The following is a 55,958-nucleotide window of genomic DNA, read 5'->3' as shown; positions in this document are numbered from 1 at the left end:
CTCACCGTGCGCTGAGGTCCGCGTGCCGCGGCGCCTCGATCCCGACGAAGCCGCGCTCTGGAAAAAGGTCGCGGCGACGGTGCAGCCACTGGCGAAGCGGTCGGCGCCGATCGAGCCGCAGGCGCCGCCGACGATAAAGCGGCCGGCGACGAGCGCGCGCACCGCCGCCGCGCCCGCCGCCGCGCCGCGTACCCCCGCATCGCTGCCGCCGCCGCGCCGGACCTGGGCGAACAGCACGCTCGACGGCCATTGGGACCGGCGGCTGCGCAAGGGGCTGGTGCGCCCCGAGATGAGCATCGACCTTCACGGTCATACGCTGGCGTCGGCACAGGCGCTGCTCGATGAAGCGATCGGCCGCGCCCTGCTGCGCGGGGCTCGCGGGCTGCTGGTCGTCGCGGGGCGCCTGCGGCCGGGTGCCGACCGCTTGCCGATGATGCACGGCGACCCGCGTCCGCGCGGCGCGATCCGGGCCTCGCTGCCCAACTGGCTGTCGGTTTCGCCCTACGCCGACCGCATCGTCGCGCTGCGCCCCGCGCACATCAGCCACGGCGGCGGCGGCGCGGTCTATGTCATCCTGCGCCGGGGGCGCGAGGACTGATCAATCGAGCAGCGCGCGCATCAAAATGCCGCGATAGATAGCGGTCAGCCTGTGCAGATCCGCGACGGCGACCGCTTCGTCGAGCTTGTGCATCGTTGCGTTGGTCAGCCCGAATTCGACCACCGGGCACAGCGCGTGCAGGAAGCGCGCGTCGGAGGTGCCGCCGGTTGTCGACATTTCGGGGCGGATGTCGGTTTCGGCGTGGATCGCCTCGGCGATCAGTTCGGACAGGTCGCCCGGCGGGGTCAGAAAGGCTTCGCCCGAAATTTTGCCGACGACTTTCGCGCGCGGTTCGACGTCATGCGCCAGCCGCTCGACCATGGCGACAAGATCGGCGCCGCGATGGCGGTCGTTGAAACGGATCGACAGCCGCGCCCGCGCCGAGGCGGGGATGACGTTGGTCGCGCCGTTGCCGACCTCGATGTCGGTGAATTCGATGTTCGACGGCTGGAACCAGTCGGTCCCGGCGTCGAGGCTGACCGCGTCGATCGCGGCGAGGATCGCCACCAGTTTGGGGATCGGATTGTCGGCGAGGTGCGGATAGGCGACATGGCCCTGCATCCCCGGCACGTCGATCCAGATATTGACCGAGCCGCGCCGTCCGATCTTCACCATGTCGCCGAGCCGGTCCACCGATGTCGGCTCGCCGACGAGGATCATGTCGGGCTTCACGCCGCGTGCGCTCATATGTTCGATGAGGGCGCGGGTGCCGAAGATCGCGGGGCCTTCCTCGTCGCCGGTGATGATCAGGCTGATCGTTCCCGCCTCGACCGGGGTCGCGGCCGCCGCGGCGACGAAGGCGGCGATCGCGCCCTTCATGTCGACCGCGCCGCGGCCATAGAGCAGGTCGCCGCGGATTTCGGGGGCGAAGGCGTCGCTCGTCCAGCCGATGCCGGGCGGGACGACGTCGAGATGGCCGGCAAGGCCGAAATGCGCCGGCCCCTTGCCCGCCCGCACCGCGAGCAGATTCTCGACCGGCCCGTCGGGTTCGATGCCGTCGATGAAGCGCTCGACCGTGAAACCGAGCGGGGTCAGCGCCGCTTCCAGCACGTCGAACACCGCGCCGGTGGCAGGCGAAACGCTTGGCACGGCGATCAACGCCTGGGCGAGGTCTACGGGGTCGAGATGCTGGGTCATGCCGCTCCCTTACTCCCTCGCGAAGGGCCAAGTCGAGGCTTTGCATCGCGGCGCTTTTGTGCGAAACAAAGAGGGAACAGGAAAGCGACTGCCATGCCCAAGCTCGACCTCCACACCATCCCCCAGACCAACGCCACCGGCTATCCCGCGCCCCATGACGCGCCCGTGCAGGGCCGCTGGTATCGCCGCCTTGCGCCGCCCACCGGCCTCAGCGATTTCGCGGCGAGCCATGTCGTGCTGAAACCCGGCGCCTGGTCGTCGCAGCGCCACTGGCACGACGGCGAGGACGAGATGCTGGTGATGATTTCGGGCGAAGCGGTGCTGATCGAAGATGGCGGGCGCTGGCCGATGGTCGCGGGCGATATCGCGGTCTGGCCCAAGGGCAGCACCAACGGTCATCATCTGGTCAATGAATCGGATGCCGACTGCATCTTCGTGGCGCTGGGCGGGGGCAAGAAATACGATACGGGTGGCGGTTATTCCGACATCGACATGCTGTTCGGGCCCGATGGTTATTTCCACAAGGACGGGGCGCCCTATCCGACCAAGCGGATACCGTGATGGCAGTTCGGTTTGTCGGCTTTGGGGTGGAAATCTGCACTGCCTTCTGGCGTCATCGCGGGCTTGACCCGGGACCCCGGATCAGGTCCGGGGTGACGATGATGGATGGGGTCGCATTCGCTCGTCGGCCGACGTTTGCCTCAACCCTCGACCGGCCCCTCGAACGCTTCGATCACCCAATCCTCGGCCTGCGCGCCACCGATCCATTCCTGCATGTGCGGGTGACTGATCACCGCCTGGCAATAGGGGATAGCGAAGCGCGGCAGCGGGATCGAGTAGGTGATGAAGCGGGTGACGACGGGGGCGAACATCATGTCGGCGGCCGACCAGTCGCCGAACAGATAATCACCCTCGCCGCCAAAGCGAGCGCGCGCTTCGGCCCAGATCTGGACGATGCGCGCGACGTCGGCCTGCACGTCGGGCGCGATGGCGGCGGCGGGATAGATGCGGCGGATGTTCATGCTGTGGCTGCGGCGCAGCGCGGCGAAGCTCGAGTGCATTTCGGCCGCCATCGAGCGCGCCATCGCCCGCGCCGCCATGTCCTCGGGCCAATAGCCGCGCGTGCCGCCGGTCTTTTCGTTGAGATAGTCGATGATCGCGAGGCTGTCCCAGACGACGATGTCCGCGCCGTCCCACAGGATCGGCACCTTGCCGCCCGACGGTGCGAACTCGTCGCCCTCGCGGCGGTTCGACCAGTCTTCATCGTAGAGCGGGACGTTCACTTCCTCGAAGGACAGCCCGCTGTGCCGCGCCGCGAGCCAGCCGCGCAGGCTCCAGCTCGAATAGGCCTTGTTGCCGATGAACAATTTCATGCTTCATCCTTTTTTCCCCTCCCGCAGGCGGGAGGGGTTAGGGGTGGGCACGAGCGAGGCGCGTTTCCGCAGCCGGACGGCCCACCCCGCTGCGACCAGCGAACAAGTTCGCAAGTCTCGCTGCCCCTCCCGCTTGCGGGAGGGGATGGCGTTCGTCAACTCTCCACCGCCTCCAGCACCGCGGTGCGCAGTTCGGCGATTCCCAGGCCTTTCTCGCTGCTCGTCGCGATCACCTGCGGGTGCGCGGCGGGGTGTTTGCGGGCCTCGGCCTCGGTGGCCGCCTGCACCTCGGCAAGCGCGGTCGCCTTGATCTTGTCGGCCTTGGTGAGGACGAGGCGATAGCTGACCGCCGCGACGTCGAGCATTTCGAGCATTTCGCGGTCGACGTCCTTGATGCCATGGCGGCTGTCGATCAGCACCAGCGTGCGTTTCAGCACCTGCCGTCCGCGCAGATAATCATTGACCAGAAAGCGCCATTTCCTGACGACATCCTTCGGTGCCTTGGCAAAGCCGTAACCGGGCATATCGACGAGCCGGAACACCAGCGGCGATCCGACGTCGAAATAGTTGAGCTCCTGCGTGCGCCCCGGCGTGACTGACGTGCGCGCCAGGCCGTTCCGGTTCGTCAGCGCGTTGAGCAGCGACGATTTGCCGACGTTCGAGCGGCCCGCAAAGGCGATCTCGGGTCCGCTGGGCGCCGGCAGATGTTCGAGCGCGGGCGCCGATTTCAGGAAGGCGATCGGGCCGGCAAACAGCTTGCGGGCGCGTTCGCTCCGGCCTTCGGCATCGGGGTCGATCTCGCTCATTTTACCGGCGCCGCCCGAAGCTGCGGGAATTTGCGATACATGAACTGCTGCTGCGCGATCGACAGGCAGTTGTTCGTGATCCAGTAGAGCAGCAGCCCGGCCGCGAAGGGCGCCATGATGAACATGAACATCCACGGCATGATCTTGAACACCTGTTGCTGCACCGGGTCGGTCGCCTGCGGGTTCAGGCGGAATTGCAGGAACATCGTGGCGCCGAGGATCAGCGCCAGCGGCCCGAGCGCCAGCAGCGACGGCGGGGTGAAATCGAGCAGCCCGAACAGGTTGAGGAAATGCGCCGGGTCGGGCGCCGACAGATCCCTGATCCACAGGACGAAGGGCTGATGGCGCATCTCGATCGTCAGCATCAGCACCTTGTAGAGCGCATAGAAGATCGGGATCTGGAGGACGATCGGCAGGCAACCCGCGAGCGGATTGATCTTTTCGTCCTTGTAGAGCTTCATGAGTTCCTGCTGCTGGCGCGGCTTGTCGTCCTTGTGGCGTTCCTGCAGCGCCTTCATCTTCGGCTGGACGAGGCGCATCTGCGCCATCGAATGGAATTGCCGCTGCGCGACCGGGAACATCAGCGCGCGGATGATGACGGTGAGCAGCATGATCGCGACGCCGAAATTGCCGACCTGCTGGAACAGCCAGTCGAGCAGCTTGAAGATCGGCTTTTCGAAAAATTCGAACCAGCCCCAGTCGATCGCATTCGACAGGCGCGGGATGCCCGCGTCCTGATAGGCCGACAGGGTGCTGACTTCCTTGGCGCCGGCAAAGATGCGGCTGGTCGTGGTGACCTGTCGGCCGGGCGCGACCGCGGTGAAGGGGCGCGCGAAGAGCGTCTGGTAATTGTCGGCGGTGGGCGCGGTGATCGACGCGGAGACGCGCTCGCCCTTCGCCGGGATCACCGCGGCGAGCCAATATTTGTCGGTGAAGCCCAGCCAGCCGGCCGAGCTGTATTTGAACGTCTCGCCCTTATCGAGATGCTTGTAATCGACGCTGAATTCCGACTTGCCGTCGACCATGCCGGTCGGGCCGATATGGTTCGTCCAACTGCTCTGCTCGTGCGGGTCGGTCGGCTTGCCGAGGCGGTCGATCAGCGCAAAGCTGTTCGCGGTCACCGATGTCGCGCCGCCATTGACGATCGTCTGCTTGGCGGTGATCAGATAATGGGCGTCGATGCCATATTCGATGCGAAAGCTTTGGCCGGTGCCGTTCGCCCAGCTCAGCGTGACCGGCGTCGTCGGGGTCAGCCTGGTGCCGCTCGCGGTCCAGACCGTGGTCGGTCCCGGAACCTCGATACCCTGCGCCGCCCAGCCGACGCTCGCGAAATAGGCGGCGTTGGTGCCCGCGGGCGCGAAGAGCCGGACGGGGGGCGAGTTCTTCTTGATCGTCTGGCGATATTTGTTGAGCGTGATGTCGTCGATGCGGGCGCCGACGAGGTTGATCGAACCCGACAGGGCGGGCGTTTCGATCGCGACCCGGTTGCCCGAGGCAAGTGCGGTCTCCAGCGGCACGGCCGTGTGGGCGACGGGCGCAGCGGACGCGGTCGCGCCGGGCGCTGGCGTGCCGGGCTGCGTGGCCGCCGCCGGATGCGCCGCGGGGGAACCCGCGACCGTCGTGGTCACATCGGGCTTTGGCGGGGTCGGGAAGAATTGCTGGGAGACGAAGTTCCAGCCGAGCAGGATGGCCGCCGACAGCAAGATTGCCGTGATCCAGTTACGCTTGTCTTCCACGCTTTACGGTCTCTCTTCGTCTCAAAATGTGGGGAAAGGATGCGTCATGGCACCGGATCGTAGCCATGGCCTCCCCAAGGGTGGCAGCGCAATAGCCGCTTTGTCGCCAGCCAGCCACCCTTGATCGCACCATGGCGGCGAAGCGCGACGATCGCATATTCGCTGCACGACGGCGCAAAACGGCACGTCGGCGGCAGGATGCGCGACGGGCCGAGCTGCCAGCCGCGCGCGATCAGGATGAGCAGGCGGGCGATCATGTAGAAAGCCCTGAAAACTGCGCAACTTCATTCGCGATGCGGTCCGCGTGCGGATGAACAGAAGCGGTCATGCCGAAATGCCAATCCCGCGAAACAATGTAGGACAGCGCTTCATTGCGCCAGCTTCTTCGCCGCGCGTTTCAGCGCCGAATCGAGATGCTCGCCCAGTTCGGCGAAGGCGATGGCGTTGCCGCCGGGCCGTCCGATCAGCACATGGTCGGCGCCGACGATCCCCGATCGGGGAAGCGCGGCGCGCGCCAGTTCGCGCAGGCGGCGCTTCATTCGGTTGCGGGTGACCGAATTGCCGACCTTCTTGCTGACGGTAAAGCCGATCCCGGACATGGCGTCGCCGTCGCCGCGCGGGCGGACGAGCAGAACGAAGCCGGGCATGGGAAAGCGAAGGCCGCGATTCGCGGCCAGAAACTCGCTGCGTTTGGAAAGCGTTCGCACCAGCCCCGACCCTGTCTGGTCCGGTGCCGAAGCGTCGGCGATCAGGCCGACAGCTTCTTGCGGCCCTGCGCACGGCGGTTGGCCAGAACCCGGCGGCCGCCGACGGTCGCCTTGCGGGCGCGGAAGCCGTGACGGCGCTTGCGCACGAGGCGGCTCGGTTGATAGGTGCGCTTCATCGCGGTTTTCCCTAAATCTCGTCAAATGCTGCAACAGAAAAGGGCCGCCAAACGTGGGCGGCCACTGTTGGGGGCGCGGATAAGCGGGATTCGGGGCAAAGTCAATCGTCATCGAGGGCCTCTGCGATCCGCTCGCGGGCACGGCGGCGCGCGGCGCTGACGCGGCGCATGACCCGGTCGGCCCAGTCGCCATAGCGCGGATGGCGGCGCTTGAAGCGGACATAGCGGCGTTTCGCCCACGCGCTGTTCTGCAAGACCAGCATCAGCCCGACCGGAAACAGGATCAGGAAACCGGGGCCGGGCAAGGGGCCGATGATCACGCCGACGATCATCAGCAGCCCGCCAAGACAGAAGAGGATGGTGCGGACCTGCGCGTTCGATCGCAATCGCTGGTAAAGGCGGCGCTTTGCCATGGTGGGCGATGTGGGAAGCGCCAAGGTGCGTTGCAAGGATAAAACACGTCGCCCCGCGCGAAAGCGGCAGCGGCGGTCAGTTCAGGGTGACGAAGCGCGCCATGTCGTCGCGGGTCAGATAGCGGACATCGTCGAACGGCGTCGCGTTGGTGAGCGCGTAGAATGCGCGCGCCTTTGCGTCGTCCATGCCCATCTCGCGGTAATAGGACAGATATTCGGCATGCACCGGGTCGTCGGCGGGATAGTCATTGGCTTCGCGGCCATATTCATCGGCCCAGCTATGGACCCCGAATTCGGCATCGGGCGCGGCGCGGCGGACGGCGCCGGCGAGCCAGAGCTCGACCGCGCCCGAGCGCACCGAGCCGCCGCTCGGGACGATGGTTTCCAGCCCCGCGCGGCGGATCGCGCGGGCGAGGATCAGATTGGCCTCTTCGTCGAGGCTGCCGGGGCAGTCGATCATCTCGACCCGCTTGAGGCCCGGAAAGGCCGCGAGCATAGCGGCGAACTGGCGCGGCGTCGCCGAAGTGACGTCGCCCGCCATGCGGACGGTCGCGGCGTCGACGACCGCGAAGGGGCCGAAGCGGGCCTTCGCCTGGCCGAGCGTCGCGAGCGTGGCCGAGGGCGCATAGCGGCGCGTCGCGCCGAGATCGGCGTCTTCGGCAAGGCCCTCGTCATCGAGCAGCGCGGCGCTTTCGTCGATATATCCCGCGCCGTCATCGGCGTCGCCGGCGTCTTCATAGGTCCAGGTCACCGTGGTGGTGACGGTCATGACCGGCTGGGCATAGGCCGGGGCGAACGCCAGCAGCGCCGCGAAGGCGGCGATGATGAGGGTGCGGACGAGAGCGGCCAGCGAAACCATGGCTCCGCTTTCGCGCGCGCGCGGTTCCCAAATGGCAAAGCGGCAGCGTCAGCGGCGCGTTAACCGCGATATGGGACGGGTTATCCCGTCATCCCGGCGAAGGCCGGGATCTCACCGGTGCTTTATTCCGATAGGGCGAGATCCCGGCCTTCGCCGGGATGACGGATAGGCGTTCAATCGGCCTCGCACAGCGCCTTCAACTGCTCGGCGACCGCGCCCCAGCCGGAGGTGAAGCCCATCTCCTCGTGGCTTTTCACCGCCTCGTCGGTCCAATGGCGCGCCCAGCCGGTGAAGCGGGTGCCGCCCGCTTCGGGTTCGATCTCCCAGCCGCCGATCATGAAGGGGCCGGCGGGGGTGAGGCGGCCATTTTCGTCGCGGACGACCGCGTCGGTGGTGACGAAGCGCTTGCCCGGCACGACTTCGAGGAACATTCCGTCACTCGGCATCGTCTCGTCTTCGGGTCCGTGCATCGTCATCGCGCAGCGGCCGCCGGTGCTAAGGTCGATCGCGTCGAGCGTGACGGTCCAGGGTTTCGGGCACCACCATTCGGCCATGCGATCGGTCATCACCCGCCACACCTTATCCGGCGCGGCGGCGATGAAGGTCGATACCGACAGTTCGCGGGGGTCGCTCATCGTCTCTTCTCCTGTCATCAATCGCGATCGGGGGCGCCGAGCGGGAAATAGGCGCGATAGGGCCGGGCGTCCTCGACGCAGCGCGCGACCGTCGGATGCGCGAGCAGGCGGGCGCGATAGGCGCGCAGATTCGCGTGGGTCTCGGCGATCGGATGGACCCAGTCGGCATAGAAGAGCGAGGGCGCCGCGGCGAGGTCGGCAAGGCTGAAGCCGCTCGGCGCCGCCCAGCCGCCCGCCGCCAGTTCCTGGTCGAGCCAGCCATAGATGGTTTCGAGCGCCGCCTTCGCCTTGTCGACGATCATCGGCAGATGATTCTCGGGCCCGCGCAGCGCGTCGTTCACCACCTCCTGCATCGGGGTCATGACATGATTGTCGAAGACGCGGTCGAGCAGGCGGACCCGCAGAGCCGCCTCGAAATCCTGCGGGATCAGGCGCGGCTCGGGCACCAGATGGTCGAGATATTCGATGATGATCGACGCCTCGAACCACGCGCGGCCGTCGTCGCCCACGAGCAGCGGGAATTTGCCGATCGGCCAGTGCGATTTCAGTTCCGCGCCATGCTGCGGCCACTCGGCCTCGAGGATGCGATAGTCGAAGGCGACACCCTTTTCGTAAAGCGCGATCAGCGCCTTCCAGGTGTAGCTCGAAAAGGGGTGACCATAGAGGATCGGCATCAGGCGGCCTTTCGCGTCAGCCACGCCAGCGGCAGGCCGATGAAGAAAATGTGCGGAAACAGCGCGACCATGCCCTTGACGAGGTCGGCGGGCGGGAAGGGCGCGCCGAAGCGGAGCGGCAGGACGAGCGCGTTCATCACCAGATAGAGAGTGAAGCCATAGACGGTTCCGGTCAGCCACCACGGCTGGCGGAGCGACGGGACGCGGCGCACGGCGGCGAACCAGAAAGCGACCATCGTGCCCATGATCGCATAATGGGTGGCAAGCCCCGCGAGCGCGCCGCCCGTGCCCCAATCGGCGGCGGCATCGCCGAACGGCCCCTTGGCGACCCCGCGCAGCATGCCGCCGACGCTGCCCCCCGCGAGCACGCTCCACACCGAGGCGTAGACGATGTCGAGCGTGCCGCAGAGAGCCCAGGCGAAAAGCGCGGGGTTACGCCGCGCCAACGGCTTCACCCCGGACCGCGGCCTCGATCGCCGCGACGTCGATCTTCTTCATCGTCATCATCGCGTCGAAGGCGCGCTTGGCGGCGACCGGATCGCCGCCCATCGCGGCGTCGGTCAGGACGCGCGGGGTGATCTGCCAGTTGAGGCCCCATTTGTCCTTGCACCAGCCGCAGGCGCTTTCGGTGCCGCCATTGCCGACGATCGCGTTCCAGTAACGGTCGGTTTCCTCCTGCGTGTCGGTATGGACCTGGAAGGAAAAAGCCTCGCTGTGCGGAAAGGTCGGGCCGCCGTTGAGGCCGACGCAGGGGATGCCGAGGACGGTGAAGTCGACCGTCAGCGCGTCGCCCTGCTTGCCGCCGGGGTAATCGTCCGGCGCCTTGTGGACCGCGCCGACCTTGCTGCCCGGAAAGGTCGCGGCATAGAAATTCGCGGCTTCTTCGGCATCCTTGTCGTACCACAGGCACAGGGTCACGGGGTGGTTTGTGGGTTGGTTGGACATTATTTCTCTCCTTTGACGGGTCCGCCGATCGACCAGAGATGGCCGAACGGATCTTTTACCTGGGCATAGCGGTCTCCCCAGAAGGCATCATGCGGTTCGAGCGTCGAGGCGGCGCCCGCCGCGATCGCCCGATCGTACCAGGCGTCGGTGTCGTCGACGTCGAGGTGCAGCGTCACCCCCGTCGGCGCGCCCATCGCGTGCCCGCTATATTCGGGGAAATCATCGTGCATCATCAGCGACGCGCCGTTGACGGTCAGATGCGCGTGCAGCAGCCGCACGCCATCCTCGGCGGGCACGCGCATCCGCTCGGCGGCGCCGAACGCCTTGATATAGAAATCGATGGCCTCGGTGCCGCGCTTGTCGGGGATGGCGATATGCGGGGTCAGGCCGCTCGATGGACGTCGGTCGGGTGGGGTCGGCATGTCTCTCTCCTTCCTTTTCGTCACCCCGGCGAAGGCCGGGGTCTCGCTCTCGCTTCTTGACCGATCCGTCGAGATCCCGGCCTTCGCCGGGATGACGAACGGGGAAGCGAGTGTTTATCGTTCAGCTCTTACGCGGCCCCACCAGCCCGAAGGCGGCGCCCTGCGGATCGAGGCCGTTCATCGCGAACTCGCCGCCGGGAATCTCCATCGGCTCGTTGGTGATCGTGCCGCCGTTCGCGGTGATCGCGGCGTGCGCGCGGTCGATGTCATCGACGCCGATATAGAAGCTCCACATCGAGGCGGGCATGCCGGGCATGAGCGGCATCACGGCGCCGATGCCGACATCGCCGCGCTGGATGAAGCGATAGGCGCCGATGTCGCCCATATCCATCGCGCCTTCCTGGCCCCAGCCGAAATGCCGGGTGTAGAAGGCGATGGCGGCGTCGGGGTCGGAGGTCATCAGTTCGTTCCAGCGGACGCGCTGCGGCTGGTCGACCGAGAAGACGTCGCTTTCCTGCCCCTCCATGCCCGGCGGCGGAACCGGGTCCATGATATAGAAGGCCGCGCCCTGCGGGTCCGACACCATCGCGATGCGCCCGACGGGCAGGTCGGTCGCGGGCATGTGGACCGCGCCGCCGTCGGCGGTGATCGCGGCGATCGCCGCATCGACGTCGGGGGTATGGATATAGCCGAGCCAAGCCGGCCGCGCGCCGCCCGCGAGCATGTCGGCACCCAGCGCGAGCACGCCGCCGGCGTTGCCGCCGTCGCTGCGGCCGATCATGCGGTAATCGACATCGCCCGCCGCCGGGTCGCGTTCGGTGGCGATCGTCCAGCCGACGACGGCGCCATAGAAGCGCGCGGCGCCCGCCGGGTCGGGGGTCATCAGTTCATACCAGATGAAGTTGGAGGCGTCGGTCATCGCTTGGTTCCTTCCACGGTCGGGAAATAATCCCCGCGGCCTTCGGGGGTCATGTCGAGCAGTCCCCACAGCGAATCGACGAGGTCGCCGGCGCGGTGGTGCTGGCCGGGGTCGGACGGCGCGAACGCCATCTCGCTGCCCCAGTGATGGCGGACGGTTTCGCCCTCCTTGCGAAAGACGTTGAAGATCGTCTCGTCCCACTCCTCGCCGTCTTTCAATTTGCGCGCCGAGCGCATCGCGGGCGGGAATTTGCGGGTGTCACCGAAATAATCGGCCGAATAGCGGGTGGTGACGTCCGAGAGGAAGGTCAGGTGATGCCAGCCGCGCACCCGCGCCCATTCGGTGAGCCGGGCGATCGGCGACTTGGCGACGATATAGAGCGGCGCGCGGTCGTCGATGTAGCGCGCGCCGCCATCGACCGAATCGAGCATATGGGTGCAGCCGGGGCAGGGGAGGTCGCGGTCGGGGCCGAACATGAAGCTGTAGAGGATGAGGCTCGGCTTGCCCGCGAACAGGTCGGACAATCGGACCGTCGCGGGGCGCTGGTGTGCGCCGATGCGCTCGAAGACATAATCCTCGGCGATTTCGCCGCCGGGCGGCAGCGCGCGGCGTTTCGCCGCGACCGCTTCGATCTGGCGGCGGAGCGCGATCTCGTCGGCGAGGAGCGCGCCCCGCGCGGCGCGATAGGCGGCGCTTTCGTTGGGATAGGCGATATGGTCCATGGCTTTTCTCGCTAAGCGTGGTGAGAAAGGCTGCGTTCCCAAACTCCGTTTGCCCTGAGCTTGTCGAACGGCCGTTCTTGCCTTTTGGGCGGTGCAAAAGAAGAACGGTGCTTCGACAGGCTCAGCACGAACGGATTTGGACTATGTCTCGACGATCGGCGCGAAGCCGCCGTAGATCATGCGCTTGCCGTCGAAGGTCTGGTCGTTCGGATCATGCTGCATCCGCTCGTCCTTCATCACCTTGTCCCAGCCGGCCATGCGCGTTTCCTTGTCGGGCCATTCGACCCAGCTGAAGACGACGGTCTCACCGTCCTTCCGGTGCGCGGCGCGGTGATAATCGGTGACCTTGCCGTCGGGGACATCGTCGCCCCACGCCTCGACGACGCGCGTCGCGCCATAGTCGCGGAAGACTTCGGAGGCTTTGGCCGCCATGGCGCGATAGGCGTCCTTGTTGCTGTCGGGGACGGGGACGAGATAGCCGTCGACATAGCCCATCTTGCCCGCAGCCCGATCGTCGATCATCGAATCGAAACCGGCGAAGATCATCCGCATTCCGTCGAAGGGCATGTCGGCGCCCATCTTCTCCATGCGCGGATCGCTCATCATCTTTTCGTTCGCCGCGTCGCGCGCGGCCTTGTCGGGATATTCGAACCAGCTGAAGACAACGGTTTCGTCGGGCTTGGCCTGCACCGCGCCCTTGAAATCATTGACCTTGCCGTCGGGGACATCGTCGCCCCAGCATTCGACCATGCGGCTCGCGCCGAACTCGCGGAACAGCGGCGCCGCGTCGGCGGCGTGCTTGCGATAGGCTTCCTTGTTCGCGGTCGGCACCGCGACCACAAATCCTTCTACATAGGTCATCGTCTCTCTCCTTTTCGTCTCCCTCTCTGCTTCCTTGCAAGAGAGGGGGTGTCTTCATGGCGCGGCGGGTGGTCCCGCGTCTTCGCGAAAGGCGGCAAGCTGCGCGGCGAGCGCGCGTTCGAACGCGGGGCGGGCGAGGCAGCGGTCCAGATAGGCTTGCAGGCGCGGCTGTTCGGCGACCAGTCCGGCCTCGACCGCTTCGCGCAGCACGGTCGCCATCGCGATGTCGGCGACGCTGAAAGCGCCGACCAGATATTGCTTGTCGCCGATCGCGTCGTTCAGGCGGCCGAGCCGACCGCGGATGAAGTCGATCAGGCTCGGGCGGCGGAGCCGCGCCCATTCCTCGTCCTTGGCGAACAGGTCGACATTGCCGAGTTCGAACAGCATCGGCTCGACGCTGTTATAGGCGGCGAACAGCCAGGCGAGCGTACTCGCGCGCTCCTGGCCGTCGCGCGGCAGGAGCGCCGCGTCCTTTTCGGCGAGGTGGAGCAGGATCGCGCCGCTTTCGAACAGGCGCACGCCCTGGTCGCACAGGACGGGAACCTGCCCCCATGGCTGGAACAGGAAATGGTCGGCGGGGCGGTTGATCGCGCTGATCAGATGCTCGGCATAATCGAGACCGATCTCCTCGCACGCCCAGCGCGGGCGAAGGTCGCGGACATAGCCGCGCGCAAAGTCGGGCACCCAGTCGAAGGCGGTGACTTCGAGTTTGCTGTCGGGATTCACGGGCATTTCTATGTCTCCTCGGTTGCGCGCGGACGTCAGGCCGGCAGCGGTTCGCCGACCGTGCAGTCGGCTAGGTGCGCCGCCATGGCGCTTTGAAAGGCCGGGCGCGACGTGCCGCGCGCGACATAGGCGGTCAGATTGGGGTGCGGCGCCAGCAACTGTGGGTCGGCGTTGCGCAGCACGTCGATCATCACGATGTCGCCGATCGAAAAATCAGCTTCCAGCCATTCGCGATCCCTAAGCGCCTGCGACAAGCGGGCCAGCCGCTGCTCGGCAAAGGGTTTCGCCGCTTCGATCGCGCCGGTGAGCCAGTCGGTGCCCTGTCCCTTGACGGTCAGCACGACCAAGGTCTGGATCATGGGCTCGACGCTGTTGAGCGCGGCGATCATCCAACTGATCGCGCGCCCGCGCCCTTTCGCATCGCGCGGCAACAGGCGTTCGTCGGCTTCGCCGATGTGGATCAGGATCGACCCTGTTTCGAACAGGATCAGGTCATCCTCCTTATAGACCGGAACCTGCCCAAAGGGCTGATCGGCCAGATAGGCTGGCGCCTTGTCCTCGAAAATGCCGCCGATCAGCCGCGTGCGATAGGGTCGGCCGATTTCGTCGAGCGCCCAGCGGACGCGGATGTCCTTGATGCGGCCGTAGGCAAAGTCCGGAACCGATCGATAGGCGGTGATCTCGGGCCTTGTTTCGGTTCGGGCAGACATGATCGGCTCCTCCCTTGTCGGTTCGTCAGGCGGCCGCTTCGGGAACCGGCGCCTCGCCGTTGGCGACCGCGGGGTCCATCCAGAACGGCCCCCAGACATGGCCGTCGGGGTCGAGAATGTCGCGGCCGTACATGAAGCCATGGTCCTGCACCGGGTTGACGTCGGCGGTGCCGCCGCTGGCGGCGGCGGCCTCGACCATCGCATCGACCGCCTCGCGGCTGCCGAGCGCCAGCGCGAGCGACACTTCGCTCGACCCGCGGTCGGCGATCGGGCGGTCGGTGAAGCCCTTCCATTTGTCGTGGGTCAGGATCATCACGAAGATCGTCTCCGACCAGACCATCGCGGCGCCGGTCTCGTCACTGAAGCGCGGCTCGTTGGTGAAGCCGAGGGCTTCGTAGAAGGCCATCGACCGGGCGAGGTCGGCGACCGGCAGGTTCACGAAGATCATTTTCGGCGTATCGGATGGCTTCGTCATAGGGGCACTCCTCTCGCTTGCTTGTTGGTCAGGCCCGCCCGAAGATCATGCGGACATAACGCGTCAGATGGGTGACGCTTTCCCGGGCAATCGCCGAATCGTTCGTCGTTTTCGCCAGGACGAAGCCGCCCTGCAGCACCGACTGGATATGGCGCGCCAGATCGAGCGCGGTCATGCCGGCGGGGGCGCCATAGGCGGCCATCGCCGCGTCGATATCGGGCGCCAGCGCGTCGCAATAAGCGGCGATGCTCGCTTCGCAGGCGAGGCGGATCGGCTCGCTGGTCGCATAGGCGTCCTGCACCATCGTCCCGATGAAGCAGGTGAAGCCGTCGACCGGGCCGTGGAGCAGCGAAAAGCGGAAATCGATATGGCCGAGCAGGCGGTCGAGCGGATCCTCGAGCTTGGTATGCGGCAGCATGTCGAACATCGGGCGGGCGCGATCGGTCCACGCCTCGGCGGCGGCGACGGCGAGCGCTTCCTTCGATTCGAAATGGTGGAAGAAGGCGCCCTTGGTGACGCCGGCGGCGGCGCAGATCTGATCGACCGTGGTCGCCGAATAGCCCTGCCGCCGCACCTCCTGATGCGCCGCGGCGATCAGCTTGGCGCGCGCGCTGCCGCGCGGGGTGCGGGCGGGGGGAATGGAGGAGGTGTGAGTCGCGGTCATGCGAGATTACATACCGACTGGTTGGTATGGTGTCAATCGAGCAAGCGGGCGGTTCTATGAACGGGTGTCTGATCCTTCTTCAAGGCTCGAAAAAATGCGCGCAGAGGCGCAGAGTTCGCAGAGATTTGTTCACGCGGGGACGCGGGGACGCGGAGGCGCGGAGAAGGGGAGAGGAAAGAGATAGGCGTCTTCCCCGCCTCTATTCTCCATTCTCTGCAATCTTTGCGCCTTTGCGCGAATCATCGTCCCCTTTTCTTCTCCGCGTCTCCGCGTGAACCCGATGTTCGCACGGAGCTTTTCCAACCACAGCGGCTGCAAAAGGGACTCGACCTTGCCGCCCCCCACCCTATGAAGGGATGGGAACAAAGGGGGCACGGAGGAAGCTTTGGTCGCGATCGTTTCAACCGTCGCCTATCTCGGCATCGAAGCGCGCGGGGTCGAGGTGCAGTGCCAGATCACCCCCGGCGTGCCGCGCTTCGTCGTCGTCGGCCTGCCCGACAAGGCGGTCGGCGAAAGCCGCGAGCGGGTGCGCGCCGCGATCGCCGCGATCGGCCTCGCGCTGCCGCCCAAGGTGATCACGGTCAATTTGTCGCCCGCCGACCTGCCCAAGGAAGGCTCGCATTACGACCTGCCGATCGCGCTTGCGCTGCTCGGCGCGATGGGGGTGATCGATGCCGAAACGCTGAGCGCCTATGTCGTGGTCGGCGAACTGGGCCTCGACGGTCGCGTCGCGCCGTCGCCGGGCGTGCTGCTCGCCGCGATCCATGCGGGCGGCGCCGGGCGCGGGCTGATCTGTCCGGCGGCGCAGGGATCGGAAGCGGCGTGGGCGGGGCATGTCGAGGTGATCGGCGCGCCCGACCTGCTGGCGCTGCTCGGCCATTTCAAAGGCCATGCGATCCTGCCGCCGCCACCGCCGGGCGAAGTCGAACCGCCGGTGCGCGCGGTCGATCTGGCGCAGGTCAAGGGGCAGGAAAGCGCGAAACGCGCGCTCGAAATCGCCGCGGCGGGGGCGCATAATCTACTGATGTCGGGGCCACCGGGGTCGGGCAAGTCGCTGATGGCGGCGTGCATGCCGGGTATCTTGCCCGAACTGACCCCTGCCGAAGCGCTCGAAGTGTCGATGATCGCCTCGGTCGCGGGTGGAATCGAGGGCGGGCGGCTCGTCCGTGCGCGGCCGTTTCGCGCACCCCATCATTCGGCGTCGATGCCCGCGCTCGTCGGCGGGGGCCTGCGCGTGCGTCCGGGCGAGGTCAGCCTCGCGCATCTTGGCGTCCTGTTCCTCGACGAGCTTCCCGAATTTCAGCGCGGGGTGCTCGACAGCCTGCGCCAGCCGCTCGAGACCGGCGAGGTCAGCGTCGCGCGCGCCAACGCGCATGTCACCTTTCCGGCGCGCTTTCAGCTTGTCGCGGCGATGAACCCGTGCCGCTGCGGTCATCTTGGCGATCCCGCGCTCGCGTGCAGCCGCGCGCCGCGCTGCGCCGCCGATTATCAGGCGAAGCTGTCGGGCCCCTTGCTCGACCGCATCGACCTGCACGTCGAGGTCGAGGCGGTGAGCGCCGCCGACCTCGTCCTGCCGCCGCCCGCCGAGGGCAGCGCCGAGGTCGCGGCGCGCGTCGCGGCGGCGCGCGATCTTCAGACCGAACGCTATGCCGCGCACAAGGCGCGCACCAATGCCGAGATCGACGGCGACCTGCTGGACGCGGTCGCGACCCCCGACGAGGCGGGGCGGCAATTGCTGGCGCAGGCGGCGGCGGCGATGCGGCTGTCGGCGCGTGGCTATACCCGCATGCTCCGCGTCGCGCGCACGATCGCCGACCTGGCGGGGGCGGAGATGATCGGCCGCATCCATATCGCCGAGGCGCTGAGTTATCGGCGGCAGGCCCCGCGCAATTGATGTCGGGTCCGATCGAAAGCTGTCCTGTCATCCCTCGTCACCCTGAAACAAGTTCAGCCTGACGAGGAAGAGAGGTTGCGTCCCATCATTGCAGGCGGTTTCAATCTCCTTATGCTGAACGGACCGGCGGCGTGGAGAGGTTGAATGGCGGGGAGAGGTGGAATGTCGAAACCCATCAAGGGATCGTGCCTTTGCGGGACGGTGTCATTCGCGATCGACGGCAAGATCGGGCCGGTCGGGCAATGCCATTGCTCGAAATGCCGGAAAGTGTCGGGGACCGATGGCAATGCGGTGTTCTATACCTCGGTTCGCAGCTTTCGCTGGCTCAGCGGGGAGAAAGAGATCAGCAGCTTTCTGGTGCCGGGAAGCGATGGCTGGACGTCGAGTTTCTGCCCGACATGCGGAAGCCCGGCTCCGCACGCCGACCGCGACGGGAAAATCTATTTCGTGCCCGCGGGCCTGCTCGACGATGATCCGGGGTTTCGGGGCTATGCGGCGCATATCTTCGTCGGATCGAAAGCGCCGTGGGTGCGCCTTACCGACGACGCGCCGCAATATGTCGAGGGCTTCGGCTCGCCGATGGTGGAGGATCGCGAGCGCTCGTGAGCCTGCCGCGGGGGCTATCGCCCCTTGTCCTTCGTGCGAGAGCGGGAAGGACAAGGGGTAGGAATCGGACGCTGGTCTGGGTCGCTTCGCTACGGTAAAGATTTCCAAAGATATTGGTGCGATAGGGGACGCATGACTGGGGGGAGCATTTTTCTGGCGAAGCTGGGCGGCCGGCTTGCGCTCGGCTTCGCGATGCTTGTCCTCGCGCTGTCGGCGGCGTCGGCGCAGGCCGAAACGCTGAGGGTCGATCGCCAGCTTTGCTATGCGCAAAGCGCGGTGAGCGTTCCCGACAACAGCGTCGCCGCGCTTCGCTTTTCCTGCACGGGAACCCCCACGGACTATCATGACGCCACGCTGTGGCTGCGAACCGACCCCGCGCGCCTGCCGATCGCGCGGAGCGACCTGGCGCTGATGGTCCACCAGTCGCGCTTCGATCGCCTCGCGGTCGCCTTTGCCTATGCCGATGGCGTGGTGCGCTGGGATGAGGTGCGGCAGGGCGATTATGGATCGCACTGGCGCGCCGGCGGGCAGATCGTGTTCGAGGCGCCCGAGCGGAACGTGCCGCTCGCCGGCGTGACGATGCGGTTCGACCGGCTCGCCAGCCTTGGCCTGCTGCGCGCGCGGCTGATCCCGAAGACCGATGCCGTCGTGCAGTCGACGGGGATGGCGGTCGCGGTCGGCGCCGCGCTGACGTTGCTGCTCGTCAGCGCAATCTACAGCCTGTCGCTCGCGGTCGCGGTGCGCCGTCAATATCTCGCGTGGCAGGCGGGCTGGTCGGCGGTCATGCTCTTGTGGGGCGCGGTCTGGTCGCAGGCGCATCTCGGCTTATTCCCCGGCCTTGCGGGCACGGTGTCGGCGCAGATTGGAACCTTTCTCGCGTGCAGCGCGATCGCCATCGCGACGGCCAGCGCGGTGCTGGCGGTCGAACCGGGGCTGGTGTCGCGGCGCTTGCGCGCCGCTGCGCTGCTGCTCGGCACGCTGCTTGGCCTGGTCGGCGTGCCGCTGGCGTTGATCCGCAGCGAAAGCCTGCCGCAATGGGCCGATATGCTGGCGCTGGTCATCCTCGCCGACCTGCTCGCGGTCGCCGCCTATCTGGGCTTGGCCTGGCGCCGCGGCTCGGTCGAGGCGCGCGATTTCCTCGCCGCCTGGTGTCTGCCGATGGCGGTGCTGGCCTTTGTCCATGTCGTCGATGTCGATGACGGGCTGTGGGGCGGGGGTTCGAAGATCATGGTGCTGCTCGCCGCGACCTGGCAGGCGCTATGGCTGTCGGCGTCGGCGACGCGGCGGCTTGCGCTGCTCCGGGTCGAGCGCGACCGCGCGCGCGCCTCCGAAGCCTTTGCCCAGCAACTGGCGCGTCGCGATCCGCTGACCGGCCTGCTCAATCGGCGCGGCTTCGTCGAAAGCGTGACGCCGCTTCTCGATCGCGCGCATGCCGACGATCTGGCGGCGGCGCTGCTGGTCGTCGACATCGACCGTTTCAAGTCGATCAACGACGTCCATGGCCACGACATTGGCGATGCGGTGCTGTGCGAGGTCGCGCGCCGGATCGAACGCTGGGAGGGGCCGATGTGCACCGTCGCGCGGCTCGGCGGCGAGGAATTCGGGCTGCTGACGGTGGGGATGGAAGGGCTCGTCCTCGCGCGCTTCGCCGAAAGCGTGCGGCGCGGCATCGCCGCCTGCGATCATCGCGCGGTGATCGGCGAAGGAACGGTGACCGCCAGCGTCGGCGTCGCCGAAGTGCGTCCGGCGAGCGATTTCCAGCAATTATACCGGCTCGCCGATGAAGCGCTGTATGACGCCAAGCGCGCCGGGCGCGATCGCGTCGTCGTGCAGCGCCATTTCACCGATGCCGCGGGCGCGGCCGGGGACAGCGAGGCGGCAGCGCTGTCGAACTGACGGTTATGGCTAACCTGCACCGCCCCTTGTCCGTTCGTGTCGAGCGACGTCGAGACACCCATCCATATGGAGCTATGCCGATGGGTGTCTCGACGTCGCTCGACACGAACGGGATGGTAGGTCAGGTGTAAGGCTCGATGCCCTAAAGGCCGACCGACTTGTTCTCGATCACTTCGAGCGGAGGCGGCGCTTTCGCGGCGCCGGCGCGGCGGTGCGACAGCTTGCCTTCGACCTTGCCGCCATTTTCGATCGTGATGTTTTCGTAAAAGACGTCGCCGGTGATCCGCGCGCTGGCGTGGACGATCAGCGTCTTGGCCTCGATCGATCCGTCGACGAGCCCCGCGAGCTTCGCGGTCTCGGCCGTGACCGCACCCTTGATCTCGCTCGCCTCGCCCTGGACGAGGTTCGCGCATTTGAGGTCGCCCTCGATCTTGCCGTCGACATGCAGGTCGACGCTGGCCGCGACATTGCCGGTGATCGCGACGTCCGACCCGATGATCGAGAAGGTGGTATGGCGCGCGCCGGTCGCCATCTTAGCGGGCGCCGCGGCGGGCGGGGGCGGCGGCAGCGAGGGCGCCGACTCGCTGTCGGGCGTCGGCTTTGACTTCAAGAACATCGGCTTTGGCCTCCAGGAAGCGGCGCGGGTTGACCGCGACGCCGTTCAGACGGACTTCGAAATGCAAATGGCTGCCGGTCGAACGGCCGGTCGAGCCCATTTTGGCGATCTGCTGACCGGCGGCGACCTGCTCGCCGACCCGCGAGGTGAACCCCGACAGATGCGCGTAGCGGGTGAGGATGCCCTGGCCGTGATCGACCTCGACGACATTGCCATAGCCCGACTTCTGCCCGACGAAGGTGACGCGGCCGGGCGCGGCGGCGAGGATCGGGGTGCCGAGCGGGCCGGGGAAGTCGAGCCCCGCGTGCATCGCGCCCGCCCCGGTGAACGGGTCGCTGCGATAGCCATAGCTCGACGAGAGCATCAGCACATGCGCGGGCTGGCCCGACGGGATGGCGACGAGCGTGCGTTCGAGCACCTCCATGCGGAACAGCGCGCCCTCGAGCGCCGCGAAGCTCTTGCCGAGCGCGTCGGCCTGACCGGGGCGCCCGCGAAAGGGAATGAAGGGGCCGCCGCGGCCGGCCGCGGCGTTGCGGACGAGCGCGGTCGGATCGAGCCCGAGCTGCGCGACCGCGACCTCCGCCTTGGCGGCGCGCCCCTTGACCGCCGCGAGCAGGTGCGCCGAAAAGGCTTCCTGTCGCGCTTCGAGGCGCGCGAGCGCCTGCGCCTCGGGCGGCAGGCGCGGGTCGATCGCGCTGGTTTCGAGCGGCTTGGCGGCGGGGTCGGCTGGGGCGTCGGCGGCCGCCGCGCTCTTGGCGTCGGTCGGCAGCGGTTCGTCGCCGAAATAATCCTTCTTCCATTCCTCGAGCTGGCCCTGGCGCTCGTCGAGGTCGGCGGCGATCTCGGCGACGCGGTCGCGATATTTGGCGATCCGGGCTTCGGAAGCCGCGGTGGCGGCCTGCTTGGCGGCGACTTCGGCGCGCTCGCCCGAGGTGAGGAGCTGGTTGACGAACACCGCGAGAGTGACCCCCGCCCAAGCGAAGAGGACAAGCCCGGCGATCAACGCGACGCGCTTTTGCCACACCGCGCTGATGCGCAGGAAACGCACATGGCCGTGCGTGCGGATAAAGATTTCATGGTCCTGAAACAGCGCCGAAAAGCGCTCGCGCCAATGGCGCAGACCCGATGATTGCGAAGACAAGCTACGACCCCGTCTTTTGTTTTTGTGGAGCCCTCCGCCCCGACTTGGTGGCGCGTGTAACAGGGGGTGGGGACGGGGGCGACTCTTTGCGCGGCGAGTCGCGCCGAATCGAACATGACTCGGGGTGAACGGTGCCAGCGGCCGGAAATGCTGCCATTTTGGCCGGAAATCGCGCCGCGACTCGGCTGTTTTGAGCGGGCGAGCGAGGCGCCCCCGACGCGATACACGTGGTCATGGCGAGGAGCGTGGCGACGAAGCCGTCTCCCGCTATGATCCTGAAGAAAGCCAGGCCGGAGATTGCTTTCCCCGGACCCGGTCGGGGGTCGCAAAGACGCTTTCCATCTCCGTCGTCACCGCAATATCATTGACGCCTTGCTTACCATTTCCGCCTAAGGGGGCGCTGTGACCCATATGTCCGATATCGTGCCGCCCGCAGGGGCGCAGCCCGTTGAAGCCCCCGATTCCGCGTCCGCGACGCGGCCGCGCTCGGCGGTCAGCGCGGGGGTGGGGTGGGTCGGCCTGATCGGCCTTTTCACCTATTTGCTCGTCGCGCGCCACGCGCCCGCGATCGCGGGCTGGCTTGGCATCGACTGGGGGCAGCGCGGGCCGATGAACGGACCCAATTCGGCGATCGCCAGCGTCCTCGCCTGCGGGGTGCCGATGGTGCTCTGGTCGGTCTTCGTCGACAAGGTCCACCGCAATCCGACGACGGGAATCGACTGGTCGCGGCGGCGCCCGTGGCGCGAGACGGTCGACATCAGCCTGACCAAGCTCACCGGCCTGTGGGCGACCTGGGCGCTGATCGCGGGCTTTTACCTGACGATGCGCTATTATTGGGAGGGGCGCTATGCCTTCTCGATGGACCTGCTCGAGCGCGCCGCGCCGTGGCTGCTGCTCGCGTCGATCCCCTATATGCTCTGGCTCGATCGCCGCTCGGTCGAACCGCGCGATGGCTGCTACGCTTTCGGCCGCTGGCTGATCGCGCCCGGAAATCGGAATGGCGGAGAGCCGGTCGACGGCCGCGCAATCGCGCATCATTTCCGCGCCTGGGCGGTGAAGGGCTTTTTCACCGCTTTCATGCTGTCGATCGTGCCGGGCAATTTCGCGGCGCTCGTCTCGGTCCCGATGCGCGATGTGCTCGCCAACCCCTATATGACCGGGCTGTGGGCGCTCAACCTGCTCTATCTGGTCGACGTCCATATCGCGACCGTCGGCTATATATTGACGATGAAGCCGCTCGATTCGCACATCCGCACCGCGAATCCCTATTTCATGAGCTGGATCGCGGCGCTTGTCTGCTACCCGCCCTTCATCCTGATGAGCGGCGGGCCGCTCGACTATCAGGTCAACGGCGCCGACTGGGGCTATTGGCTCAGCGGCCACGATAATCTGATGATGCTGTGGGGCGCGCTGCTGTTCGGGCTCGTCGCGGTCTATGCCTGGGCGACGATGGCCTTTGGCATCCGCTTTTCGAACCTGACGCACCGCGGCGTGATCACCCACGGCCCCTACAGGCTGACCCGCCACCCCGCCTATGTGTCGAAGAATCTGAGCTGGTGGGTCGGGTCGCTGCCGTTCCTGGTGACCGCGGGCGGCTGGACCGAGAGCTTGCGCAACACGCTGCTGCTCGCGGCGGTCAGCGGCATCTATTATTGGCGCGCCAAGACCGAGGAGAAGCATCTCCTCGCCGATCCCGCCTATGTCGCTTATTGGAGCTGGGCGCAGCGCCATGCGCCGGTGCCGCGCCTGTTCGCGAAACTGAGCGGGCGCGACCGCCCGCTGATCCGGCTGGAACCCGACCCGCGCGTGGGGCCGGTGGCGTGACTCTTCATCTCCCCTCCCGCACGCGGGAGGGGAGAAGCGTGTTCAGAAGCTCAGCTCGTCATAGATTTTCGACAGATCATGACCCCACGGACCTTCGTAGCGGTCGAGCAGGTCCTGCGCGGGGGCTTTGCCGCTTGCCGCGATGCGGCGGAGCGGTTCGAGGAAGCCGACTTCATTGTCGCCCATCGAATTGACCTCGCCGCGCGCGGCAAGGCCCGCCGCCGCGATGTCGAGCACGCGGGTGGCGAGGTCGCCGACCGTGCCGCCGCCCGGCGCCGGCGCGCCCAGCCCTTCGCGCGGCACCGCGTCGCGCAGCGCCTGTTGCTCGGCGATGCTCCACCCCTTGACGAGATCCCAGGCGGCGTCGAGCGCGCCCTGGTCATAGAGCAGCCCGACCCACAAAGCGGGAAGCGCGCAGATGCGGTTCCACGGGCCGCCGTCGGCGCCGCGCATTTCGAGGAAGCTTTTGAGCCGCACCTCGGGGAAAGCGGTCGACAGATGGTCGGTCCAGTCGGACAGCCGCGGCAGCTCGCCCGGCAGCGCCGGAAGCTCGCCCTTCAGGAAGGCGCGGAAGCTCTGCCCCGCGGCGTCGATATATTGTCCGTCGCGAAAGACGAAATACATCGGCACGTCGAGCATGTAATCGACATAGCGGTCGTAACCAAAGCCGTCCTCGAACACGAAGGGCAGCATGCCGGTGCGCGCCGGGTCGGTGTCGGTCCAGATATGGCTGCGATACGACATATAGCCATTGGGCTTGCCCTCGGTGAAGGGCGAGGCCGCGAACAGCGCGGTGGCGAGCGGCTGGAGCGCCAGCGACACGCGGAATTTCTGCACCATGTCGGCCTCGCTGGCATAGTCGAGGTTGGTCTGGATCGTGCAGGTGCGCAGCATCATGTCGAGCCCCATCGTGCCGACGCGCGGCATATGGTCGAGCATGATCTTGTAGCGCCCCTTGGGCATGCGCGGCAGGTCGGCGCGCGTCTTGTCGGGCCACATGCCGAGGCCGAGGAAGCCGAGGCCGAGTTCGGCGCCGATTTCCTTGACCTGTTTCAGATGGCGGCCGGTCTCGGCGCAGGTCTGGTGAAGATTTTCGAGCGGCGCGCCCGAGAGTTCGAGCTGGCCCGCGGGTTCGAGGCTGACCGCGCCGTCGCTGCCCGACAGCGCGATGACCTTATCGCCCTCGTAAACGGGTTCCCAGCCAAAGCGGGTGAGCGCCATCAAGAGGTCGCGGATGCCGCCGGGCTCGTCATAGGAGGGGGCGCGGTGATCGGCGGTGCGATAGACGAATTTCTCGTGCTCGGTGCCGATGCGCCAGCGCTCTTTGGGCTTTTCGCCGTTGCTCATGGGAACCGCGAGCTGGTCGCGGCTTTCGATGATGGGATCATTATGATCGGAAACCGTCCGCGTGCTCATGGGCGAGCATTTAGGGACGACCGCGCCGTCTTACCAGAGGGTGATTGCATCAACGGGTCGGGTCGCCGCCGTTCCAGTCGCCGTGCGTCGCCATCCATAAAGCGGTGGCGGCGATCGCGGCGGTTTCGGCGCGCAGGATGCGCGGGCCGAGCGCAAGGCGGCGCACCGCGGGAACGGCGAGTAGCGCCGCGCGCTCGCGGGGCGTGAAGCCGCCTTCGGGGCCGGTGAGGATCGCGGCGGGGGCGGGGGTGTCGAGCCCGGCGAGCGTCGTGCCGCCGGCCTCGTCGGCGAACAGCAGCGCGCGCTCTTCGGGCCAGTCCTTCAGCAAGTGCGGCAGCTTCACCGGCTCGGCCAGCGTGGGCAGCGCGGTGCGGCCGCATTGCTCGCACGCCTCGACGATCTGCGCTTCGAGTCGCTCGCGCTTCACGCGCTCGACGATCGTCCGCTCGGTGATCACCGGCTGGAGACGGGCGATGCCGAGTTCGGTCGCTTTCTCGATGATCCAGTCGAGCCGCGCCTTCTTGACCGGCGCGAAGCAGAGCCAGAGGTCGGGAACCGTCTCGCGCTCGCGCGTCTGGCGTTCGATCCGCACGGTCAGCGCCCGCTTGCCCGCGTCGGCGACGGTGCCGAGCCACTCGCCGCTGCGATTGTCGAACAGCAGCAGCGGGTCGCCGGGGCGCAGCCGCATGACGTTGAGCAGATAATGCGCCGCCGCCCCCTCGATGACCGGGGCGGCGTCGGGTCCGAGCGGAACATCGACGAACAGGCGGGGCGTGCTGGCGGGCGGCCAGGCGGGAGTCGCGGGCATGGCCGGGCGATAGCAGACCGGCCTTTGCTGCGCACCTGCCGCCGTGATGCGGCTCCCTTGTCCCGATTCGGGTCAAATGCCGCCGGGGCCGGGCGCACCGCCGCGCGCGCTTAGCGATTTGGTAAGCAGTTTCCCCCTAGGTGCGAAGATTACCAGTGGCGCATCTGGGTGGGTGGCGCCTCTGGCTAGAGGGGTTTTGACCATGCGAGGGACCATTTTGAGCCGTCTGCGGACGGTCACCTCGAATCTGTTTCGCGATCAGCGCGGCAACGCGATGATGCTGACCGCGGCCGCGATCGTGCCGATGATCGGCATTGTCGGGTCGGCGGTCGATATCGGGCGCGCCTATATGACCCAGCTACGCCTGCAGCAGGCGTGCGACGCCGGCGTCCTCGCCGGGCGGCGCGCGATGGCCGGTGCGCTCTATACGGACCCCGCGAAGGTCGAAGCGAACAAGATGTTCAATTTCAACTTCCCGGCGGGAAATTACGGCAGCCACGGCGTCGCCTTTTCCTCGTGGGGGGTCGGGTCGTCCGACGTCGCCGGCCGCGCGACCGCGATCCTGCCGACCGCGCTCATGTATATTTTCGGCAAGAGCCAGTTCGACCTGGCGGCCAATTGCACCGCGAAGCTCGAAATCTCGAACGTCGATGTGATGATGGTGCTCGACGTCACCGGGTCGATGGCACGCAAGGCCGACAGCGACGACGACGACACCAAGATCGAGGCGCTGCGCAAGGCGGCGGTCGACTTTTTCGACACGCTGACCAACGCCGATGTCGGCGACGGACGGATTCGTTTCGGCGTGGTTCCCTACAGCTCGTCGGTCAATGTCGGGCAGATATTGATCGCGAAGAATCCAAGTTGGCTGGCGGATGAGGTCACGCTGCCGTCGCGCACGCCAAAAACCAAGATCGTCTATACGACGACCGATTTCGACGAAACCGACATCGTCGATACGCCCAACCCTGACGTATTCGACAAGGATCTGGGCAAATGCAAAGATGGGCTGCCGACTAACACCACGCCGCAGCCGGGTGAACCCAACGCTAATTTGACCGAGCAATATGTCGATGCCGATGGCAATCGCACATCCTATTATGACGTTGAACGCACCTACAGCTATTACAAATACGCGCAGTTCACCAACTCAGACAAAAAATGTCGCGAGGGGCGGTGGGTCGCGAGTTTCAAGCGAACCAGCAAAACGAAGGTCTCAGAGACCCCGACCAAGGTATTTGACGGCAAATATGCCTATGACAATCGCAGTTTCGATACGCGTCCGCTGAAGGCGGGATCGGCGATCGAATCGGACACGGGCGACGCGGCTGCGTTGATCACCACCAGTTGGGGCGGCTGCATCATCGAGCGGGCAACCACCAAATTCGCGTCCAACGAGACCGCGCCTTCGGATGCCCTCGACATGGATATCGACACCGCGCCGACGACTGGCGACGTTGATACCCAATGGAAATTGTTCCTGCCCAACGTGACCTATAACCGCGGCCAGGAGACTCCCTTCACATCGTCGAGCGACTATAATAATTTCGCCGAAAAGGGCGGCGACTATGCGGCCTGTCCGGCGGCGGCGATGAAGCTGGAGACGATGACGAAGACGGACCACGACAAGTTCGCGGCCTATATCAACACGCTGCAACCCAAAGGCTATACCTATCACGACGCCGGCATGGCGTGGGGCGCACGGCTGCTGTCGCCATCCGGCTTGTTCGCCGACGAGAACGGGCCCTATAACGGCCGCCCGGTCAGCCGCCATATCATCTTCATGACCGACGGCGACATGATGACGCCGCGCGACAATCTGTCGCACCAGGGGCAGGAACGTTCGATGCCGCGCATCGGCGCGACGAGCGACGATGACGCGATCGCGCGGCACAACAACCGCTTCGTCCAGCTTTGCCGCGCGGCGCGGCAGCGTGCGATCACCATCTGGGTGGTGTCGTTCGGGGTCGGCGGCAATGCCAACCTCAACAGCTGCGCGTCGTCGGGCCAGGCGTTCGAGGCCGCCAACGCGGCGCAGCTCAATGACCAGTTCCAGGCGATCGCCCGCCAGATCTCCAAGCTGAGACTGTCGCAATGAGCCCGGTGTCCGCCCTGCTTCGCCGCCTTCGCCGCCACGAGCGCGGCGTGGCGCTGGTCGAATTCGCGCTCACCGCGCCGGTCTTTCTCCTCATTTTGATGGGGATCTTCGACTATTGCTGGCAGATGTACGCGCAGCAGGTGCTGCAAGGCGTCGTCGCCAAGGCCGGCCGCGACGCAACGATCGAAATCTATGCCAACGACCAGTCGAAACTCGACGCCTTTGTCAGTTCGCAGGTTCGCAAGGTGTTCAAGGGGGCCGAGGTCAGCTTCAAGCGCCGCGCCTATGATGATTTCAGCAAGATGGTGGAACCGCGCGCGGTCGATTATGACGGCGATGGCGTGATCGATTGTGTCGAAGACGGCGGCAAAGCGGGTAACGGCGGCGCCGACGACGTGATTCTCTACACCGCGTCGATGCGTTTCAAGCGCGTTCTGCCGGTGTGGCGGATGCTCGGACAGTCCGAATATACGACGCTGTCATCGACGACGGTGCTGCGCAACCAGCCCTTTGCGGCGGGCAGTGAAATAGCGGCGGAGACATGCGGATGACCGGCCTTTCGCTTCCCAGCCTTTCGCTGCATCGCCTGCGGCGCCCGGCGCGGCGCCTTGCCCGCAGCGTCCGCGCGACCGTGCTGATCGAGATGGCCTTCTCGATCCCGCTCCTCGTGCTGCTCGGCTTTGGGGGGCTGGAAATCGCCAATCTGACGCTGGTCAACACGCGCATCAGCCAGATCGGGCTCAACACCGCCGACAACGCCTCGCGCATCGCGGCGGGCAGCAACCTGGCGCAGCCGCAAATCCGCGAGAGCGACGTCAACGAGGTGTTCACCGGGGTTGAAAAACAGTCGGGCGGCCTCGACTTCAAGAGCCGCGGCCGCATCATCCTGTCGAGCCTCGAGCAGAACAAGGAAGGCGGCCAGTGGATCCACTGGCAGCGCTGCTATGGCAATATGAAGGTCGCCTCGGCCTTCGGTCCCGAAGGAAAGGGCATCACCGGCACCGACTTCAAGGGCATGGGCCCCAAGGATCATGAGGTGACCGCGGTCAGCGGCACCGCGGTGATGTTCGTCGAGGTCGTCTATCAATATAAGCCGCTCCTCTATGGCAAATGGCTGGGGCCGAAGACGATCCGGTCGGCCGCCGCCTTCAACATTCGCGAGCCGCGCGACCTGACGAAAATCTATCCCTCGACCGGGGTAACCGCGTCGACCTGCACCACCTGAGTCGGCGCGCGGCGCCGATAGGCATTTATCCCGCGCGCGACTGCTGCTATCGCCCGCGGCACCGATGACCGCCGCGACGCATCCTCCCGACAGCCAGCATCAGGGCTTTCTCGGCCTGCTTCCCGCGCCGCTGCGCGCCTATGCGCTGCTCGCGCGCTTCGACCGGCCGATCGGCTGGTGGCTGCTCTATTGGCCCTGCGCCTGGGGGCTCGCGCTGGGCGGTGGGGCGCGCAGTCATTGGCCGCTGTTCCTGTGGATGCTGCTCGGCGCGATCGCGATGCGCGGCGCGGGGTGCGTCTATAACGACATCGTCGACCGCGATCTCGACGCGAAGGTCGCGCGCACCGCGTCGCGCCCGGTCGCGAGCGGCGCGGTGTCGGTTCGGGCGGCCCTGCTATGGACGGCGCTGCTGTCGCTCGTCGGGCTGGTCGTGCTGTGGCAACTGCCGTTCGCAGCGCAGATCGTCGCGGTCGCCAGCCTTGCGCTCGTCGCGGCCTACCCTTTCATGAAGCGGATCACCTGGTGGCCGCAGGCGTGGCTGGGCCTCGTGTTCAGCTGGGGCGCGCTGGTCGGCTGGATCGCGGTCGGCGGTGGTGACGGATTGGCGCTGCCCTTGCTCTACGCCGGGTCGATCGCGTGGGTGATCGGGTACGACACCATCTATGCGCTTCAGGATATCGAGGACGACGCGCTCGTCGGCGTGAAATCGAGCGCGCGCGCGATGGGCCGCCATGTCCGGGGCGGGGTCGGCGCCTGCTATGGTGCGGCGCTCGCCTGCTGGGCGGGGGCGCTGTGGAGCGTGCGGCCCGATCCGCTGATATTCGTCGCGCTGGTGCCGGCGGCGCTGCATCTGACGGGACAGGTGGTGACGCTCGCCCCCGCGAACGGCGCCGATGCGCTCGCGAAATTCCGCAGCAACCGCTTTGCCGGACTGCTGGTGTTCGCGGCGATGCTGGTGGTCGGCAGCGCGCCTTAGAGGCTATTCCGCCGCGAGCAGGTCTTCCGCGCCGCCCAGATCGACCGAGACGAGGCGGCTGACGCCTTTTTCGATCATCGTCACCCCGAACAATCGGTGCATGCGCGCCATCGTCACCGCATTGTGGGTGACGATCAGGTAGCGGGTGTTCGTCTCGCGGCTCATGCGGTCGAGCAGGTCGCAGAAACGTTCGATATTCGCGTCGTCGAGCGGCGCGTCGACTTCGTCGAGGACGCAGATCGGCGCGGGGTTGGTGAGGAAGAGGCCGAAGATCAGCGCGATGGCGGTCAGCGCCTGCTCGCCGCCCGACAGCAAGGTGAGCGTGCCGAGCCGCTTGCCGGGCGGCTGCGCCATAATTTCGAGCCCCGCCTCGAGCGGGTCGTCCGAATCGACGAGTTCGAGATGCGCCTGCCCGCCGTTGAACAGGGTGGCAAAGAGGCGCTGGAAATGGGTGTTCACCGTCTCGAACGCAGCGAGCAGGCGGACGCGGCCTTCGCGGTTCAGATTGCCGATCGATCCGCGCAGGCGATGGACCGCCTGCGCCAGTTCCTCGATCTCGGCGGCGCTTTTCTCGCGCTCGCTATCGAGTTCGGCGAGTTCGTCGGCGGCGACGAGATTGACCGGGCCGAGGCGCTCGCGTTCGGCGATCAGCCGGTCGTGCTGCGCCGATTCCTGCGCGGCATCGCCGACGCTCGCGCTGTCGAACCCGACTTTTTGCGGCAACAGGGGCGGCGGGCATTCAAAGCGTTCGCCCGACAGGCGGCCCATCTCGATCCGGCGAAGCTCGGCATTTTCGGAGCGCGCGGCGGCCCCGGCGCGGGTTTCGCGCGCCGCGGCGACGCGCTCGCGGATCGCGGCGAGTGCGGCTTCGGCTTCGCGGAGCGCGGCTTCGGCCTCGCGCTCGCGCGCTTCGGCGGCGGCGACCTGCTCGCGAAGCTCGGCCTGCCGTGCGTCGGCGGCCATGCGGTCGGCGGCGAGTTTGTCAGGGAGACCCGCGAGCTTCTCAGCTTCGGCGGCGAGCGCTTCGCCGCGCTTGTCCATGTCGGTGATGCGGCGCGCGGCCTCACCGGCGCGGGCTTTCCAACTCTTGATCTCGGCGCTGACCACGGCCTGGCGTTCGCTCAAGGCCGCGAGCGTGCGATCGTGCGCAGCGAGCGCGGCCTGCGCTTCGTTCGCACCGGCGCGCGCGCGATCGGTCGCGGCGTCCTCGGCGTCGAGCGCGGCGCGGGCCAGCCGTTCATCGGGGAGCGCAGCGAGCGCGGCTTCCTGCGTGGCGAGCGTTTCGGCGGCGTCGCGCGCGGTGTCGGCGATCTCGGCGAGGCGGCGGGCGAAGAGCGCGGCGGCATCGCGGTGGCGGTCGAGCGCGGCCTCGGCCTGGTCGGCGGCGCGCAGCGCGGTGCGGCGCGCCTCGTCGGCCCCGGCGAGGGCCTTGCGCGCGGCGGCGGCGGCGTCGGCGACCTCTGCCCCCCTGGCGGCGGCGGCATCGCGGCGATCCTTGAGATCCTGCACGCCCAGTTCGACCTGCGGGCGCTGCGCGGCCAGCGCGTCGAGCCGGTTCTGGCGTTGCAGCCGCTCGGTCGCGGTCGCGCCGTCGCCGCGCGTCACAAAGCCGTCCCAGCGGCGCATCACGCCGTCGGTCGTCACGAGCCGCTGGCCGACCGCCAGCGGCTGGCCGCCATCTTCGCCGACCACCGCGACCTGCGCGAGGCGGCGCGCAAGCGCGGCGGGGGCCTGCACGACATCGGCGAGCGCTTTCGTGCCGACGGGAAGCGCAGGCTCATCCTTGCCCGCTTCGGCGCCGCCCCAGGCGCGCGCGGCCTGCGTGTCGGTGCCGGCGTCGAGATCGTCGCCGAGCGCGGCGGCAAGTGCGGCTTCGTAGCCGGGGGTCACGCGAAGCCGGTCGAGGATGCGGTCGTCGCCGCTGCGCGCGGCGGCGAGCGCGCGTTCGAGTGTCGCGGTCTCGCCGTCGAGCGCGGCGAGCGCGGTGCGGGCCTCGGCGAGCCCGGCTTCGCCGCGCGCCAATTCGGCGGCGGCGGCTTCGCGATCGGCTTCGGCGTCCTGCAGCGCGGTTTCGGCCGCGGCGATCGCGGCTTCGGCGTTCGCGGCGGCTTGCACGCTTTCGGCGCGGGCGGCGGCGAGCGCGGCGCTGTCGCCGAGCGCCGCGATGTCGGCATCGACGCGCGCCTGGTCCTGCCCGACGCGGCGGACGGCGGTCTCGGCGCTGTCCCGCGCCGAGACCGCGATGCGGCGGTCGGCCGCTTCGCTCGCGGCGCGCGCGCGGGCATGCGCCAGCGCGACCTCGGCATCGCGGAGATGCGCCTGCGCGGCCTGGTGCGCCTCGACGAGCGTGGTCTTGCCTGCATCGTGCGCGGCGATGTCCCGTGCAAGCTGCTTCGTCTCGCCATCGAGCGCGGTCAGGGCTGCGTGCGCTTCGCGCGCGAGTTCGCCTTCGCGCGCGCGGTCTTCGGCCAGCCGCTGTTGCTGCGCCGCCAGATCGCCCAGCCGCTGGCGCGCGGCGCGCTCCTCGCCCTGCAGGCGGACGAGCGTCGCGGTCGCCTCGGCGATGGCGTCGCGCTGGGCCTGGGCGTCGGCGCGCGCGGCGCCGACGCGGGTCGCGACCGCGACCTGCGCCGCCGAGACCGTTTCGAGTTCGGCCTGCGCGGTCTTGACCGCGGCTTCGGCGGCATCGGCGTCGCGACGCGCCTGATCGGCGGCGGCGGCGGCATCGCGCCAGCGCGCATGGATCAGCCGTCCTTCGGCGACGCGGATATCCTCCGACAGCTTCTTGTATTTTTCGGCCGCGCGCGCCTGACGGCGCAGCGCGTTGGCGCGCGCCTCCATGTCGGCGACGATTTCGGACAGGCGGGTGAGGTTGGTCTCGGTCGCGCGCAGTTTCTGTTCGGCATCCTTGCGACGGACGTGCAGGCCCGCGATTCCGGCGGCTTCCTCCAGCATCGCGCGGCGATCGGTTGGCTTGGCGGCGATGACATTGGCGATCTTGCCCTGGCTGACGAGCGCGGGGCTGTGCGCGCCGGTCGCGGCGTCGGCGAAGATCAGCGCGACATCCTTGGCGCGCACGTCGCGGCCGTTGGCGCGATAGGCGCTGCCGGTGCCGCGCTCGATGCGGCGGATGATCTCTAGCTCGCGGCCTTCGCTGGCGTCGGACAGCCCCGCGACCACCCCGCCCTCGGTATCGCAATGGATCGCGACCTCGGCGAAATCGCGCGGGGGACGCTGCGAAGTGCCCGCGAAGATGACATCCTCCATCCCGCCGCCGCGCATCGATTTGGGGGAGGATTCGCCCATCACCCAGCGGATCGCCTCGAGCAGGTTCGACTTGCCGCAGCCATTGGGGCCGACGACGCCGGTCAGCCCAGGCTCGATGCGCAATTCGGTGGGTTCGACGAAGCTTTTGAAACCGGTCAGGCGCAGCCGCTTTATCTGCACGAGGCCACCTCGTGCAGTCGGTCGAATCGGAGCTGTTGCAACGTTGGTGTCACATATCCCCCTGACGCCGTCATGGCGCGGCGAGGGGGGAGTCGCAAGGGCTTAAGCCTTGAAGATATTGCCCTGCATCGTCATTGCGAGGAGCCGTAGGCGACGCGGCAATCTCCAGCCATCGGCCTTGCGCAGGGCCGATGGCTGGAGATTGCTTCGCTTCGCTCGCAATGACGAAAGAAGGAGGCAGCGGGATTCCCGCCTTGGCGGGAATGATGGGGGAAGAAAGCGGCGGCCGGGAAAGCTGCCCTCTCCACCGTTCCGCGGCGGGGAGGATCAGGGTGTCAGCGTGCACCCATCGTGCGCAGGTGGTCGCGCAGCGGACCCCAGGCGGCGACGCCTTCGAGAACCTGGCCGTTGACGACGAAGGTCGGCGTGCCCTGGATCGAATATTTCTCGGCCGCCGCGTTGGTGCCCGCCTCGAGTTTCGAGATATTGTCGACGTTGGACAGGCAGGCGTTGATCTGTTCGCCGGTCACGCCGCGCGACTGGAAGAAGGTGTCGAGCTTCAGCGCCTTGGCAAAGGCGGCGAAGCGCTGCGCGGGCGGCAGCTTCATCGCGGCCTCGGCGGCGGCTTCATTGCCCTTCACGCCCGCGAACAATTCTTCCTGCGAGGCGAAGACATTGTCCTGGAGCGGGAAATAGCGGTCGACCGGGGCGCAGCGGATGATCGCGGCGGCGGTGGCGTCGAGCGGGTCGCGGATGAAGTTGTGAACCTCCAGGCTCACGCGGCCGGTGTCGATGAAGTCGCGGCGAAGCTCCTCGTGGCTTTCCTGCGAAAAGGCGGCGCAGTGCGAGCAGGTGATCGACGCGAATTCGATGACCTTGATCGGCGCGTCGGGGTTGCCCATCACATAGCCGCCGTCGGCATTCTTGCTGACCGTCTGCGACCAGATCTTGCCCGTGGGCGCGGCGACCTTGGCGATGACGTCCTGTTCCTTGGTCTGGTCGGTCTTGCTTTCGCCGCACGCCGTGAGGGCAAGCGCGCCGAGCGAGGCGAGGAGGAGGATGCGCAGCTTGGGCTGGATCATGGTCAGGCTTTCCTTGGGCAGTGATAGGGTGGTGGCGACAGGAGCGGGCTTTTACGAGCCCTTGAGCGCGGCGTCGAGTTTCGTTTTCAGCGCCGACCAGGCGGTGACCTCGACATCGTGGCCGTTGACGAAGAAGGTCGGGGTGCCGCGGACATGATCGGCCGAAAGCCCGATATTGGTCATGCCGGTCACTTCGGCCTGCGCGACTTCGCTGTCGAGGCAGGCGTTGACCTCGGCCGCCGAATAGCCGCGTTTCTGCATCAAGGCCGAAAGGCCGACGTCGGCGGCGATCTTGCGCGCGCGCGCGCTGGTGTCGCCCTGATACCAGCTTTCCTTTTGCGCGTCGCTCGCCTTGACGACCTTGTTCAGCCACACCGGCTGCGCGGCGAAGATCGCCTCATGATTGCCGGCGAAGGCGCCGACCGGGCCGCACCGCGCGAGCAGCGCGGCGGTCATGTCGACGGGGTCGCGAACCAGGTTGCGATATTCGAAGAGGACGAGGCCCTTGTCGATATATTGGGTCTTGAGCGGCGCCGAGCCGAGTTTCGCGAAATCGGCGCAATGGCTGCACGTATAGCTGAAATATTCGACCAGCTTCACTTTTGCCTTGGGATTTCCGACGATATGGGCGCCGATCGAACTGGTGCTGATATTCGCCGACCACAGCGGCGGCTTGGCCGGGGTGGCCGCGACGAACAAGGTGAGCGCGGCGGCGGTCAGGGCGGCGATCGCGGAGCGGCGGGCAAGCGGCGTGATACGAAATGCGGGCATGACGAACCTTCAACTGATCCTGGGGATTTTTGCCGGTCCCGCGAGCCCCGCCGCCATGCGTTCGAGCACGGTGCGCAGTTCCGGGTCGCCGATGTCGCGCAGACTATCGCCCAGTTCGGCGGGTACGGGTTTCAGCATTGCCGGCGGCTGAACGGGGGCGGCGGGGGTGACCTGGCCGTGCGACATGCGCACGGTGGCGATCGCGGCATAGCCGAAGAAGCGGTTGACCGCCGCGATGATGTCGGGCGCGACATGCTGAAGCATCGGCGCGTGCGCGCCGCTGATCGTCAGGTGTAGCGTGCCCCCCGCCTTTTGCCCCACGGGAAAGCGGATCATCGCGGGCTGGGTCACGTCGGCGAGTCGGTCGCCGACGATCTCGCGCCATCGGCTGACCACCGACGACTGGATGAAACCGAATTTGCGGAAGGCGGTGCGCCCGATTTCGGGGACGAGGTCGGCGATCGACCGCGCCTCGCCGCCGCGCGGCCGCTCATAGGGGCGCGCCGGGGCCTTGGCGACTTTCGCCCTGGCCTTGGGCTTTTTGCCCGCGCCGCCCTCGCTCGCGTCTTTCGTCATGCGCAAGGCCATGCCATAGGCGGGGGGTGAGCGTCCAGAGTATCGATAGTTTCGCCGAACGCCTGCTCGGCTGGTACGACCGCGCGGCGCGCGATCTGCCGTGGCGACACCCGCCGGGCAGCGCCGCGACCCCCGATCCCTATCGCGTCTGGATGGCCGAGATCATGCTGCAACAGACGACCGTCGCCGCGGTCGCGGGCTATTTCACTCGCTTCGTTCAGCGCTGGCCGACGGTGGCCGATCTGGCGGCGGCCGACGATGCCGACGTCATGGCGGCATGGGCGGGGCTCGGCTATTATGCCCGCGCGCGCAACCTGCTCGCCTGCGCGCGCGTGGTGGTCGCACAGCATGGTGGGCGTTTCCCCGATAGCGAGGACGCGCTGCGCGCGCTGCCCGGCGTGGGGGACTATACCGCGGCCGCGGTCGCGGCGATCGCCTTTGGCCGGGCCGCGGTCGTCGTCGATGCCAATATCGAGCGGGTGATCGCGCGGCACCGGCTGATCGAGACGCCGCTTCCCGCGGCGAAGCGCGAGATTCGTACCGCGCTGGCGCCGCTCGTCCCACAAGATCGCCCCGGCGATTTCGCGCAAGGGCTGATGGACCTCGGCGCCACCATCTGCACGCCGCGCGCCCCCGCGTGCACCCGCTGCCCGGTGAGCGCCGATTGCCGCGCGCGCGGACGCTCCGACATCGACCAGCTGCCCGTCAAGCCGCCGAAGAAGGCGAAGCCGCAACGCTATGGGCTCGCCTGGTGGATCGAGGAGGGCGACGCGGTCTGGCTCGTCCGCCGTCCCGGCAAGGGGATGCTCGGCGGGATGCGGGCGCTGCCCGGCGGCGAATGGACGGGCGAGGCGCCGACCGAGTCTGGTCTCGTCCATGTCGATCATGGCTTCACCCATTTCGACCTGCGGCTGACGCTGGTGCGCCGTGAAAGCGCGCATGCCGCAGGGGAAGGCGAATGGTGGCCGCTTTCGGCGCTTGACGCGGCCGGATTGCCGACGCTCTATCGAAAATTGACCGACAGGATGCGGGAGGACATTGCATGACCATGATGGTTTCGCGGCGGGGGTTTTTCGGCGGCATGGCGCTGGGCGGCGCGGGGATGCTGCTGCCGCGCGCGGCGTTCGCGTGGAAGGCCGACGGCGCGGCGCTCTATCCCGCGACCGATGATTTCATCAAGGGCTTTGTCGACCGGCGCGAACTGGCGGGAACGCTCGCCGCGATCGGCCGCGGGCAGGCGGCGCTCGATGTCTTTGGCGCGGGCACGCAGGCGATGGATTCGGCGAAGCCGGTTGACGGCGATACGATCTGGCGGCTCTATTCGATGACCAAGCCGGTCACCGGCATGGCGGCGATGCTGCTGATCGAGGAAGGGCGGATGGCGCTCGACCAGCCGATCGCCGATTTCCTGCCCGCTTTCGCGAACATGACCGTCCAGAATACCCCCGACGGATCGATCACCGACGTGCGCCCGGCGAAAGGGCCGATCACGGTGCGCCAGTTGCTGACCCACAGCGCCGGACTCGGCTATAATATCATCCAGAAAGGGCCGATCCGCGACGCCTATAATGCGGCGGGAATCCTGGGCGGGCAAGTCAGCCGACTGCCGATTCCGGGCTTTCCGCAGAGCAGTTCGGCGCCGAGCCTCGCTGTATTCGCCGACCGGCTCGCCAAGCTGCCGCTCGTCTATGAACCCGGCACGCGGTGGAGCTATTCGGTCGGGCTCGACCTGATGGGCCGGGTGATCGAGGTCGTGTCGGGCCAGCCTTTCGACACATTCCTGAAGGCGCGCTTCTTTGACCCGCTCGGCATGACCAGCACGGGCTTTCAGGTCGCGGCGGCCGACGTCGGGCGACTCTCGACCAATTATGCGCCCTTCGGCGGCGCGCTGCTGCCGATCGATCCCGCGACCAGTTCGATCTATCTCGACAAGCCGCCGATCCCCTATGGCGGCGGCGGGCTCGTCTCGACCGCGCGCGATTATGACCGCTTCCTCGCGATGCTGCTGGGCGAGGGCGCGATCGACGGCGTGCGCATCCTGAAGCCCGAAACCGCGCGGCTCGCGATGTCGAACCTGCTGTCCGATACGGTCGATCGCAAGGGGAGTTTTGTCGAGGGCGAGGGGTTCGGCGCCGGCGGGCGCGTGTCGCTCGCGTCGTCGCCGACCGGCGAGGGCGTCTATGGCTGGGGCGGGGCGGCGGGGACGATCGCTTTCGTCGATCGCAAGCGCGGTTACCGCGTCGGCGGCTATACCCAATATATGCCCTCCGAGGCGCTGCCCTTCCAGCGCGACTTCGGCAAGGCCTTCTACAAGGACATCTTCAGCCAGGCTCTCCACACGGATGGGGCGCCCTGATGCCGCTGCCTCTGGGGTTCACGGGCGCGCGGCTCGACCGCGCCGATCAGGTCCGCACCGACGCCGACGCCTTCGCCGCGGCGACGGCCGATCCGCGCGCGACCTGCCTCGCGATGGACGGGATCGACCCGGTCCCCGGTGAGCGTGGCGGACTCATCTGGGAGCCGCTCGATCCGGCCGACGAGCGGCCGCTGCTGCTGCTGGGGATCGACGATGCCGGGGCGCCGCGCTTTGCCCGCGCGCCTGCGCCGGGGGCGCGGATCGACGCGCGCTCGCGCACCGTGATGCGGCTGCTGCCCTTGCTGTCGCCCGAGGAAGCGGCGCTCTATGGCGGTGCGCGCAGCCTCGTCGACTGGCACGCGCGGCATGGGTTTTGCGCGGTGTGCGCGGCGCCGACCGCGATCTTTCGCGGCGGCTGGGGGCGACAGTGCGCGAATTGCAACGCCGAACATTTCCCGCGCGTCGATCCGGTGGTGATCATGCTCGCCGAATATGAGGGGCGGGTGCTCGTCGGGCGCCAGCCGGGCTTTCCGCCCGGTTTCTTCTCGGCGCTCGCGGGTTTCGTCGAGCCCGGCGAATCGCTCGAGGAAGCGGTCGCGCGCGAATTGTTCGAGGAAGCGGGCATCCAGGTCTCGGACGTCACCTATGTGGCGAGCCAGCCCTGGCCTTTCCCGTCGTCGCTGATGATCGGTTGCCGCGCCGTCGCGCGCGATCCCGCGCTGACGCTCGACACGACCGAGATCGAAGCCGCGATGTGGGTCGATCGTGCCGAAGTGCTGGGCGCGCTTGCGGGCGATATGGGCGCCAGCTTCGTGGCGCCGCCGCCGCTGGCGATCGCGCGCTATCTGCTCGAGGATTGGGCGCGGTAATTTCTTCTCACGGCTGCGCATCCTTCCCCCATCAAGGGGGAGAGGAAGCGGATTAAAGCCGCTTCCCGGTAATCCGGCTGATTTCCTTTGCCACCATCGCTTCGACCATCGCGGGCAAATTGGTGTCGAGCCATTGCTTCAGCATCGGGCGGAGTGCCTCGAGGACGACCTCTTCCATCGTGCGGCCGTTTGCGGGGGTGGCCGCCGTGGGTGCGGCGGCGGGCGAGACCGCGGCGTTCAGCGCTTCGAGCGACTGGCGTGCCGCGTCGGCACTTGCCGCCGACACCAATTCCTCTTCGGTCGGGATCGCGGGGGTGGGATCGCCGGCCTCGTCCGCGTGCCCGGCCTCTTCGTCATGAAGATCGAGGACGTCCTCGCCGCCGCGCTGGACGCGGGCGCTCGGCGCCTCGTCGCGGGCGATCACCCGCCGAATCGACGACAGGATATCTTCCATAGACGGCTCTCGCGACAGATCGCCCATATTGGCCCCTTTCACCCCACGAAATTCCGGGCCCCGCGCCATCGCGGGTTGCCCTTCAAGGGCGGTTAACCATCATTCTACCGGTGCGAAGCGGGCTTTGCCAAGCTTATTGTGGCAAGGCCGTGTCGATCGACGGCGGGACGGCCGCGTCGGCGGCCGGAACGCTCTTGGTATCGGTTGCCACCTGCTGGGGCTTCGGATCGTCGGCCCAGTCGAAGATCTGGCCCTTCACGCGGCGGTAATTGGCCTCGGGATCATAGAGCGCGCCGCCCTCGATCCCCAGGTCGCGCGCTTCGGCCTTGCCCATCGCGGCGAGGACCGAGAAGGCGGCGACATAGGAGTTGCGGCGCGCCGAGACGAGCTGGACCTGCGCGTTCAGATATTCCTGCTCGGCGTTCAATATGTCGAGGATCGAGCGGGTGCCGACGCTGTTTTCGGCGCGCACGCCCTCCAGCGACAGGCCGTTGGCGCCGACCGCCTGTTCGGTCGCCGCGATGATTCGCTCGTTCGCCTGCCACGCGGCATAGGCGCCGCGCGTCTGTGCGATCACGTCGCGCTCGACCGCGACATAATTTTCGATCGCCTGGCTCGTCTGGGCCTGCGCCTGGCGCACGCGGGCCGAGGGGCGCCCGCCCTGGAAGATCGGAAGCGTCATCGACACCCCTGCGATGGCGCTTGTCGTCGTATTGTCGGCCCCCGCATTCCCGGCCGGAATCGAATTCAGATTATTGTTATAGCCGCCGCTGATCGTCGCCGACAGCTTGGGCGCGCGCGTCGCCCGCGCGGCGCCGATGTCGGCGCGCGAGGCGTTGAGGCGCTGGTCGGCGGCATCGATGTCGGGATTGGTGTTGAGCGCGATCGCGACCGCCTCCTCGGCGGTCGTGGGCAGGTTGGGCAGAACCGGCGGCGGCTGCAAATCGTCGGGTGCTTCGCCGACGAGCTGGATATAGGTTTCGCGGCTGCGGATCAGGTTCGATTCGGCGGTCCGCAAATCGCCCTCGGCCAGCGCGAGCCGCGCCTGCGACTGGGCGACGTCGGTGCGCGTCAGGTCGCCGATCTCGAACCGATCGCTGGTCGCCTGCAGGTTGGTGTGCAGCACCGACACATTCTTCTGGTTGAGCTGGACGATCGCGATGTCGCGGATGACGTCCATATAGGCGCCGACGACCTGCGCGAAGATGCTGGCCTCGGTCGCGCGAAGGTCGGCCTGGCCTGCTTCGACGCGATATTTGGCGGCCTTGACCGCATTGCGCACCGCGCCGCCCTGATAGATGGGAACCGACAGTTGCGCGCCGGTCGACAGCGAGCGGCCCGGTGTGAAAAAGCTGTTGCCGGGAACGACCAGATTTTCCTGATAATCGACGCTGGCGCCGACCGACGGCAGCCCCGCGGCTTTCTGGATCGGGACATTCTCGTCATTCGCGCGCTGGCCCGCGCGCGCGCCGGTCAGCGTCGGGTTGTTCTCATACGCCTTGGCGAGCGCTCCCTGCAGCGTTTCGGCGTGCGCAGGTGCCGCCGCGACGAGTGCGCCCAGCGCCAGTCCGGCAAGCCAGCGGGTGCGGCGACCGGTCTCGACAGGATTTTTATCGTGCATCGGATGTTCAGCCTGAAACGGGGGAGGAAGAGGGAGCCGTCAGAATTGAAAGCCCTTGGGCGCCGCAAAGCCGGGAAGCGGTGCGACGTCCATGTCGGCGAAGGCGCGGATCGCCACCGTGCCGCCGGTCTTCACGCCCTGGACAAGGCGCGTCACGCTGCCGTCGCGCCGGGCCGCGACGATTCGCCCGCCTTCGGCAAGCTGCGCGGCGATCGCGTCGGGCAGCGTCTCGATCGCGCCGTCGATGACGATGCGGTCGAAGGGCGCGGCGTTCGGCGCGCCGACGGCCAGCGGGCCGTGGGTCCAGTGGATCGCCGCGTCGGCGACGGCGGCGCGCGCCGCGGCGAGCAGATCGGCCTGTTCCTCGACCGCGTGCACCTCGGCGCCGAGCCGGACGAGCAGCGCGGCGGTATAGCCGGTCGCGGCGCCGATCAGCAGCACGCGCTGACCCGCCCGGATATCGGCGGCGACGAGCAGACGGCCGGTGACGAGCGGCGGATTGAGCGCGCGGCCAGCGCCAAGATCGATCGCGCGGTCCATATAGGCGACACCGGCCAGCGCCGCGGGCACATGCGCCTCGCGCGCCACCGCGCCCATCGCGCCGATCACGGCGGGGTCGATGACGTCGTTCGTCCTAAGCTGGCTGTCGATCATCGCGGCGCGCATGTCGGCCGCCCCCATCTCGCTCAATTTCGTCGCCATCATCCGATTCCGATTCCCTGGACCCAAAGCGTCGCGCGCAGCCGTAACCGATGCCGCGCTGTATTGTAATAGTAATACAGCAACGCTGTCAACCTGCGCCGCGCAATAGCTGGCAACGAAGGAGCCGCCAAGCCCGCATCGCGGCGTGACACCGTCAAATCGCCCGACCATCATCCAACAATCGCATTGCCAGTGAGCGGCGAAGTCGCTAGGGGCGCCTTCTCCACGCAAATCTGCGTCTGAGGCCCGATGGCGGAGTGGTTACGCAGAGGACTGCAAATCCTTGCACGCCGGTTCGATTCCGGCTCGGGCCTCCATCCATTCCGAATGACCCCCTGGATTCACTTGGTAAATTTGTTTCGTGTCCAACCTTGGGACCGAGGTTGGGCACCACACGGCCTGCAAATGTCCGCAGCGGTTTGATTTGCCGTTGGCGAGGAACCGCTTTTCCCGTTGCGAAAGGCGGCGAAGCTGGTGGCCTGGTCCGGTTGCGGACGGGTTGTCGGGACGGGGAGCATTGTCCGGTCGACCTGAGCCGCGATTCTATCGCGGTGCCAAGCTCTCTGATTCACGCTCGTGATTTGACGGCGACGGATTTGAAATTCCAGGCCTGCGTCCGGTCCTCGCCCCGTGGGTGCATGCTGGAACCCGTCGTGCGCGCTATTCGATGTCACATTTGATTTTGCCGACCCGATAGAATTCGCGCTTCCCCATATCCTTGACGATGTCCTTTATATTGACATCGCGGCATTGCGTTCCGCCGGGCAGCACGGCTCGGATCTGGGAATCGCTTGGGACGGTGAGGGTGAAATATCCGTTTTGGTCGGTGACGATCAGGTCATTTCCGCCGCGAATCGTCGCCGCCGCGAGCGGATGCCCGTCCTCTCCGATCAATTGTCCGAAGATGGTGAAATCGCGCCGCGCCTCATAGCGCAGGCGAACGACATTCCCCGGATATACGATGACCGTGCGGGGGTCGATCCGGACGTCGTAAGGCGGAGCATTTTCGGGGCTCAGCGTGATTTCATATTCGTCGAGCGCCGCCACGCCGGCGGCGGAAATCTTTCCGGGTTGCAGCAAGTCGTAGGATTGCGCGTCGATGCGGACGCGGTATCCGCTGTTCGCCGCGCGCGCGGCATTGTCATCCGCCGCGACGTCGAGGTCGGTCAGGATCACCGCTTCACCCGGCCGCGCCAGGCCCAGCTTCATCGCGCCGCCGCCGATCGCAAAGCCGCTCTGGGCATTGGCGACCAGCGTCGTGAAATTGCCCGAACGGTTGCGGACATGCTGCGCATTGAGGTCGGCAACGCCATAAGGGGAGGAGATGTTGACGCCGCCGCCGAGCCGTTCGCCGTCGGCGCTGGTCGAAGCGTTGGCTTGACCGAAAACATCGAATTCCTGCCAGCGGTCCCGGTGCGAGATGCTGGCATTCACGACGGGCGAGATCCCGTTGCGGCTCGAGCCCGTGGAGTTGGAGACATTTTCGGCGCCCGTCCCCACGGAGAGCGTCGTCCGCGGCCCGATCCCGAAGTTCAAGGCGAAGCTGAAACCGACGCGCGTTTCGGCATCCGAACGCAGCGCATAGGCCGAAAGGAAGGCCGGGCGATGGAACAGCTTGACCGCCCGGGAATAGCGGGCGGAGGCGGTATAGCGATCCTTCAACCCCGGCGTGCTCGAATAGCCGCCCGACAGGCCGAGCGTTCCGCCGGCGAGGGGAAATTGCGTCGACATCACGATGCTGTTTTCGCGGCGCAGGAACGGCTGATATCGGCCAAAGCCGCTGCTGGTCGGGTCGAAACGCGCGTCGGTCTGTATCGTCCGGGCCGCAAGGTTGAAGCGCACCCCCCATAAGACCGCGCTGCCGAGGACAGACGCGCCGTAAGAGCCATCGTCGGCCAGGGCGAACGAGGCGCTTCCTTCGACGCCCCCGATGAAAGTCCGGACCGTCGCTTCGCCCACCGTCAGGCCATCGATGTTCATCACGTCCGCTTCGACGCTGGTGGTCGGGGCAATGCGACGAGCCACTCGCGCCCCAAACACCGGCGATTGCCTGAGATCGGGGAAAAAAGTGTATCCCGATTGTGATACGCTGAACCGGTCTTCCACATAGAGCCCGGCGCGGAAACTGAACTCGGTCTTGCCGACGATCGGGAGCCCCCCGCTTCGCGAGAAATTGCGTATTTCGTCGAGCACGACCATGCCGTCGGCGCGACCGACGATCTGGACCGTATAGGAGCCGTTCGGCAGTCCCGCGGTATCGAGCCGCTGCGGACCCGCGCCATAGCGTCGCGCCGAAAGCAGTACGCCGTTGCGGCGGATTTCGACATCGGCGTCGCGTGGCAGGACGATGTCGAGGGGCGAGCCTTGGCTGTCGGTGTCGTAGGCGAGCCGCGGATAGAAGCTTCCGAACTCGGCGCCGATCATGCGATAGTTGGACAGAAGCTCGGTGTTATAATCTTCGATCAGCCCCGCCTTGGCTACCCGGTTGCCCCAAATATGCTGCAGATGCCCCTGGTTGAGGCGCGCGCCGAAGCCCGTCCCGATAAAGGTCTGTGCGACGAAGGACGTCTGGCCGACGCTCGCCAAGGTATCCAGCGTGCCGCCCAGTTCGAGATTTCGTCCGTTGAACCCGCTGGTTGCGACGGACATCGCGACATTCTGAACCAGCCCGAAACCCTCGGCCGAACTCGGCCCCAATTCCAGTCGACGCTCCCGGCCTTGCTTCACGCTCACCGGATCAAAGAAGATCTCGATCGAAAAGCGTTGCGAATCCGCGATCAGGCCGAACTTGCCGGGCGGAAGCAGGCCGCAGCCGACCGTCTGCCCCGGATAGCATCGAAGTTGCTCATTGGCAGGCAGGGGGCGGGATAGCAGGTCCAGAACGGCCTGCCGTTCGACGACGCCCGCCAAGGCATCCGCCAGCAATTCCGGCGAAGCGAAGGTGACCATTCCGTCGGACAGAGTCGCCCGAAAGGACCCGATGCGCCGACCGAGAACTACAACATCAAACAGCGTGTCGGTGGCTTGTTCGAGATCCTCGAAACCCGGTGGCGGCGTGCCACGCTCTGGCGCGGGAGGGGATGTCGCGCTGGGAGGCGCCGCCTCGATGGCCTGCGCATTGGCGCAGGGCGTATAGAGGGTCGCCGACCAAGCGGCGGAGAGTAGCAGCAGATGACGGCATCGGAGTGGCACGGAGGGTCGATCCGATTACAACGGGCGAACGCTGAGATGGATTCGTTCCAAATACGCGCCTGCGATTGCCTCGGTCAGCCCGGACTGCTGGAAGCGCAGTTCGATCGTCACATTGCCGGTGCCCATGCAATCGTCCGGCAGGACGCGGCCCTCAAATGTCGTGAATCCGGTCGCCTTCGCCGGCTGGACCAGTCGATCGCCCGCCCTGGTCGATATGGCGATTTCAAAGGGCGGCGCTTCGGAAGTGCCGAAGCTGGTCGACATGGGCTGGATATCCAGCTGGAAACGACCGGTGGAACTGGAAACACACAGCTGCGCCGAGGCGCGCAGATCGCCGACGCCGTGCCAGCGGAGCTGGAATTGGTCTTGGGACACGAGTCGCGCGCTGGCGACCGGGGAATCCGCAGCAACAGGCGCAGGTTGCGCGCCAATGACCCCGAGGAAGGCCAGTATCGTCATGAACATTCGCCGCCTCCCTCTCAACAAACCGAATGGATCGAAGGGCGAGGAAACCATCCTCGCCCTCCTTCCAATTTGCTCTAATGGCTTACGGAACCGAAACGGTCACGTTGAGCGTGCCGCGGTAGGTGTCGGCCAGCGCGGCGAGAGCGACCGGATTGCGGACAGCTACCTGGATCGAGGCGTTGCTGCCACCCAGGCCGCCGTTGGTGCAGTCGAGCGTGGTCGCGCGCGCCTGGCCGTTCTTCGTCGTGATGCTGGGGCGGACAATGCTGTTGCGCATGAACAGCGCGCCGGTCGAGCTGTAGTTGGCGTTGTCCCAATAGCCGACGGTGTGCGGCAAGATGGTGCCGGTGGTCGCGCCAGTCAGGCCATAGGGGTTGCCGTTGTCGCCCGAAGCGACGCCGGTCACCTGAGCATTATAGTCGCCCGCGGCGTTGACGTTCGAATAGACGCAGAACTGCGTACGACCGCTGGTCGTGCCGAAGTTGCTGGCGATCGTGGCGGGGTCGATGTTCAGCGTGATGGGGTCGAGACCGCTGACCTTCACCATCGGAACGACGGTGACATTGACGTCGAACGTGCCGGTGCTCGAGGTCGAACTCAGCTGACCATCGGTCGACTGCGCGAGTGCGGGGGAAGCGATAAGGGCCGCGGTGGCGGCCAGAACAGCGAATGCCTTCATGAGAAAATCTCCAGATTACCGTTGATCAAGGGTTAAGCGACCCTTAACATCCGGTTAGATAATAGTTACGGTTCGTCAACTGAATTCCCACGCAAAATTGCACCATGGCCCGTTTTGGGGCAGGCATGGCTTATTTATTAACAAAAATTATCACCTAATGTTAAGGAAGTTGCGAGGCGCGTGCAAGGGGGCCTCGCGGGCCTGCGGTCCACAGGATATTCGTCCTGCCGGGACCGGCCTGGCCCGCGACCGGATTTCGGGAGCGGTCGGTCATCGGAAGATGGCGATCCGGCGTCGAGGACGCCCCGGGCCGCAAAGATCAAGGATAGCGCAAGGAAGGTGACGGGGTCTGCACGCCGACGGCGCGGGGAGAGCCAAGCGCCAGCCGCCAACGTCCAAGGTCGATCGCTCCGAGAGGCCCCCCTGGATTGGAAAGACGCCGCATCAGGCTGCCTGGAGCGCGGATGCCCGATCCACAACCCTATGAGGATCATGGGGCCGCTGGTAGCCCTGAGGAATCGGCAGGGCGTTCAGCCCCGCCGCATCAAAGGGGCGCGCTTCCGATTCGCAGCGTTAGAACGACCGCTGGATGAGATCGTCGGAGGGGCCGGTTCTGGTCTTGAGAAAAATCTTCTCGTCCGGGGCTTGCAGGCCCACCGTGGTCGCCTGGCCGGCGTAGAGTCTGACGCTGTCCAGGTGACGGCACTTCGTGGCATCCGCCTCGGTCAGTTGCGCGGGGCAGGCCGACATTTCCGAAAGCAGGATATTGGTGCCGCCCTGGTTGCTGAGAATGATCTTGTCCGCGCTGCGATCGGCGTGCAGGTCGGGTTTGGCGCCCTTGGGACGGACCACGACCAGGATATCATAGGCGGCCATCAGGCGAATCTGCAGCGTCGACGTCTTGTCCGCCGGGGCCGCGGCGGCTTCGCTCGCGACCTCGGGCGACACCAGGACGCGGTAAATCCGATCCTGTTGCGGCGCTTCGTTGAGCGAGACGATGCGAATGGCGCGCATGACCCCCGGATCGAGTATCAGGCGATTGGGGGTGACGAGAAGCCCGGCGGCCTCCGGGTCTGCGCGCGCGACGCGCGTTTCCTCGGCCGATCCGGGATTCAGTATCTCGGACGTGGTGATGGTGACGTAATATCGATCCTTGCTGTCGTTTCGGATCAGGACGTCGCCGCGGTTCGTCCCCTCGCCCGAAAATTCGACCCACAGTTTGTCGATCGAGAGATTTCCCGTCGCCTGAGCCTGCGCTGTCGTGGCGTAGAGAATCGCGACAGCCGCAGTTAACGCCTTGCGAAACATTCCTTGTCCCTCCGCCGAATCCGTGTTTTTCGGCGTCTGTCCCAAACCGAGGCAGAATTCAACTGGCTAACAGATCAGATCGTCCCGATTATGTACATCTGGGAGTTGCGATCCCCCAGTTCCGCATAGGAAGAGGCCACATTCAGGGTCGTGCTCGTGCGGCGCAACTCCCTGCCGAACCTTTCGGTTCTCACCGCCAGCGGACTGCCGGTCACCGTCGATCGCACCGTCAGCGCCGATACGGTCTGCGCCAGAAGCGAAACGGTCGCGGTTCCGCCCGCGACGGTCGCCGAAGGGCCGCTGATCATCATGCCCGGATTCGCGCCGGCAAAGGTCCATAGCCCCACGGCGCCGAGCTGCGAATCCGCACGCGCGGCATCGCCCAACGGCTGGATGATAACCGTCACGCCCAGCGTTCCGCTGGAGGAATAGCCCAAATCCTGCGCATGGGCCGGCATATGCAACCCGATTAGTGGCAGGACGCATGCTGCCATTGCTGACGAATGCCTCATTGGCCGATCACCTTCAAAGTTCCGGGCGATGCCTAGCGCGAAGCGATTAAATTTCGGTGTAGAGGCCTTGATCGGCCGCTTGGTCGGCCACGAGCGCCTGCGGAAATGATACGATTGCCGTTCCGCCTCGGGCGCGGGCAGGCGAACCGCTCGCACAGGTGCGCCGATGCCGAATGCCTCATCGGATATCGGCAACCGCAGCGTGTCCGATGGGGAGCGATACCGCCGCATTTCTTATCGCCAGCGCCGTCCATGTTTTTCGCTTCTCGTGGCGGCGGGCCGGGCATTGCATTCGTAATCGCAGCCCTCCCGCGGCTGCCTTTCCGCGCCAAACCCAGTCGCGGGTGCGGGGCTGGACAATCTGTAAAAAATCATTTTAATTCAAAACGTTTATGATTGGTCTTCGAGCGGGGCCGATTGGATTTTTCATCGCATGCAACGATCCATCTTCCTCGGTGTCTGCTCTGTAACGGACCCGCGAATGCGTTGACAAAGAGAACGTTATCATTTAGGTGAACGTTCACATGAAAAGCGCCGTCATCAGAACGGTTCAATCGGGAGGGTTAGGGATGCAGGCTTCGCACAGGCATTGGCTCGCCAAGCTTTTGGTCGGCACGTCGGCACTGTCGCTGATCGGGGCGGCGCAGACCGCGGTGGCGCAGGAGGCGCCGGCGGATACTGTCGGCGGCGGCGACGAAATCGTCGTGACCGGCATCCGCGCCAGCCTCGAATCGGCCACCACGATCAAGCGCGATGCGCAGGGCGTCGTCGACGCGATCTCGGCCGAAGACATCGGCAAATTTCCCGACACCAACCTCGCCGAATCGCTTCAGCGCATCACCGGCGTGTCGATCGACCGCTCGAACGGCGAAGGCTCGACCGTGACCGTTCGCGGCTTCGGCCCCGAATTCAACCTGGTGACGCTGAACGGCCGCCAGATGCCGACCGCGATCATCGGCGACGGCGGCAGCGCGCCCTCGTCGCGCTCGTTCGACTTCGCCAACCTCGCGTCCGAGGGCATCGCCGCGGTCGAGGTCTACAAGAGCGGTCGCGCGACGATCGAATCGGGCGGCATCGGCTCGACGATCAACATCCGCACCCCGCGCCCGCTTGACAGGCCGGGGATGCGCGGCAGCCTGTCGGTCAAGGGCGTCTATGACAGTTCGCGCAACGAAGGCCATCCGATCACACCCGAAATCTCGGGCATCTTCAGCACCACCTTTGCTGACGACAGGATCGGTATCCTGATCACCGGATCCTATCAAAAGCGCAAGTCGAGCACGAACCAGGCCAATGTCGGCTGGCGCGACGGCTATTTGGGCGCCGAAGAAAATATGTGGGGCGGGTTGGCTTTTCCCGGCGATCCGCGCTTCGCCAACATCACCAATCGTCCGGGGCCGGCCGACGTCTATCAGGTGCCGCAGAACGCTTCCTACGATCTCAACGACATCGACCGCGAGCGCATCAACGGCCAGGCGGTGCTGCAGTTCCGTCCCGTCGATGGGCTGACCGCGACGCTCGATTACACTTATTCGCGTAACACGGTGCAGACGCGGAACAGCAATGTCGGCATCTGGTTCAACCACGAAGACACGACGAGCGCGTGGACCGACGGTCCAGTCGCCGGGCCGATCTTCTATTCCGAACATTTTGCGGCGCCGAACGCGCCGCCGAGCGAAACGACGCTGAACAGCGGCAAGGATCTGTCCTACAGCGGCGCGCTCTCCGACAACCGCGCCGACAACCGGTCGCTGGGTTTCAACCTGACCTGGCAGGGCGACAACGGCGTGACGATCGACCTCGACGCGCATCATTCGACCGCGACGGTGAAGCCGGTTAACCGGTTCGGGTCGAGCATGTCGGTCGGCAACGCGATCTTTGGCATCCAGAACCAGATGGTGAATTTCGAGAACGACATGCCGGTGCTGTCCTACGAAATGTATCCGGGGATCGATCCGCTGAACGCGGCGCTGATCCAGCCGACGGGCAATGCGTTCCGCGCCGCCTATTTCCGCGACGAGATCAACCAGGTGCAGTTGCACGGCCGCTATGATCATGAGGGCGGCTTCCTCGACAGCATCGATTTCGGCGTCTCCTATGTCGAAAACAATGTGCGGTCCGCCTTCGGCACGATCCAGAACGATACCTGGGGCGGCGCGGGGCCGGCGTCGGACATTCCCGACGACATTTTCACGCTCGAGACCATCCCTGACAAATTCCCGGGGCTCGCGCAGCCGGGAATGATCCAGAGCTTCTACACATTCGATTTCGAGCGGATGGCCGATCTGATCGAAGGCCTCTACGGCACCTGCAGCCATCCGCTGACCGGCGCGCAAGCAATTCCCGGCACCTGCATCGCGGCCTATAACACCGACCGGCGCATCACCGAAAAGACGTTGGCGCCCTATCTCCAGGTCGCGACCCAGTTCGACGTCCTGGGCAATCCCGCGCATTTCGTCGCCGGGGTCCGCTATGAGTCGACCGACATTTCGTCGGCGGCGCTGGTGCCGGTGCCCGTCGACACGCGGTGGGTGGGCGAGAATGAATTCAACATCGTCCTGTCGGGCGACAGCGATTTCACGCGCTTCAAGGGATCGTACGAGAATTGGCTGCCGGCGTTCGACTTCGACGTCTCGCCGCTCGAGGACCTCAAGCTGCGCGCGTCATACAGCCACACCATCACCCGCGCCGACTATGCCAATATGCAGGGCGGGCGCACGCTCGACACGTTGTTCCGCGTCGGCGGCGGCACCGGCGCGCAGGGCAATCCGGGGCTGGTCCCCTATAAGTCGAAGAATATCGACCTGTCGGCCGAATATTATTATGCACCCGGCAGCTATGTGTCGGTCGGCTGGTTCCACAAGGACGTCAGCAACTTCATCTCGACCACCCGCGTCGATACCCCGGCTTTCGGGCTGACCACGCCGGTCAACGGGCCGCGCTGGAATGCGGCGATCGCCGCAGTCGGGCAGGGCGCGACGGTGTCGCAGATCCGCCAATATATCTTCGAACATTACCCCGACACCGTGACGATCACCGGCGGCGGTCCGGGCACCTATGTCGGCGTCATCAACAGCGCGCCCGGCGACCCTCTGCTCAATTTCCAGATCACCCAGCCGATCAACAGCGACCAGACCGCGTCGCTCAACGGATGGGAATTTGCGATCCAGCACAGCTTCTGGGATACCGGCTTCGGCGTCATCCTGAACTATACGATCGTCAACGGCGACGCAGTCTACGACAACACGCAACCGGCGTCGGTGCCGCAATTCGCGCTGACCGGGCTCAGCGACAGCGCCAACGCCGTCGCCTATTACGACAAAAATGGGTTGCAGGCGCGCGTCGCCTGGAACTGGCGCGACCAGTTCCTTCAGTCCACCGGGCCGAACCCGACCTATGTCGAGGATTATTGGCAGGTCGACGCCAGCGCGAGCTATGAGTTCATCCCCGGCTTCACCGCTTTTGTCGAGGGGATCAACCTCACCGGGCAGGGACGGCGCGCGCATATGCGAAGCAACAATAATGTGACCTTCGTGTCGCCGGGCTATGCCCGCTACGCGGCCGGGATCCGGTTCAACTTCTAAGTGCGGCAACCTTCCCTGCCGCCTGTTGGTGAGAGAGTCGCGCCTTCGGGGCGCGGCTCTTTTGCGTGACGGGCGGCGGCGGGTGGCGTAGGAACGTTCCCAATGGCGAAAATGTCCACTGCCAGACAGGAGAAGACAGACCGGATGACCAGCCATACGCTCCTTGACAGCAACACCCACCGCGACCTTCGCATATGCGTTGATGCGGGGGCGGACCTGGGAGACGGGGTGATGGCGACGCTGGTCGTGCCGTCCGAATTTCGCCGCGTGCAGGCCGATTTCCCGATCCTTTTCCGGCGCGAGACGGGGCGGGAGCTTTTTTTCGCGGTTGCATTGCTGGGGTTCGAGACGGGCGAGAATCTCTTTCTCGACGGCGCGCGCTGGGACGGCGGCTACCGGCCGCTGTCGCTCGCGATCCAGCCCTTCCTGATCGGCCGGCCGCCGGGCGGCGAGGGGTCGGGGCAGGTGCATATCGACCTTGCCCATCCGCGCATCGCGCAGGATGGCGACGAGGGCGTACGACTGTTCGACTCCGAGGGCCGGCCAACCCCGTTCCTCGACGCCATCGCCGACCGGCTCGGCGAACTCGACGAAGGCTATCGCGGCAGCGGCGCCTTCTTCGATGCGCTGGCCGAACATGAACTGCTCGAGCCCTTCACTTTCGAGGTAATGTTGGACGACGGATCCCTCCATTCGCTCGTCGGCTTTCACATCATCGACGAGGCGCGGCTGCGCGCCCTCGATGCCGCCGCGCTCGGTGCGCTGCACGCGGCGGGGCATCTGATGCCGATCTTCATGGCGCTCGCCTCGCTGTCGCAACTCGCGGAACTCGCCCGGCGCAAGAACCGCAGGCGGCGCGATGGCTGAGCGGGACGCACCGATCGACGACCGCATCGCGCGCGTGTCCGAGCGCGAATGGCGGGAAACGGGGCTGGATGCGCTACTGAACGGCGCGCGCGAACCGTTCGTGCTGCGCGGACTCGTCGCCGACTGGCCGCTCGTCGCTGCGGGCCGGGACTCGGCGGAGGTGGCGCGCCGCTATCTGCTGGATCATGCGCGCGACCGCGCCTTCAAGGTCGCGATTGGCCCGCCGGGGCACGATGGGCGGCTGTTCTACGACGCCGACATGGCGATGAATTTTCGCACCGGGACGGGCAAGCTCGCCGACATCTTCGCGGGGCTGGAGAAGGGCGAGATACTCGGCGACATCCGCACCGTCTATCTCGCCTCGATCGACATTCCGACGCATTTCGACGGGCTCGACGACGCGAACCCGATCGATCTCGGCGCGCGCGACCTGTTGAAGAGCATCTGGATCGGGACGCGGACGCGCATCGCCGCGCACAATGATTACCCCGACAATCTTGCCTGCTGCGCGGCGGGGCGGCGGCGTTTCACTTTGTTTCCGCCCGACCAGTACCGCAACCTCTATCTGGGGCCGATCGACAACACTCCCGCCGGCCGCACCGTCAGCATGGTCGATTTCGCCGCGCCCGACCTTGCCGCCTATCCGCGCTTCGCCGACGCGATGGCCCACGCGCAGACAGCGGAGCTGGAGCCCGGCGATGCGATCTTCATCCCCTCGATGTGGTGGCACCATGTCGAGGCGCTCGCCGACTTCAACATATTGGTCAATTACTGGTGGCGCCGCACCCCGGCGTGGCTTGGCCAGCCGCAGGACGCGCTCCATCATGCGATCCTCGCGATCCGCGACATGGCGGGCGAGGACAAGGCGATCTGGCGCGACCTGTTCGACCATTATGTCTTCGACAACGACGGCCGGGCGACCGGCCATATTCCCGAACCGGCGCGCGGCATCCTCGCTCCTCTCACGCCTGAGAGCGCGGGGCGGCTGCGCGCCTTCTTGCTAAGGACATTGAGCCGATGAGCGAAAACAGGCAGCGCCGCCGCGTCGTGATCGCCGGTGGTGGGACCGCGGGCTGGATGATGGCGGCGGCGATCGCGCGGACGATGGGGGCGACGGTCGACCTGACGCTCGTCGAATCGGAGGCGATCGGCACCATCGGGGTCGGCGAATCGACGATCCCCCCGCTGGTCAATTTCAACCGCATCCTCGGCATAGCCGAGCCCGAATTCATGCGCGCGGCGCAGGCGACCTTCAAGCTCGGCATCTTGTTCGATAATTGGAAATATGACGGAGACAGCTATTTCCACAGCTTCGGCCTCAGCGGCAAGGACCACTGGTCGGCGGGGTTCCAGCATTTCTGGCTGCGCGCGCGGGCGGAGGGCTATCCGCACAGCTATGACGAATATTGCCTCGAGCTTGTCGCGGGGCTCCAGGGCAAGTTCGCGCATCTGCCCGAAGACCGCATGAACTATGCCTATCATGTCGATGCGACGCTTTACGGTCGCTTCCTGCGGAAGCTCGCCGAGGCCGACGGCGCGAAGCGCGTCGAGGGCAAGATCCAGACCGTCGAGCTCGATGGCGAGAGCGGCAATATCGCCGCGCTGCTGCTCGACGGCGAGCGGCGCGTCGAGGGCGACATGTTCGTCGACTGCACCGGCTTTCGCGGCCTGCTGATCGACGGTGCGCTCCATGCGGGGTTCGAGGATTGGGGGCATTGGCTGCCCAACGACAGCGCGGTCGCGCTCCAGTCGAAGCATCAGGGGCCGCCGATGCCCTATACGCGCGCGATCGCGCACGATGCCGGCTGGCAATGGCGCATCCCGCTCCAGCACCGGATGGGCGCGGGGATCGTCTATTCGAGCCGTTACCTGTCGCGCGACGCGGCGCTCGACCGCCTGCTGTCGTCGCTCGGCGAGCCGCTGGTCGAGCCGATCGACATCAAGTTCAAGGGCGGAGTGCGGCGCAATCAATGGGTTCGCAACTGCGTCGCGGTCGGGCTGGCCGGCGGTTTCGTCGAACCGCTCGAGGCGACGACGGTGCACCTGATCCAGCGCGCGATCCTGCGCTTCATCCGCCTGATGCCCAACGGCCGGGTCAGCGAGCGCGACGCCATCGAATTCAACGAACAGCAGCGGCGGGACATCGAACAGATCCGCGACTTCGTGATCCTGCATTATAAGGCGACCGAGCGCCGCGACAGCCCCTTCTGGCGCCATGTCGCGGCGATGCCGATCCCCGACAGCCTGCAGCAGAAGATCGAGCTGTTCCGCGAAACCGGCCGGGTGTTCCGCAAGAATGAGGAATTGTTCGGCGAGAATAGCTGGGTGCAGGTGATGATGGGGCAGGGGATCGAACCGCAGAGCTGGCACCCGATTGCCGAGAAGCTGTCGGCCGACGAACTCGAACGCTTCATGGAGGGCTTGCGCGAGAGCGCCGCGCGCACCGCCGCGACGCTGCCCGACCATCAGGCCTATGTCGCGCGCTATTGCGGTGCCCAGGCGCCACAGGCGGCGTGATCATGGCGAAAAAGATGGAAATCGTGCGGGTTCGCATATGGCCTTGCGCCAGCGACGGCGCTAGCACGGCCGGGAGTAGCCTGAGGGGGAGCGGAACGGACTGATGGGACGTCGGCGGCAATCGGTGACGATCAAGCATGTGGCGGCCGATGCGGGCGTCTCGTTGCAAACGGTCAGCCGCGTCATCAACAACGAGCCCAATGTCCGCACCGAAATGAAGGAGCGGGTGCAGGCATCGATCGACAAATTGGGCTATGTCCCGTCGATCGCGGCGCAGCGGATGAGCGGGTCGCGTTCCTATCTGATCCTCGCGATCAACGACCGCGAACGCACGATCGCCGACTGGAAGGCGCGACAAGGCACCGACTGGGTCGACCAGATGCTGTTCGGCGGTATGCTGAAATGCGCCGAATATGGCTATCGGATGATCTTCGAGCTGGTCGATACGCACAATGACCATGTCGAACGCGAACTGCGCGCGACGATCGCGGCGCTCCAGCCCGACGGGGTGATATTGACCCCGCCGCATTCGGACAATCCGCTGATCGTGGGCCTGCTCCATCAACAGAAGATTCCTTTCGCGCGGATCGGCTCGCACGGCGGCGCGGCAGGGATCGCGCTGACGATGGACGACGAGGGGTCGGCGGCGCGCGCGACGCGGCATCTGATCGGGCTCGGTCACCGGCGCGTCGGCTTCATCTCCGGTTCGGTCGAATATGACCTCAGCCGCTGGCGCATCGACGGTTGGAAAGCCGAGATGGCGGCGGCGGGACTGCCGGTCGACGGCCTGCTCGCCGAGGGCGATTTCAGCTACGCCTCGGGCGATGCGGCGGCTCGGCGCCTGCTCGGCGGCGACGACCGGCCGACCGCGATCATCGCCAGCAACGACCAGATGTCG

Annotated in this window: 56 protein-coding genes and 1 tRNA gene (2 of these 57 running past the window's edge); 20 read left to right on the top strand and 37 right to left on the bottom strand. The window is 66.5% G+C overall.

The annotated features are described in order from the left end of the window. On the top strand, nt 1-15 hold the 3' portion of the coding sequence (gene mltA, locus CVO77_RS09375; protein ID WP_192878894.1) for a murein transglycosylase A. 1,290 nt of this gene lie to the left of the window's left edge; only the last 15 of its 1,305 coding nucleotides appear in the window; the start codon falls outside the window, past its left edge; it ends in the stop codon at nt 13-15. Between the two features lie 7 nt (nt 16-22). Next, nucleotides 23-598, top strand: a complete 576-nt coding sequence (locus CVO77_RS09370) for a Smr/MutS family protein (RefSeq protein WP_105998807.1) — start codon at nt 23-25, stop codon at nt 596-598. Here CVO77_RS09370 and dapE read toward each other — a convergent pair whose 3' ends face one another. After that, nucleotides 599-1,735, bottom strand: coding sequence for a succinyl-diaminopimelate desuccinylase (dapE, locus tag CVO77_RS09365; RefSeq protein ID WP_105998806.1), 1,137 nt, complete (start codon nt 1,733-1,735; stop codon nt 599-601). Nucleotides 1,736-1,828: 93 nt separating this feature from the next. Here dapE and CVO77_RS09360 point away from each other — a divergent pair, with 93 nt between their 5' ends. Next, nucleotides 1,829-2,296 carry a cupin domain-containing protein gene (locus tag CVO77_RS09360; RefSeq protein WP_105998805.1) on the top strand — a complete coding sequence of 156 codons (468 nt, stop codon included), beginning with the start codon at nt 1,829-1,831 and terminating at the stop codon, nt 2,294-2,296. A 140-nt stretch (nt 2,297-2,436) separates the two neighbouring features. Here the strand turns inward: CVO77_RS09360 and CVO77_RS09355 are convergent, their stop codons facing one another. From CVO77_RS09355 to CVO77_RS09260, 20 genes are all read right to left on the bottom strand, one after another. After that, nucleotides 2,437-3,108 carry a glutathione S-transferase family protein gene (locus CVO77_RS09355; protein ID WP_105998804.1) on the bottom strand — a complete coding sequence of 224 codons (672 nt, stop codon included), beginning with the start codon at nt 3,106-3,108 and terminating at the stop codon, nt 2,437-2,439. A 155-nt stretch (nt 3,109-3,263) separates the two neighbouring features. After that, a complete protein-coding gene (gene yihA / locus CVO77_RS09350) occupies nt 3,264-3,914 on the bottom strand; it encodes a ribosome biogenesis GTP-binding protein YihA/YsxC (protein ID WP_105998803.1) in 651 nt (216 codons plus the stop codon). Further along, nucleotides 3,911-5,650 carry a membrane protein insertase YidC gene (gene yidC, locus CVO77_RS09345; RefSeq protein ID WP_105998802.1) on the bottom strand — a complete coding sequence of 580 codons (1,740 nt, stop codon included), beginning with the start codon at nt 5,648-5,650 and terminating at the stop codon, nt 3,911-3,913. The genes yihA and yidC overlap by 4 nt, the downstream gene beginning before the upstream one ends. Before the next feature lie 44 nt (nt 5,651-5,694). Beyond that, nucleotides 5,695-5,907 (bottom strand): membrane protein insertion efficiency factor YidD, encoded by a 213-nt coding sequence (gene yidD / locus CVO77_RS09340; protein ID WP_105998801.1) that lies wholly within the window; start codon nt 5,905-5,907, stop codon nt 5,695-5,697. 111 nt (nt 5,908-6,018) lie between these two features. Continuing rightward, entirely contained in the window at nt 6,019-6,357 is a 339-nt protein-coding gene (gene rnpA / locus CVO77_RS09335; RefSeq protein ID WP_105998800.1) for a ribonuclease P protein component, read from the bottom strand. Between the two features lie 41 nt (nt 6,358-6,398). Then, nucleotides 6,399-6,533 carry a 50S ribosomal protein L34 gene (gene rpmH / locus CVO77_RS09330; protein WP_105998799.1) on the bottom strand — a complete coding sequence of 45 codons (135 nt, stop codon included), beginning with the start codon at nt 6,531-6,533 and terminating at the stop codon, nt 6,399-6,401. A 101-nt stretch (nt 6,534-6,634) separates the two neighbouring features. Next, the gene (locus tag CVO77_RS09325) at nt 6,635-6,946 is read right to left on the bottom strand and encodes a PGPGW domain-containing protein (RefSeq protein WP_242446159.1); all 312 of its coding nucleotides are present in this window, start codon (nt 6,944-6,946) and stop codon (nt 6,635-6,637) included. 76 nt (nt 6,947-7,022) lie between these two features. Then, nucleotides 7,023-7,805 (bottom strand): alpha/beta hydrolase, encoded by a 783-nt coding sequence (locus CVO77_RS09320; protein WP_105998797.1) that lies wholly within the window; start codon nt 7,803-7,805, stop codon nt 7,023-7,025. A 173-nt stretch (nt 7,806-7,978) separates the two neighbouring features. Further along, nucleotides 7,979-8,440 (bottom strand): SRPBCC domain-containing protein, encoded by a 462-nt coding sequence (locus CVO77_RS09315; protein ID WP_105998796.1) that lies wholly within the window; start codon nt 8,438-8,440, stop codon nt 7,979-7,981. Nucleotides 8,441-8,457: 17 nt separating this feature from the next. Beyond that, nucleotides 8,458-9,114, bottom strand: a complete 657-nt coding sequence (locus tag CVO77_RS09310; protein ID WP_338061544.1) for a glutathione S-transferase family protein — start codon at nt 9,112-9,114, stop codon at nt 8,458-8,460. Further along, entirely contained in the window at nt 9,114-9,569 is a 456-nt protein-coding gene (locus CVO77_RS09305) for a hypothetical protein (RefSeq protein WP_105998795.1), read from the bottom strand. The genes CVO77_RS09310 and CVO77_RS09305 overlap by 1 nt, the downstream gene beginning before the upstream one ends. Next, a complete protein-coding gene (locus CVO77_RS09300; protein WP_105998794.1) occupies nt 9,547-10,059 on the bottom strand; it encodes a VOC family protein in 513 nt (170 codons plus the stop codon). Before CVO77_RS09300 ends, CVO77_RS09305 begins: the two co-directional genes overlap by 23 nt. Next, on the bottom strand, nt 10,059-10,481 hold the full coding sequence (locus CVO77_RS09295) for a VOC family protein (protein ID WP_105998793.1): 423 nt from the start codon (nt 10,479-10,481) through the stop codon (nt 10,059-10,061). The genes CVO77_RS09300 and CVO77_RS09295 overlap by 1 nt, the downstream gene beginning before the upstream one ends. A gap of 121 nt (nt 10,482-10,602) precedes the next feature. Beyond that, nucleotides 10,603-11,400: a VOC family protein gene (locus CVO77_RS09290; RefSeq protein ID WP_105998792.1), complete on the bottom strand. Its 798-nt coding sequence runs from the start codon at nt 11,398-11,400 to the stop codon at nt 10,603-10,605. Continuing rightward, the gene (locus CVO77_RS09285) at nt 11,397-12,122 is read right to left on the bottom strand and encodes a DUF899 family protein (RefSeq protein ID WP_105998791.1); all 726 of its coding nucleotides are present in this window, start codon (nt 12,120-12,122) and stop codon (nt 11,397-11,399) included. The genes CVO77_RS09290 and CVO77_RS09285 overlap by 4 nt, the downstream gene beginning before the upstream one ends. A gap of 141 nt (nt 12,123-12,263) precedes the next feature. Continuing rightward, complete coding sequence (locus CVO77_RS21990; protein WP_105998790.1) at nt 12,264-12,983, bottom strand: DUF1428 domain-containing protein; 720 nt, start codon at nt 12,981-12,983, stop codon at nt 12,264-12,266. A gap of 54 nt (nt 12,984-13,037) precedes the next feature. Next, a complete protein-coding gene (locus tag CVO77_RS09275; protein ID WP_105998789.1) occupies nt 13,038-13,715 on the bottom strand; it encodes a glutathione S-transferase family protein in 678 nt (225 codons plus the stop codon). Between the two features lie 29 nt (nt 13,716-13,744). Continuing rightward, nucleotides 13,745-14,419 (bottom strand): glutathione S-transferase family protein, encoded by a 675-nt coding sequence (locus CVO77_RS09270; protein ID WP_158258029.1) that lies wholly within the window; start codon nt 14,417-14,419, stop codon nt 13,745-13,747. Between the two features lie 25 nt (nt 14,420-14,444). Beyond that, nucleotides 14,445-14,894 (bottom strand): VOC family protein, encoded by a 450-nt coding sequence (locus tag CVO77_RS09265; RefSeq protein ID WP_197709678.1) that lies wholly within the window; start codon nt 14,892-14,894, stop codon nt 14,445-14,447. A gap of 28 nt (nt 14,895-14,922) precedes the next feature. Next, a complete protein-coding gene (locus CVO77_RS09260; protein WP_105998787.1) occupies nt 14,923-15,558 on the bottom strand; it encodes a TetR/AcrR family transcriptional regulator in 636 nt (211 codons plus the stop codon). Between the two features lie 385 nt (nt 15,559-15,943). On the opposite strand from CVO77_RS09260, the gene CVO77_RS09255 reads away from it, so the two are divergent. The 3 genes from CVO77_RS09255 (at nt 15,944) to CVO77_RS09245 (ending at nt 19,954) form a co-directional block, all read left to right on the top strand. Beyond that, on the top strand, nt 15,944-17,452 hold the full coding sequence (locus CVO77_RS09255; RefSeq protein WP_105998786.1) for a YifB family Mg chelatase-like AAA ATPase: 1,509 nt from the start codon (nt 15,944-15,946) through the stop codon (nt 17,450-17,452). 162 nt (nt 17,453-17,614) lie between these two features. Next, a complete protein-coding gene (locus CVO77_RS09250) occupies nt 17,615-18,058 on the top strand; it encodes a GFA family protein (protein WP_158258028.1) in 444 nt (147 codons plus the stop codon). A 132-nt stretch (nt 18,059-18,190) separates the two neighbouring features. After that, the gene (locus tag CVO77_RS09245; RefSeq protein ID WP_105998784.1) at nt 18,191-19,954 is read left to right on the top strand and encodes a GGDEF domain-containing protein; all 1,764 of its coding nucleotides are present in this window, start codon (nt 18,191-18,193) and stop codon (nt 19,952-19,954) included. A 142-nt stretch (nt 19,955-20,096) separates the two neighbouring features. Here CVO77_RS09245 and CVO77_RS09240 read toward each other — a convergent pair whose 3' ends face one another. Then, nucleotides 20,097-20,486, bottom strand: coding sequence for a bactofilin family protein (locus CVO77_RS09240; protein WP_105998783.1), 390 nt, complete (start codon nt 20,484-20,486; stop codon nt 20,097-20,099). A 1-nt stretch (nt 20,487) separates the two neighbouring features. Further along, nucleotides 20,488-21,711, bottom strand: a complete 1,224-nt coding sequence (locus CVO77_RS09235) for a M23 family metallopeptidase (protein WP_105998782.1) — start codon at nt 21,709-21,711, stop codon at nt 20,488-20,490. Between the two features lie 411 nt (nt 21,712-22,122). Between CVO77_RS09235 and CVO77_RS09230 the strand changes: the two genes are divergently transcribed. Continuing rightward, entirely contained in the window at nt 22,123-23,535 is a 1,413-nt protein-coding gene (locus tag CVO77_RS09230) for a methyltransferase family protein (RefSeq protein WP_105998781.1), read from the top strand. 42 nt (nt 23,536-23,577) lie between these two features. Here the strand turns inward: CVO77_RS09230 and CVO77_RS09225 are convergent, their stop codons facing one another. Both CVO77_RS09225 and CVO77_RS09220 read right to left on the bottom strand, forming a co-directional pair. Continuing rightward, entirely contained in the window at nt 23,578-24,951 is a 1,374-nt protein-coding gene (locus CVO77_RS09225) for a glutamate--cysteine ligase (protein WP_105998780.1), read from the bottom strand. Nucleotides 24,952-25,000: 49 nt separating this feature from the next. After that, on the bottom strand, nt 25,001-25,759 hold the full coding sequence (locus CVO77_RS09220; RefSeq protein ID WP_105998779.1) for a 16S rRNA (uracil(1498)-N(3))-methyltransferase: 759 nt from the start codon (nt 25,757-25,759) through the stop codon (nt 25,001-25,003). A 202-nt stretch (nt 25,760-25,961) separates the two neighbouring features. Here CVO77_RS09220 and CVO77_RS09215 point away from each other — a divergent pair, with 202 nt between their 5' ends. The 4 genes from CVO77_RS09215 to ubiA all read left to right on the top strand — a co-directional run bounded on the left by CVO77_RS09215 (nt 25,962) and on the right by ubiA (nt 30,058). Beyond that, on the top strand, nt 25,962-27,857 hold the full coding sequence (locus CVO77_RS09215) for a TadE/TadG family type IV pilus assembly protein (protein ID WP_105998778.1): 1,896 nt from the start codon (nt 25,962-25,964) through the stop codon (nt 27,855-27,857). Then, nucleotides 27,854-28,408 (top strand): TadE family protein, encoded by a 555-nt coding sequence (locus CVO77_RS09210; RefSeq protein ID WP_105998777.1) that lies wholly within the window; start codon nt 27,854-27,856, stop codon nt 28,406-28,408. Before CVO77_RS09215 ends, CVO77_RS09210 begins: the two co-directional genes overlap by 4 nt. Next, nucleotides 28,405-29,082 (top strand): hypothetical protein, encoded by a 678-nt coding sequence (locus CVO77_RS09205; RefSeq protein ID WP_106000750.1) that lies wholly within the window; start codon nt 28,405-28,407, stop codon nt 29,080-29,082. The genes CVO77_RS09210 and CVO77_RS09205 overlap by 4 nt, the downstream gene beginning before the upstream one ends. Nucleotides 29,083-29,146: 64 nt before the next feature. Next, the gene (gene ubiA, locus CVO77_RS09200) at nt 29,147-30,058 is read left to right on the top strand and encodes a 4-hydroxybenzoate octaprenyltransferase (RefSeq protein ID WP_105998776.1); all 912 of its coding nucleotides are present in this window, start codon (nt 29,147-29,149) and stop codon (nt 30,056-30,058) included. A gap of 3 nt (nt 30,059-30,061) precedes the next feature. Here the strand turns inward: ubiA and smc are convergent, their stop codons facing one another. The 4 genes from smc to CVO77_RS09180 form a co-directional block, all read right to left on the bottom strand. Beyond that, on the bottom strand, nt 30,062-33,505 hold the full coding sequence (smc, locus tag CVO77_RS09195; protein WP_105998775.1) for a chromosome segregation protein SMC: 3,444 nt from the start codon (nt 33,503-33,505) through the stop codon (nt 30,062-30,064). Between the two features lie 335 nt (nt 33,506-33,840). Next, entirely contained in the window at nt 33,841-34,587 is a 747-nt protein-coding gene (locus CVO77_RS09190; protein ID WP_105998774.1) for a thioredoxin domain-containing protein, read from the bottom strand. 51 nt (nt 34,588-34,638) lie between these two features. Further along, nucleotides 34,639-35,358, bottom strand: a complete 720-nt coding sequence (locus tag CVO77_RS09185; RefSeq protein WP_105998773.1) for a thioredoxin domain-containing protein — start codon at nt 35,356-35,358, stop codon at nt 34,639-34,641. Between the two features lie 9 nt (nt 35,359-35,367). Next, entirely contained in the window at nt 35,368-35,934 is a 567-nt protein-coding gene (locus tag CVO77_RS09180) for a DUF721 domain-containing protein (RefSeq protein ID WP_106000749.1), read from the bottom strand. 26 nt (nt 35,935-35,960) lie between these two features. On the opposite strand from CVO77_RS09180, the gene CVO77_RS09175 reads away from it, so the two are divergent. From CVO77_RS09175 to nudC, 3 genes are read left to right on the top strand one after another with little or no spacing between them, the layout of a single operon-like run. After that, complete coding sequence (locus CVO77_RS09175) at nt 35,961-36,980, top strand: A/G-specific adenine glycosylase (RefSeq protein ID WP_105998772.1); 1,020 nt, start codon at nt 35,961-35,963, stop codon at nt 36,978-36,980. Continuing rightward, nucleotides 36,977-38,290, top strand: a complete 1,314-nt coding sequence (locus CVO77_RS09170) for a serine hydrolase domain-containing protein (RefSeq protein ID WP_105998771.1) — start codon at nt 36,977-36,979, stop codon at nt 38,288-38,290. Before CVO77_RS09175 ends, CVO77_RS09170 begins: the two co-directional genes overlap by 4 nt. Further along, nucleotides 38,290-39,159, top strand: a complete 870-nt coding sequence (gene nudC / locus CVO77_RS09165) for an NAD(+) diphosphatase (protein ID WP_105998770.1) — start codon at nt 38,290-38,292, stop codon at nt 39,157-39,159. Before CVO77_RS09170 ends, nudC begins: the two co-directional genes overlap by 1 nt. A gap of 52 nt (nt 39,160-39,211) precedes the next feature. Here nudC and CVO77_RS09160 read toward each other — a convergent pair whose 3' ends face one another. The 3 genes from CVO77_RS09160 to CVO77_RS09150 all read right to left on the bottom strand — a co-directional run bounded on the left by CVO77_RS09160 (nt 39,212) and on the right by CVO77_RS09150 (nt 41,936). Next, the gene (locus CVO77_RS09160; protein WP_242446158.1) at nt 39,212-39,613 is read right to left on the bottom strand and encodes a DUF2497 domain-containing protein; all 402 of its coding nucleotides are present in this window, start codon (nt 39,611-39,613) and stop codon (nt 39,212-39,214) included. A gap of 133 nt (nt 39,614-39,746) precedes the next feature. Then, entirely contained in the window at nt 39,747-41,234 is a 1,488-nt protein-coding gene (locus tag CVO77_RS09155; RefSeq protein ID WP_105998768.1) for a TolC family outer membrane protein, read from the bottom strand. Between the two features lie 39 nt (nt 41,235-41,273). Beyond that, on the bottom strand, nt 41,274-41,936 hold the full coding sequence (locus CVO77_RS09150) for a protein-L-isoaspartate O-methyltransferase family protein (protein WP_106000748.1): 663 nt from the start codon (nt 41,934-41,936) through the stop codon (nt 41,274-41,276). A gap of 243 nt (nt 41,937-42,179) precedes the next feature. Here CVO77_RS09150 and CVO77_RS09145 point away from each other — a divergent pair. Continuing rightward, nucleotides 42,180-42,253 (top strand) — tRNA-Cys (locus CVO77_RS09145). Nucleotides 42,254-42,596: 343 nt separating this feature from the next. Here the strand turns inward: CVO77_RS09145 and CVO77_RS09140 are convergent. The 5 genes from CVO77_RS09140 to CVO77_RS09120 all read right to left on the bottom strand — a co-directional run bounded on the left by CVO77_RS09140 (nt 42,597) and on the right by CVO77_RS09120 (nt 48,038). Further along, entirely contained in the window at nt 42,597-45,128 is a 2,532-nt protein-coding gene (locus CVO77_RS09140; RefSeq protein WP_146130844.1) for a TcfC E-set like domain-containing protein, read from the bottom strand. 15 nt (nt 45,129-45,143) lie between these two features. After that, on the bottom strand, nt 45,144-45,593 hold the full coding sequence (locus tag CVO77_RS09135; protein ID WP_105998766.1) for a hypothetical protein: 450 nt from the start codon (nt 45,591-45,593) through the stop codon (nt 45,144-45,146). A gap of 82 nt (nt 45,594-45,675) precedes the next feature. Beyond that, a complete protein-coding gene (locus CVO77_RS09130) occupies nt 45,676-46,272 on the bottom strand; it encodes a hypothetical protein (RefSeq protein WP_105998765.1) in 597 nt (198 codons plus the stop codon). 573 nt (nt 46,273-46,845) lie between these two features. Further along, nucleotides 46,846-47,580 carry a fimbrial biogenesis chaperone gene (locus tag CVO77_RS09125; RefSeq protein WP_105998764.1) on the bottom strand — a complete coding sequence of 245 codons (735 nt, stop codon included), beginning with the start codon at nt 47,578-47,580 and terminating at the stop codon, nt 46,846-46,848. Between the two features lie 74 nt (nt 47,581-47,654). Then, entirely contained in the window at nt 47,655-48,038 is a 384-nt protein-coding gene (locus CVO77_RS09120; RefSeq protein ID WP_105998763.1) for a hypothetical protein, read from the bottom strand. A 623-nt stretch (nt 48,039-48,661) separates the two neighbouring features. Here CVO77_RS09120 and CVO77_RS09115 point away from each other — a divergent pair. From CVO77_RS09115 to CVO77_RS09095, 5 genes are all read left to right on the top strand, one after another. Then, on the top strand, nt 48,662-51,676 hold the full coding sequence (locus tag CVO77_RS09115) for a TonB-dependent receptor (protein ID WP_192878892.1): 3,015 nt from the start codon (nt 48,662-48,664) through the stop codon (nt 51,674-51,676). A gap of 144 nt (nt 51,677-51,820) precedes the next feature. After that, complete coding sequence (locus CVO77_RS09110) at nt 51,821-52,543, top strand: SapC family protein (protein WP_105998761.1); 723 nt, start codon at nt 51,821-51,823, stop codon at nt 52,541-52,543. Beyond that, nucleotides 52,536-53,564, top strand: coding sequence for a cupin-like domain-containing protein (locus CVO77_RS09105; protein WP_105998760.1), 1,029 nt, complete (start codon nt 52,536-52,538; stop codon nt 53,562-53,564). Before CVO77_RS09110 ends, CVO77_RS09105 begins: the two co-directional genes overlap by 8 nt. Further along, complete coding sequence (locus tag CVO77_RS09100; RefSeq protein ID WP_105998759.1) at nt 53,561-55,060, top strand: tryptophan halogenase family protein; 1,500 nt, start codon at nt 53,561-53,563, stop codon at nt 55,058-55,060. Before CVO77_RS09105 ends, CVO77_RS09100 begins: the two co-directional genes overlap by 4 nt. Before the next feature lie 103 nt (nt 55,061-55,163). After that, nucleotides 55,164-55,958: the 5' portion of a LacI family DNA-binding transcriptional regulator gene (locus CVO77_RS09095; RefSeq protein WP_105998758.1), read on the top strand. 258 nt of this gene lie beyond the right edge of the window; 795 of the gene's 1,053 nt are visible here — the first part of the coding sequence; it begins with the start codon at nt 55,164-55,166; the stop codon falls past the right edge of the window.

The sequence above is a fragment of the Sphingopyxis lindanitolerans genome (genome assembly GCF_002993885.1).
Taxonomy (GTDB): domain Bacteria; phylum Pseudomonadota; class Alphaproteobacteria; order Sphingomonadales; family Sphingomonadaceae; genus Sphingopyxis; species Sphingopyxis lindanitolerans.
Note: the sequence above shows the minus strand (reverse complement) of the source record. Positions and strands in the feature narration are given on the sequence as shown.

Bases quoted from the DNA above. Each gene is read 5' to 3' on its own strand.
- dapE (WP_105998806.1), bottom strand. From the start codon at position 1,735: ATGACCCAGCATCTCGACCCCGTAGACCTCGCCCAGGCGTTGATCGCC.
- CVO77_RS09360 (WP_105998805.1), top strand. From the start codon at position 1,829: ATGCCCAAGCTCGACCTCCACACCATCCCCCAGACCAACGCCACCGGC.
- CVO77_RS09355 (WP_105998804.1), bottom strand. From the start codon at position 3,108: ATGAAATTGTTCATCGGCAACAAGGCCTATTCGAGCTGGAGCCTGCGC.
- yihA (WP_105998803.1), bottom strand. From the start codon at position 3,914: ATGAGCGAGATCGACCCCGATGCCGAAGGCCGGAGCGAACGCGCCCGC.
- yidD (WP_105998801.1), bottom strand. From the start codon at position 5,907: ATGATCGCCCGCCTGCTCATCCTGATCGCGCGCGGCTGGCAGCTCGGC.
- rpmH (WP_105998799.1), bottom strand. From the start codon at position 6,533: ATGAAGCGCACCTATCAACCGAGCCGCCTCGTGCGCAAGCGCCGTCAC.
- CVO77_RS09325 (WP_242446159.1), bottom strand. From the start codon at position 6,946: ATGGCAAAGCGCCGCCTTTACCAGCGATTGCGATCGAACGCGCAGGTC.
- CVO77_RS09320 (WP_105998797.1), bottom strand. From the start codon at position 7,805: ATGGTTTCGCTGGCCGCTCTCGTCCGCACCCTCATCATCGCCGCCTTC.
- CVO77_RS09315 (WP_105998796.1), bottom strand. From the start codon at position 8,440: ATGAGCGACCCCCGCGAACTGTCGGTATCGACCTTCATCGCCGCCGCG.
- CVO77_RS09310 (WP_338061544.1), bottom strand. From the start codon at position 9,114: ATGCCGATCCTCTATGGTCACCCCTTTTCGAGCTACACCTGGAAGGCG.
- CVO77_RS09300 (WP_105998794.1), bottom strand. From the start codon at position 10,059: ATGTCCAACCAACCCACAAACCACCCCGTGACCCTGTGCCTGTGGTAC.
- CVO77_RS09295 (WP_105998793.1), bottom strand. From the start codon at position 10,481: ATGCCGACCCCACCCGACCGACGTCCATCGAGCGGCCTGACCCCGCAT.
- CVO77_RS09290 (WP_105998792.1), bottom strand. From the start codon at position 11,400: ATGACCGACGCCTCCAACTTCATCTGGTATGAACTGATGACCCCCGAC.
- CVO77_RS09285 (WP_105998791.1), bottom strand. From the start codon at position 12,122: ATGGACCATATCGCCTATCCCAACGAAAGCGCCGCCTATCGCGCCGCG.
- CVO77_RS21990 (WP_105998790.1), bottom strand. From the start codon at position 12,983: ATGACCTATGTAGAAGGATTTGTGGTCGCGGTGCCGACCGCGAACAAG.
- CVO77_RS09275 (WP_105998789.1), bottom strand. From the start codon at position 13,715: ATGCCCGTGAATCCCGACAGCAAACTCGAAGTCACCGCCTTCGACTGG.
- CVO77_RS09270 (WP_158258029.1), bottom strand. From the start codon at position 14,419: ATGTCTGCCCGAACCGAAACAAGGCCCGAGATCACCGCCTATCGATCG.
- CVO77_RS09265 (WP_197709678.1), bottom strand. From the start codon at position 14,894: ATGACGAAGCCATCCGATACGCCGAAAATGATCTTCGTGAACCTGCCG.
- CVO77_RS09260 (WP_105998787.1), bottom strand. From the start codon at position 15,558: ATGACCGCGACTCACACCTCCTCCATTCCCCCCGCCCGCACCCCGCGC.
- CVO77_RS09250 (WP_158258028.1), top strand. From the start codon at position 17,615: ATGTCGAAACCCATCAAGGGATCGTGCCTTTGCGGGACGGTGTCATTC.
- CVO77_RS09245 (WP_105998784.1), top strand. From the start codon at position 18,191: ATGACTGGGGGGAGCATTTTTCTGGCGAAGCTGGGCGGCCGGCTTGCG.
- CVO77_RS09240 (WP_105998783.1), bottom strand. From the start codon at position 20,486: ATGGCGACCGGCGCGCGCCATACCACCTTCTCGATCATCGGGTCGGAC.
- CVO77_RS09230 (WP_105998781.1), top strand. From the start codon at position 22,123: ATGTCCGATATCGTGCCGCCCGCAGGGGCGCAGCCCGTTGAAGCCCCC.
- CVO77_RS09225 (WP_105998780.1), bottom strand. From the start codon at position 24,951: ATGAGCACGCGGACGGTTTCCGATCATAATGATCCCATCATCGAAAGC.
- CVO77_RS09220 (WP_105998779.1), bottom strand. From the start codon at position 25,759: ATGCCCGCGACTCCCGCCTGGCCGCCCGCCAGCACGCCCCGCCTGTTC.
- CVO77_RS09215 (WP_105998778.1), top strand. From the start codon at position 25,962: ATGCGAGGGACCATTTTGAGCCGTCTGCGGACGGTCACCTCGAATCTG.
- CVO77_RS09210 (WP_105998777.1), top strand. From the start codon at position 27,854: ATGAGCCCGGTGTCCGCCCTGCTTCGCCGCCTTCGCCGCCACGAGCGC.
- CVO77_RS09205 (WP_106000750.1), top strand. From the start codon at position 28,405: ATGACCGGCCTTTCGCTTCCCAGCCTTTCGCTGCATCGCCTGCGGCGC.
- ubiA (WP_105998776.1), top strand. From the start codon at position 29,147: ATGACCGCCGCGACGCATCCTCCCGACAGCCAGCATCAGGGCTTTCTC.
- CVO77_RS09190 (WP_105998774.1), bottom strand. From the start codon at position 34,587: ATGATCCAGCCCAAGCTGCGCATCCTCCTCCTCGCCTCGCTCGGCGCG.
- CVO77_RS09185 (WP_105998773.1), bottom strand. From the start codon at position 35,358: ATGCCCGCATTTCGTATCACGCCGCTTGCCCGCCGCTCCGCGATCGCC.
- CVO77_RS09180 (WP_106000749.1), bottom strand. From the start codon at position 35,934: ATGACGAAAGACGCGAGCGAGGGCGGCGCGGGCAAAAAGCCCAAGGCC.
- CVO77_RS09170 (WP_105998771.1), top strand. From the start codon at position 36,977: ATGACCATGATGGTTTCGCGGCGGGGGTTTTTCGGCGGCATGGCGCTG.
- nudC (WP_105998770.1), top strand. From the start codon at position 38,290: ATGCCGCTGCCTCTGGGGTTCACGGGCGCGCGGCTCGACCGCGCCGAT.
- CVO77_RS09160 (WP_242446158.1), bottom strand. From the start codon at position 39,613: ATGGAAGATATCCTGTCGTCGATTCGGCGGGTGATCGCCCGCGACGAG.
- CVO77_RS09155 (WP_105998768.1), bottom strand. From the start codon at position 41,234: ATGCACGATAAAAATCCTGTCGAGACCGGTCGCCGCACCCGCTGGCTT.
- CVO77_RS09150 (WP_106000748.1), bottom strand. From the start codon at position 41,936: ATGGCGACGAAATTGAGCGAGATGGGGGCGGCCGACATGCGCGCCGCG.
- CVO77_RS09135 (WP_105998766.1), bottom strand. From the start codon at position 45,593: ATGTTCATGACGATACTGGCCTTCCTCGGGGTCATTGGCGCGCAACCT.
- CVO77_RS09130 (WP_105998765.1), bottom strand. From the start codon at position 46,272: ATGAAGGCATTCGCTGTTCTGGCCGCCACCGCGGCCCTTATCGCTTCC.
- CVO77_RS09125 (WP_105998764.1), bottom strand. From the start codon at position 47,580: ATGTTTCGCAAGGCGTTAACTGCGGCTGTCGCGATTCTCTACGCCACG.
- CVO77_RS09120 (WP_105998763.1), bottom strand. From the start codon at position 48,038: ATGCCGGCCCATGCGCAGGATTTGGGCTATTCCTCCAGCGGAACGCTG.
- CVO77_RS09115 (WP_192878892.1), top strand. From the start codon at position 48,662: ATGCAGGCTTCGCACAGGCATTGGCTCGCCAAGCTTTTGGTCGGCACG.
- CVO77_RS09110 (WP_105998761.1), top strand. From the start codon at position 51,821: ATGACCAGCCATACGCTCCTTGACAGCAACACCCACCGCGACCTTCGC.
- CVO77_RS09105 (WP_105998760.1), top strand. From the start codon at position 52,536: ATGGCTGAGCGGGACGCACCGATCGACGACCGCATCGCGCGCGTGTCC.
- CVO77_RS09100 (WP_105998759.1), top strand. From the start codon at position 53,561: ATGAGCGAAAACAGGCAGCGCCGCCGCGTCGTGATCGCCGGTGGTGGG.